The sequence below is a fragment of the Rhodococcus sp. ACPA4 genome (assembly GCF_002300185.1).
GTDB lineage: Bacteria > Actinomycetota > Actinomycetes > Mycobacteriales > Mycobacteriaceae > Rhodococcus_F > Rhodococcus_F globerula.
This window is the reverse complement of record NZ_NSDY01000001.1, coordinates 2,718,511-2,775,819: the sequence shown is the minus strand read 5'-3', so window position 1 is coordinate 2,775,819 and position 57,309 is coordinate 2,718,511. Positions and strand designations below refer to the sequence as shown.

Genomic DNA, 57,309 nt, shown 5'->3' with positions numbered 1-57,309 from the left:
GAGTAATCCATACGGTTTGAACTGGTCGAGTTGCGCTCGGGTCGTTGGCTTCAGGAACGGTTCGAGCGCGCCGTAGCCGTCCAGTCCGGGAACCGGCAACAGGTTGAGGACGGTCGCCATCACCTGCAGGAACGCGAGGAAACTCAACCCCGCCCAGAACGTCACATGCTCTGGTCCGGATCCGTAAATGCGTATGACGACAAGCAAGACTATGGCGGCGATGGCGTTGGTTGCCGGACCGGCCAGGGAGATGCGGGCCTGGACTTTGGGCGAGAACATCCCGGTGCGGAGATAAACCGCACCGCCGGGCAAGCCGATACCGCCAAGAGCTATGAACAGCACCGGGAGCCCGATCGAGAGCAAAGGATGGCTGTATTTCAACGGGTTGAGCGTCAGATATCCACGGGCTGCGACGTCGGTGTCGCCGTGTCGCCACGCAATAGAAGCGTGCGCAAACTCGTGGAGACAGAGAGTCACCACCCAACCGGCGACGACAAGAACAAAAACCCCGGCCCGACCGGACACGGAACCCCATTCGGAACCCCAGGCAACAACGCCGCCGAGGACAGCGACGGCCACGACCCCGAGGAAGACGGGGCTGGGCCGCACGGCTGACCTCGCAGCGCCCGTTCTCACCGGACCAACAGCCAGGTCTTGTCGTGGCGGTAGAACGTCGAGCGTTTGAGGTCTCGGGGGTTCGGAACACCGTCGCGCACGAGGTGAGCTGCGGGCGCTCCCAGTTGGACGGCTCGACCTTCCAGCCACCGTCGCCCAGCCCAGCGACTGCGGCGATCAACGGACGCCCGGATGCCTGGCAGCTTGGGGCTCGGAACAATCCGGACACCCTGCACAGTGCCCGAGAAGAGTTTGTTGTCGTCGACGTACGCCTCACCGATCAATTCCTCGGTTCCACCTGGGCCGGTGACCGTGGCAGCGCCGACCAGCGCTATTCCGGCGTCGTCGCGAATCAGTGGCACGACGTGCGCGGTGCCTTTGAGTGCTGCGCGGGCAGCTTTTGCGCCCGTGGACAGTCTGTACGCATCGGTGGCGTCCGACCGATCCTCCGTGACGTAGGCGAGCTCGACGTCCAATAGCTCGAGACGCATCAGTCGCGTCAGCACAGCGGCAAACGCCGCGTCCGTGCCGACCACAATCAAGCGGGGTTCGGAGACGACCTTCAGTTGTGCCAGGGCCTCACTGAAGTCGTCTTTCTCGGGCACCTCCGGCAGCGCGAACGACGTGACCTCGCCCAACGGGAGAGGCACGGGTGAATCGCCACATCTGAGTACCACTGGGGTCAACGCGCGCTCCTAGCTCGATCATGACTTTGTCGGCGGTGGTTGCACCACCGACACCGCTCACCTGGCTGGGGAACAGTCGTCGGAATTGCAGACCACGATCCTAATGCGACGTCGGGTACAGACCGACAACTGCGACAACAACGAGCCGATTTCTGGACCGAAGGGTTTGATCGTGTGCTCTGGGCTAGACTTCTCCTTCGGTCACTGCAACAGCTCGGCTGCACAAGAGTGCGCGGATTCAGGCAGTACCAATGCGGCGGGACAACTGCTGCACGTCGACCGTAGGAGACAACGTCATGCCGGCAATCGTCCTGATCGGCGCCCAGTGGGGCGACGAAGGTAAGGGCAAAGCTACAGATCTACTGGGCGAGCAGCTTCAGTGGGTCGTGCGATACCAGGGCGGCAACAATGCCGGACACACCGTAGTTCTGCCGAACGGTGAAAAATTCGCACTGCACCTCATCCCGTCCGGAATCCTCACACCGGCCGTCACCAATGTCATCGGAAACGGCGTCGTGGTGGACCCCGGAGTGCTGCTCACCGAACTCGCGGGCCTGGAATCGCGCGGCGTGGACACGTCCCGCCTGCTGCTTTCCGCCGATGCGCACCTGATCATGCCGTACCACGTGGCCATCGACAAGGTCACCGAACGCTTCCTCGGTGCCAAGAAGATCGGCACTACCGGTCGCGGAATCGGCCCGTGCTACCAGGACAAGATCGCTCGCGTCGGCGTACGCGCAGCGGATGTCCTGGACGAGAAGATCCTGACCCAGAAGGTCGAGGCGGCACTCGAATTCAAGAACCAGGTGCTGGTCAAGATTTACAACCGCAAGGCTCTTGATCCCCAGCAGGTTGTCGAAGAAGTTCTGACGCAGGCGGAGGGCTTCAAGCACCGTATCTCGGACACGCGACTCGAACTCAACCTCGCTCTCGAGCGCGGCGAGACCGTCCTGCTCGAGGGTTCACAGGGAACGCTGCTCGACGTCGACCACGGCACGTACCCGTACGTGACGTCGTCCAACCCCACTTCCGGTGGCGCAGCGGTTGGTTCGGGCATCGGCCCCACCAAGATCACCACTGTTCTCGGAATCCTGAAGGCGTACACCACACGCGTCGGCTCGGGTCCGTTCCCGACGGAACTGTTCGACGAGTTCGGTGTGTACCTGGCCGACAAGGGCGGTGAGGTCGGTGTCACCACCGGTCGTGGCCGCCGCACCGGTTGGTTCGACGCCGTAATCGCCCGCTACGCAACGCGCGTCAACGGCATCACCGATTACTTCCTGACCAAGCTCGACGTGCTCAGCAGCCTCGAGACGGTGCCGATTTGTGTTGCATACGACGTCGACGGTGTGCGTCACGACGAAATGCCGATGTCGCAGACCGACATTCACCACGCCAAGCCTATCTACGAAGAGATGCCGGGTTGGTCCGAGGACATCTCGAAGGCTCGCACGTTCGAGGAGCTTCCGCAGGCCGCGCAGAATTACGTGCTTCGACTCGAAGAACTGTCGGGTGCGTTCATGTCCTGCATCGGTGTCGGCCCCGGCCGTGACGAGACGATCGTCCGCCGCGAGGTCATCCGCTAGGAATTGTTTGTCGAAATCCCCGTTCCTTTCAAGTAGGAGCGGGGATTTCGTGTTTCAGGCTCGCGTCGACAAGTATTCGGTGACCTTCGTCCAATCGGGAAACTTGGTGGTGCCGAACTTGATCCACTCGCCCTCGAACCTGTCTGCGCCGTTGGCTCCGCGATCGTCGACGAGGAAGTCGCCTCGGTTGAGGTGCTTGTGGTGCGAGAGGATCAAGCGCTTGTACGCGACGCTGCCTTCTTCCAGTCCGAGGTGTTCCTGGACCCACAGGACCTTGTCGTGCCACGCGGTTGCGTTCTTCCAGGGCGCAGTCGACAGGATGTAGGTGTCGAACTGCCGCGCTAGTTGGTGGTACGCGTCGATCGCGCCGTCGAGGGGATCCATACGCGAGAAGATGTGTGGGGCTTCGTCGAGGTCGTTTTCGAATTTCTTTCGCACATTGTCGGTCAGGCGATCGATGCCGGACTGGAAGTTGACGAGGGTGTTGTCGAGGTCGATGTAGAGAATCTTCTTGGATTCAGACATCTTGGATTCAGGCATCTGCGCCTTTCTTCGAGCAGAAAGAGTCCAGTTTTATCGAACTGGACTGAGATCAGTGAATTCTTCCCCCTCATCACAATGGCACGGGGGTCCGACAGAGTTGTTCCCGGACCGTTCGCCGACCTCGCCGAAGATGCCGCCAAGCGGTGCTGCCAGGCGAAACTGTTCCACTCGAATGTATGTACCTTCACCTTCTGCTGGCGCAAAAAAGTACACGACGGCCACAAAGAGTCCGATGCCGATAAGCGTTGCGAAGGTAGTCATAAGCTCATCATCAGGTCCACTGGTATTGAATTACATAGCCAAGTACTCGATACTGGACCGCATGATGACTCGAGTTCTCGGTGCCCGTTCCCTTGCGCGTGATCTCGGGTCCTGGCAGGAGGAATCGGGACGACGGCCCGCCTACCGCGCACTGGCCGACGGTATTCGCTTACTCGTGCACGACGGGCGCGTTCCGTTGGGCGTGGCTCTGCCGAGCGAGCGTGAACTCGCAACCGTGCTCGAACTGAGCCGCACCACGATCACGTCGTCGTACTCGGTTCTGCGGGACGAGGGCTATCTGATCAGCCGTCAGGGTTCGCGCAGCACCGTGGCGTTGCCTGCCGGTGCGCGGCCGAACGGCTTGATGTTCCGCCAGCACCAACCCGGCCCGAGCGGTGCCGTCGTCGATCTCAGTTATGCCGCGATGGCTGCCCCGGCCGAGCAGGTGCAGCAGGCGTATGCGTCTGCGCTGGAGTCACTTCCGCAGTTCCTGCCCACTCACGGCATGGAGCCGATCGGCATCGCAGAGCTGCGGAACGTCATCGCGCGTCGTTACAGCGCACGCGGCTTGCCTACGACACCCGAGCAGATCATGGTGACCTCCGGCGCCCAGCACGCTTTGCGGTTGTTGTTGTCGGTGCTCACCTCTCCCGGCGAACGGGTACTGGTGGATCACCCCACGTATCCCAATGCGCTGGAAGCGATTCGGCGCAACGGGGCCAGGCCCGTTCCGGTTCCGGTGCGCCCGGAGTTTGCCGCCGCCGGAGCCTGGGACCTCGACGGAATCCGAAGTGCTGCAAGGCAAACCGCAGCTCGCATGGCCTACCTGATTCCGGACTTCCACAATCCGACGGGTCTGTGCATGGATTCCGCAGGGCGCGCGGAGCTTGCCAAGATCGCCCACGAGACCCGGATGACGCTTGTCGTCGACGAGACCATGGTGGACCTGTGGCTCGATGCGCCGCCGCCCGCTCCGGTGGCAGCGCACGGACGCGGCGCCGCCAAGACGGATGTCGTAACCCTCGGTTCCACCGCGAAGTCACTGTGGGGCGGCTTGCGCGTCGGCTGGATTCGGGCCGACCCCGCACTGATCACCCAGCTGGTGGGCGCTCGCGCGGCTGTCGACCTCGGTACCCCGGTCATGGATCAACTTGCCGCGGCATACCTCCTCGCCGACGACCACTCGCTGCTCGACGAGCGTCGCGCGGTCCTGCGCGAGCAACGATCGGTTCTGCTCGACGCGGTAGCCGAGCGACTCCCGGACTGGAGCCCCACGATCGGCTCGGGCGGAATGTCGGTATGGATGCGCATGTCGGCACCCGTGTCGACTGCCTTGGCGGCGGTGGCGCCCAACTTCGGAGTGCTCCTCGCAGCCGGCCCGAGATTTGGCGTCGAAGGTGCTTTCGAGCGGTTCATCCGTGTGCCATACGCACGTTCGTCGGAAGATCTGATCCGCGGAGTCGCGTCCATCGCCGCTGCATACGACACCCTTGCGACCGATCGGGACGCTGCAGACCAACGCCTCGTCGTCGTCTGAGCGGCTAGCCTGCGCTCGCGCGGGTACCCACCTGGAAACCAAGGTGAATCCAGGAGGTTTCGATGGCAACCGTCGAAGGAGTCAGTGCAGCGGGAGCTGGGGCAGGGGGAGCCGGGGCAGAAGGCGTCAGCGAATCGGAGGCATTGGCGGAACGGATGTTCGCGGCCGCGATCGGGGCGGCAGAACTGCAAGCGGTCTACCTCGGAGATCGGCTGGGCTGGTATCGCGCCCTGGCCGACTTCGGGCCCCTCACGTCGACGGAACTGGCCGATCGGACGGCAACGGTGGAACGGTATGCCCGCGAATGGCTGGAACAACAGGCCGTGGCCGGGTATCTGGACGTCAGTGCGGATGCAGACCGCCGATACACCTTGTCCGCCGCGCACGCCGCAGTACTCGTAGATTCGGACAGTCTGCTGTATGTGGCGCCGATGGCCCGATTGTTCGTGGCGACGACAACGTCGATGCCCAGACTGCTCGACGCGTATCGCCACGGCGGCGGGGTGACCTGGGAGTCCATGGGCGTTGACGCGCGCGAGGGGCAGGCGTTGCTGAACCGCCCGATGTTCCTGCGCCAGTTGTGCCAGGAGTTCTTGCCGATCATTCCGGATCTGCACACCACGTTGACCGACGGGGCGAAGGTCGCGGATCTCGGAATGGGGGAGGGATGGTCTTCGGTGGCACTGGCTATCGGATACCCGAAAGTCGAGGTTCACGGCTTCGACGTGGACGCGGCGTCTGTGGCTGCGGCGCGCCGGCATGCGAGCGACTACGGCGTCGACGACCGTGTGCATTTCTCGTTGGTCGATGTGGCCGGCCAGGCCCCTGAGCAGGAGCGGGTGGAATCGGGTACCTACGACGCTGTTTTTGCGTTCGAATGTCTGCACGACGTGCCGGACCCGGTCGGGTTTTTGTCCACCGCCCGGTCGATCGCGCGCCCCGGCGCACCGGTGATCGTCATGGACGAGCGCACAGCGAGTTCTTTCGATCCGAATGCCGGGCAGGTGGAGCAACTGCTCTACGGGTATTCGCTGACTTGCTGCCTGCCGGACAGTCTCTCCCACCCCGGAAGCGTCGGGACGGGAACGGTCATGCGTAAGTCGACACTCGAAAGTTTTGCCCTGGCAGCAGGTTTCGAGCGAGTGGATGTGCTGCCGATCGAGCACGAGTTCTTGCGGTTCTACCGATTGGGCTGACGCCCTGTGCGCCTTTGTGGTAGCCGGAACTACCAGAAAGGCGCACGGGGCCGAAGGCCCTAGGTCAACACGGGGCCGAAGGCCCTAGGTCCAGACCGTGTCGATATCCGTCGCTTCGCGCGCCGGCGGCGACGGAACGCTCGCCGGGGTGCGGGAGAAACGCGGTGCCGGAGCGTGCTGGGTGACGCCGTCGAGTTCGATGAGCGAGCCGCGCGCTGCGATGTGCTCGTTCGACGGTGCTTCCGCGAAGGTCAGTACCGGCGAGACGCACGCGTCGGTGCCGAGGAAGATCTTGGCCCACTCGTCGCGAGTCTTGGACAGGAACTTCTCCGTGAAGAGTGCCTTCATGTCGTCCCATTTGCTGGAATCCATCTGATGCGGAAGCGTCGACGGATCCAGTTCGAGGCCTTCGAGCAGCAGGGCGTAGAACTGCGGCTCGATGGAACCGACGGCCATGTACTTGCCGTCGGAGGTCTCGTAGGTGTCGTAGAACGGCGCACCGGTGTCGAGGAGGTTGACACCACGCTCGTCGGACCAGACGCCGCGGCCACGGAAGGCCCACATCATGTGTGAGAGGGCGAGGGTGCCGTCGACCATGGCCGCGTCGACTACCTGGCCTTTACCGGAGATCGAACGCTCGACCAGGGCGGACAGGATGCCGAAGATCAGGAACATGGAACCGCCACCGAAGTCGCCGACCATGTTGAGCGGCGGAACGGGACGTTCACCCTTGCGACCGATGGCGTTGAGGACGCCGGTGAGGGAGATGTAGTTGATGTCGTGGCCGGCGGCGCTCGCGAGGGGGCCTTCCTGGCCCCAGCCCGTCATACGCCCGAAGACGAGACGAGGGTTGCGCTCCAACAGCACGTCGGGTCCGAGCCCCATACGTTCCATGACGCCGGGACGGAAGCCTTCGATGACAACGTCGGCGCGATCGACCAGGTTCAGGACCTTCGCGACATCCTCGGGATCCTTGAGGTTGGCTTCGACGACACGACGGCCTCGCTTGATCTGGTCGGAGGCGTTGGCGTCCTGAGGAATCTGGCCTGCGCGTTGCACGATGACGATGTCGGCGCCCATGTCGGCGAGCAGAGTCGCTGCGTGCGGTCCCGGTCCCAATCCAGCGAATTCCACGATCCGAATGCCCGCGAGCGGGCCCTTCTTCTCCACAGTTTCTGCAGACACACGAACTCCCAATTCAGACGGCGACAACACTTCTGACCCGACGGTAACCTGTCGGATCGATCAGGTGTGCTCCGGGGCACGGTGTCTACGCAGGGAGGCGTCGGTCACTAGACGGCGGCGCCTTCGAACTGAGCGTTGTAGAGGCGGAAGTACGCTCCGCCGTGGGCGATGAGTTGATCGTGTGTGCCTTGCTCGACGATCTGGCCGGCCTCCATGACCACGATCAGATCCGCATTGCGAATCGTGGACAGACGGTGCGCGATGATGAAGCTCGTGCGACCGGCTCGCAGTGCCGACATTGCGTGCTGGACAAGCTGTTCCGTGCGAGTGTCGACCGAGCTGGTCGCCTCGTCGAGAATCAGCAGCGACGGCTCGGACAGGAAGGCGCGGGCGATGGTGATGAGCTGCTTCTCGCCCGAACTGATATTGGACGCTTCCTCGTCGAGCACGGTGTCGTAGCCGTCGGGCAGGGTGTGGATGAAGCGGTCCGCGAACGCCGCCCGGGCTGCCGCTTGGATCTCGGCTTCGCTGGCACCGATGCGTCCGTATGCGATGTTTTCGCGGATGGTGCCGCCGAACAACCACGTGTCCTGCAGGACCATGCCGACGTGCGAGCGGAGGTCGGCGCGCCGCATGTGTGCGATGTCGACGTCGTCGATGGTGATCCGGCCCGAGTCGACTTCGTAGAACCTCATGATTAGGTTCACCAACGTGGTCTTGCCTGCGCCGGTAGGACCGACGATGGCGACGGTCTGTCCGGACTCGGCAGTGAGGTTGACGTTCTCGATGAGCGGGACGTCCTTGTCGTACCGGAACGAGACGTTCTCGAACACGACGGTGCCGACGGTGCGGTGACGGCCGGCCTGCTCGGGGAGGACGGGGTTCGCGATGTCCGGAGTCTGCTCGGGTTCGTCGAGCAGTTCGAAGACGCGTTCCGCCGACGCGGCCCCGGACTGCAGACTCGACGACATCGAGGCGATCTGGGTGAGCGGTGAGCTGAACTGGCGGGAGTAGACGATGAACGCCTGGACGTCGCCGAGGGACATGTTGCCGCTGGCCACCTTCAGGGCACCCACCACTGCGAGCAGTACGTAGGTGATGTTTCCGACGAAGTTCATGACGGGCATGATCAGGCTGGACAGGAACTGTGCGCCGAACGATGCGTCGAGAAGTTTCTTGTTCTGTACCGCGAATTCGCGCTCGGCCTCGATCTGATGCCCGTAGACGCGCACCAGATCGCGACCGCTGTAGGTCTCTTCGATCTGCGCGTTGATCTTGCCGGTTTCTTCCCATTGCGCTTTGAACAGAACCTGCGCGCGCTTGGCGACACGGGCAACCAACACGACCGACACGGGAACGGCGATGAGTGCGATCAGTGAGAGCATCGGCGAGATGACGAACATCATGGTGAGGACGCCGACGACCGTCAGCACCGAGGTCAGCAGTGACGTCAGAGTTTGGGACAGGGTCGACGAGACGTTGTCGATGTCGTTGGTGACGCGGCTGAGAACTTCACCGCGAGGCGTCCTGTCGAAGTACGGCAACGGAAGTCGGTGAATCTTCGCTTCGACCTCCGCACGCAACTTGTAGATCGTTTTCTGCACGATGATGTTGAGCAGGAACGCTTCCACCCAGGCGAGCAGCGACGCCATCACGTACACACCGATGGCGATGAGGATGACCTTGCCGATGGCGTCGAAGTTCAGCCCGACGCCAGGGACGACGTCGGCAGAGTTCTGAACCAGGTCGGCGAACGTCGAATTACCGGATGCACGAATAGCTTCCGCGGCCTCGTCACGGCTGATGCCGGCCGGCAAACTCTTGCCGATGAATCCGGCGAAGATGAGGTCGGTGACGTGACCAAGGATCTTGGGTACCGCGACGGAGAGCGAGATACTGCCGATCGTGGAGAGCACCACGACGAATACCGCGATCTTGTGCGGCTTCAACAGGCCCAACAGCCGTTTCATCGTGGCTTTGAACTGCTTGGGTTTGGTCGCCGGTGTGGTGGACGCGGGCTTCGGCGCCGGGGCATCGGGCTTGGGCTCGTCGCCGGGTGGCGGTTCGACAGGCGGTGGTCCGGATTGTTGCGGATCGTCCTGGGGCGGACCGTACTGGGGTGGACCGTACAGGGGCTGACCGTACTGTGGCGCAGGTTCGGCAGGCGGCGCTGTGTCCGGCTCCGCGGGGATCTTGGCAAATACGACGGTAGGAGCGTCGTCGAAATACTGACGATTGCCCGGACCGAAATTTGGGCCTTGCGGAATGGTCATGCGCTCATCTCCGCGGGAATCTGGGAGGCCACGATCTCTTGGTACGTCGGGCAGTTGGCCAGCAGGAAGTTGTGGTCGCCGAGTCCGACGGGAGCGCCGTCCTCGAGGACCATGATCTGGTCGGCGTCGATGATCGAAGACACGCGTTGCGCGACGACGATGACGGTGCTGTTCGTCGTAATCGCGCGCAGCGCTGCGCGAACGGCCGCGTCGGTGTGCATGTCCAGGGCGGAGAAGGAATCGTCGAAAATGTAGATCCGCGGTCGGCGGACGACGGCTCGGGCGATGGCCAGGCGCTGCCGCTGGCCACCGGAGAGATTCGATCCACCTTGCGCTATCGGGGATTCCAGGCCCTGCGGAAGTTCCCGGACGAAGCCGTCGGCTTGCGCGACGGCGAGTGCAGCCCAGATGTCGTCGTCGGTGGCTGACGGATTTCCGTACCGGATGTTGGTGGCGACCGTGCCGGCGAACAGGTAGGTCTTTTGTGGGACGTACCCGAAGTTGGTGAACAGTTCGTCCTGATCCCAGCCGCGGACGTCGAGCCCGTCGATCAGAACCGCGCCGGCTGTGACGTCGAAGAGCCGGGGGATGAGGGAGACGAGGGTGGATTTTCCGCTGCCGGTGCTGCCGACGATCGCAGTGACGGTCCCAGGTAGACAGCGCATCGTCACACCGCTCAGAACCGGAGTCTCGGCACCGGGGTAGCTGAATCCGGCTCCGCCGAACTCCACGACGCCGTAAGGGTTGGTGGGGCGCAGCGGTTGGGACGGTGCCGGGACCGATGGCTTCGTGTCGATCACTTCGGTGATGCGGTCGGCGCAGACGGCGGCCCGTGGAATCACGACGGCCAACATTGTTGCCATCACGACGGACATCAGAATTTGCATGACGTACGCGAGGAACGCGCTGATCTGACCGATCTGCATGTCACCGGTGTTCACGAGGTGGGCACCGAACCACATGACCGCAACGCCGGTCAGGTTCGCGATCAGCATGACCGTCGGCAGGAGAACGGCTTGGTATCGACCGATGAGCAGGGCCGTGTCCGCAAGTTCCTTGTTGGCCTGATCGAAGCGCATGGTTTCGTCGGGTTCGCGAACGAACGCGCGAATCACGCGCATACCGGTGAGCTGTTCACGCAGTGCGCGGTTGATCTTGTCGATGCGGGCCTGCATGGTCCGGAAGTGCGGAATGAGGCGGGCGACGACCACTGCGACGGTGATGCCGAGTAGTGGCACCGAAATGGTCAGGAGCCACGACATCTGCAGATTCTCGCGTAGCGCCATGACTATGCCGCCGATGCACATGAGTGGTGCGCTGACGAGCATCGACGACGTCAACATCACCAGCGTCTGGATCTGGAGGACGTCGTTGGTATTTCTGGTGATCAGTGTCGGGGCGCCGAAACCGGAGAATTCACGGTCGGAGAAACTGCCGACGGCCTTGTAGACGGCGGCCCGGACGTCGTGACCGAATCCCATCGAGGACTTTGCCGCCAGATACGTCGACGCGACCGAGGCGATGATCGACGCCAACGAGACCATCAGCATGATTCCGCCGGTCGACATGATGAATCCGGTATCACCGCGGGCGACGCCGTCGTCGATGATTCGGGCATTCAGGGTCGGCAGGATCAGCGACGCAATGGCACCGAAAAGTTGCAGCGCCAATACTCCTGCGAGCAACCAGCGGTACGGCGGCAGGTACGCCTTGAGCAGTTTTGCTAACACGGCGATCCCGATCTGGTTGCCACGCGTTCAGGATTGATCACATGCACACGGTATGACAGATCGCGGTCGGAGCGGGCACCGACTCTTACCTTTGTGGCCTTTTGTCGCAATCGATTGTGATGTCGATCACATTTGAATTTGAAGTTGAGTTCGAGTCACATGTCTTGATCTGGGGCTTTACAGATCACCACGAACTGTCACGCGAGTCTTTGTCCTTAAACAAACTGGACGTATGTATTTCTCCTGACTACAAAGGCTCTCGGCGGACCAAACGTGCGCCACGTCATACATCTCACGCAAGGAGTTCAGTTATGGGTTCGGTCGAAAACCTTCTCGAGGCAAACGGTATGGGCTGGAGTCTGCTCAAGCTCCTTCCACTGGTGAACATGCTCAAGACCATCCAGGGCCTCGATTCCGCCAGCTCGAACTCCTGACGTTCGCGCGCACGGCAATCTTTCGTAACGACACAGGAGTAGTCACATGACCTCGATCCAGAATCTCGACGCCTTCCTCAAAAGCGTTCTCGCTTTGGTAACCAAGCTGAACGCCGGATCGGCAGATTCTTCGGGTTCGACCGGTTCGGCTGCCGAGTAATTTCTCCAGCCTTTCCGATTCATCAACTGCATTTCTGAGAAAAGAGGAACCGACATGGGTTCGCAAGAAGAATTCAGCGCCGTTATCAAGAACCTTTTCCCGGTTCTCAAGGACTTGCTCACGGCCATCGGCGGCGGCTCGCTCACTCCGGGAACCGGCTCGGCCGCTGAGAAGTAGGTCTGAGAAGTAAGTCCTGTTTGCCCGAAAGTGTGGCTCGCAATTGACTGCGAGTCGCACTTTCTGCATTTCTGCTGTGATGCACATCACAATTTGTACTCTAATTGACATTGAATTACCGTCTTGATCTGCAGTTTTGACGACAGGTGTTACTTCGAGTCTTTGGTAGTAGCCACACGGTAGCTAGACAAGTACGTTTCTGCGGTCTATAAATGCTGTCAGCGCTAATTAGTGCGCTGCATCACAGCACGGGATGTCGCAGGGGGGCGACCGCATATTTCACCCCTGTGGCATGAGTTCCCAGACTGTTCGGTCACCGCCTGCGGCCGAAACGTCGCTGAACATTTCACATCACCTCTACGCACCAGGAGAACTCCTATGTTCGGATCACTCAGCGCACTCGGACCTCTGCTCACAGCACTCGGCGTTTTCCTCAAGTCGGTAGACACCTCTTCGCTCGAGGGCGACTCGGGATCCTCGGGATCCAGCGGATCTGCTGAATAAGACCAACCGCCAACAAGACCTATCAAGTGCCGAGTCCTCGGTACTGTGATGGTCGGTCACTTCGCATAGCCCTCTGACCGCGTCATCGGTCAGAGGGCAATGTGGTCTGAACGTGACGATAAGATTTGGCAGTCGCCCGATACGCCTTTTCTGGAGCGACGGTGAGGTGACGAATGACAAGGATGGGCCGAGTAACGCGGCTGCTGGTTGTCTTTGTCGTTGTCCTGCTTGCCGCGCTCATCGGAATTCTCACGCGGCCGCCCGGACTGCTCGCCACGTTCTGGTGCGCCAATGCGTTGTTGCTGGGAATGATGGTGCGGTGGCCGATTCTGATCGAGTGGCCCACGTGGATTGCCGCCGCCGTCGCTTATGTGAGCGCTGATCTGCTGACCGGCAACACGCTCTCGATGGCAATTCAGTTGAACGGTGCAAACCTGGTCGGGGTCACCGTTGGTGTGTTGCTGCTCGACTACCTCAAACGCACCCCGTTCCGCTTGGTCGATTCAACGTCTCTGATGTGGATGGTTGTCGTCGCCGGACTCAGTGCCTGCGCTACCGCGGCAACAGCTGGGCTGATGGATTGGGTCTTTCGAGGTGAGTCGTTTGCCGACACGCTTGTTCACTGGGGCAGTACGGAGTTCATGGCTTATCTGCTGGTGTTACCTCTGATTCTGTCCATGACCATTCCGTCCAGCATTGCGGAGATCCGCAGCAAGACGACTGTACGGGCAGTTCTCGCCATGACAGTCCCGTTGCTCGCTACCGCCGCCTGCATGCCGATCGCGCTCAGCATCGAGGGGCCGATTGCCCTTCTCCTGCCCATCCCCGCGCTGTTGTGGTGCGCTACCCGGATTTCGGTTCCGAGTACTGCGTTGGTTTCGGCAGTGTGGTCGGTGTGGTCGCTCATGATGGCCGACGCCGGCAGGCTGGCTCTCGGGGAACAGAGTGGCGCAAACGTGAACGAGGCGGTGATCACGTCGATAGCGGTCACTCTGGTTGCGTTGGGCCCCATCGCTGTGGCGTGTGCGACGCAGGAGCGTCGGGCTGCCGAGCGTGAGCTGTTCCGCGCAGTCGAATACGACTCTCTCACCGGAGTCCTCTCGCGCGGGCCTTTCCTGCGTCAGGCCGAAGAACGACTCCAACAGGCAACGCAGACGGCGTTGCCTATCGGATTGCTGATGCTCGATCTCGACCACTTCAAAGCCGTCAACGACACATACGGGCACATGGTCGGCGACAGTGTTCTCGCCGATTTCGGTGCCCGGATGGCAGAACGCGTCTCCGATACCGATCTGGTCGGTCGACTCGGCGGTGAGGAGTTCGCGGTCTTGCTCACCGGTTCCAGTTTCGCCCGTGCGACCGAAGTCGCCGAAGAGATCCGACATGCTCAGGTCCACGACTCGGCACGATCCGGGCATGACAGCACCGTCAGTATCGGACTCGCTTGGACAGATGACGCGACACCCACCTTGGCGTCGCTGATGGTCGCCGCCGACGCAGCCCTGTACGAAGCCAAGCATGCAGGCCGAAATGTCGTGAAAGCCCAGAACGTTAGTGACATCGTGAGTGGCGTCGTGTCTGAGCGGATCACCAGAACCGCGTGAGTTCCGCCATCGCGTCCTCTGGACACGCTGACCTGCATCGGGATTGGCATATAGTCGCAGCCATGCAGCCTGATTCAACGCCGTCGGACCTTTCGGCGCCCTCGGACCCTTCCTCGCTTCCACTCCGATTCGGCACTCCGCTCGCCGAGAACGCGATCAGAGTGATGATGTTGGGATCGGGTGAACTGGGCAAGGAAGTTGTCATCGCGTTGCAGCGATTGGGCGTCGAGGTTATTGCAGTGGATCGGTACCCGGACGCACCCGGGCACCAGGTTGCGCACCGGGCTCACACCGTCGACATGACCGATCCCGATGCACTGCTGGCCGTGATCGAACTGGAGAAGCCGCATTTTGTGGTGCCCGAGATCGAGGCAATCGCGACCGACGCGCTGGCCGTCGTCGAAGCGCGGGGTGAGACCGTAGTCATTCCGACGGCCAGGGCAACACAGCTGACCATGAACCGCGAAGGTATCCGGCGGCTTGCAGCCGAGGAACTGGGCTTGCCCACCTCGCCGTATGCATTCGCGAATTCACTCGACGAGGTTCGGGCTGCCACCGAACTCACCGGATTTCCGTGCGTGATCAAGCCCGTCATGTCGTCCTCCGGCAAAGGGCAGTCGACAGTGCGCACTGCCGACGAACTCGAGTCAGCGTGGGATTACGCGATGGCCGGTGGGCGCGTCAATCACGGCCGGGTCATCGTAGAGGGCTTTGTCGATTTCGATTACGAGATAACACAATTGACGGTCCGGGCCGTGGGCAGTGGCGGCGAGGTCGAGACGTCGTTCTGTGAACCGATCGGTCACCTGCAGCAGTCGGGCGATTACGTCGAATCCTGGCAACCGCAGCAGATGTCGGCGCTCGCCCTCGCGGCCGCTCGCGAGGTCTCCGAGAAGGTCACGTCCGCGCTTGGCGGTCGCGGAATCTTCGGTGTCGAGTTGTTCGTCAAGGGCGACAACGTGTACTTCTCCGAGGTGAGCCCACGTCCACATGACACCGGACTGGTCACGCTGCGCACACAGCGGCTCTCCGAATTCGAATTGCACGCCCGCGCCATCCTGGGGCTCCCCGTCGACACGACGCTCACCTCACCTGGTGCTTCAGCCGTCATCTACGGCGGCGTCGAAGCGCAGGCAATCGGATTCGACGGCGTCGCAGAGGCTCTCGCGGTGCCCGAGACCGACATTCGGTTGTTCGGCAAGCCGGAAAGTTTCACGCGTCGACGGATGGGCGTTGCCGTCTCCACTGCCGCAGATGTCGAGACGGCTCGCTCCCGTGCACGCGAGGCGGCGTCGAAGGTTCGCCCCGTCGGATGAGTCCGGCTGCGGAAGTTGTTGTCGGGCTGGCAATTCTGATCGGCTTGATCGGGGTGGTTGTGCCGATCATTCCGGGAACGCTGCTCATCTTGGCAGCAATTCTGGTGTGGGCGTTGATGACCGGTGGCGCGACCGCGTGGACGGTGTTCGCGCTGGCCGCGCTGGCTCTCGTGATCACGGGCGTCGTGAAGTACACGTGGCCCGGTCAGCGAATGCGTGCCGGGGGAGTGCCAAACCGCTCTGTCATGGTGGGCGGGCTTGTCGGCATCATCGGATTTTTTGTCGTTCCGGTGGTGGGGCTGTTTCTGGGATTCATCGTGGGAACGTATGTCGCAGAACTCGTGCGCTTGCGCAACGTCAACATCGCGTGGGCATCGACGCTTCACGCTGTGAAAGCTGTGGGGTTGTCCATGGTGGTGGAGTTGTTCGGTGCGTTGATCGCGGCCGGGCTCTGGTTGGGCGCAGTCGTTTTCGTATGAGCAGATTTCAGGAGTGAGCAGCATTTCGGGCGTGAGCACTGGCTCGTTCACACCGATACCAGGCGCGGGCGTTGCCACCCATCACCGCCGGAAGATCGTCCCCGACGGCGTCGGCGATCACGTCGAGATCGTGGATCTCGAAGGCCCGGCGGGCGCGGGTGCCTGGCAGGTCGGTGCCGAACATCAGTGCCTGGGGATTGACAGCGTGGATTTGACGGAGCACGTCGCCGACGTCGGAGATGGTGGTGCGTCCGAATCCGGTGGCTTTGACTCGGACTCCGCGGTCCACGAGGTTGAGGAGATACGGCAGGCCGCGCGTCGACATGCCCAGGTGGTCGATCGACACGGCCGGAAGTTTCGCGAAAACTGGTTCGAGCGAGAGAAGTAGTGTCGCGTCGACGTAGAACTCGGCGTGCCAGCCGGCCAAATCGAAAGCCCGGTTTGCCAGGTCCGCGAGTTGACGCAGATCTGTTGCGCCGCGTCGGAGATTGAATCGGACTGCGCGAACACCGAGTGCGTCGAGGTCGACTATCTCTTTGTCGGTGACGTCGTCACCGAGTGCCGTGACGCCAACCCAGCCGGGGCCGAGTTCCGCGAGTGCCGTTTTGAGGTACTCCTGATCGGTGCCCTGGTATGACGCCGTCACCACTGCTCCACCGTCCACACTCAGCCCCTCGAGAGTCGCCACCCTGGACCGGTAATCGGGGACGGTGAACGGCTCGGGCAGGTAACCGTGATTCTCGACCAGCGGAAAGCGCGGGTCGATGATGTGAACATGGGCGTCAAACACGTCATTCATTTTGCACGCTGTCAATATGACCTCGAACAGAAGACCGGCCCGATGTGACTTGAATCGCTACGTGGCGAATTTCGGTCATATCGGGCCGGTCTGTCTGTGACGCCTGCGGCTATGCCTTCTCGGGCTCCGAGGCTTTCAGCATGTCGTGGCGTTCGACGACCTTGATGCGCTCGCGGCCTTCGGGTTCACCGAGGCTGCGCTCGTGTGCGTCGAGGCGGTACCAGCCCTGCCACGTCGTGTACGGCACCTGCTTGCCTTCGAGGAATTCGATGACGGCGTTCTCGTCGGGGTGTGCGGCGCCGGTGAAGTTGGCCGAGTCCTCGAGGAGGTTCGCGACGGTTTCGTTGGCGTCACCCTTGGTGTGGCCGATGAGGCCGACGGGGCCGCGCTTGATCCAGCCGGTGACGTAGGTGGCCGGCATGAACCGGGCTGCGCCTTCGGCGGTGTCGTCGGCGACGACGCGTCCGGCGTCGTTGGGGACGGTGCCGGCCTGGTCGTCGAACGGCAGCTGCGTGACGTTCTGTGACAGGTAGCCGACGGCGCGGTACACGGCCTGAACATCCCAGTCCTTGTAGGTGCCGGTGCCCTTGACGTTGCCGGTGCCGTCGAGTGCGGTGCGCTCGGTGCGCAGGCCTACTACCTTGCCGTCTTCACCGAGAACCTCGGTGGGGGATTCGAAGAAGTGCAGGAACAGCTTGTGCGGGCGGTTTCCGACGTCGCGGATTGCCCAGTCCTGCAGTGTGTTCGCGACCATGTCGACCTGCTTGGAGTTGCGGCGAGCCTGCTCGGAGCCCTCGTCGTAGTCGATGTCCTCGGGGTCGACGATGACCTCGATGGTCGGGGAATGGTCGAGCTCACGCAGTTCGAGAGGGGTGAACTTGGCCTGCGCGGGGCCGCGTCGTCCGAAGACGTGAACCTCGATGGCCTTGTTGTTCTTGAGGCCCTCGTAGACGTTGGCGGGGATCTCCGTTGGGAGCAGTTCGTCGCCGGTCTTCGCGAGGACGCGGGCGATGTCGAGGGCGACGTTGCCGACGCCGAGGACAGCGACCTTCTCTGCGGTGAGGGGCCATTCGCGGGGGACGTCGGGGTGGCCGTCGTACCAGGAGACGAAGTCGGCGGCGCCGTAGCTGCCGTCGAGGTCGATGCCCGGGATGCCGAGGGCGCGGTCGGCATTGGCGCCGGTGGAGAAGATGACGGCATCGTAAAACGACTGGAGGTCGTCGAGGGTGATGTCGGTGCCGTAGTCGATGTTGCCGAGGAGGCGGACCTGCGGCTTGTCGAGGACCTTGTGCAGGGCGGTGATGATGCCCTTGATGCGCGGGTGATCAGGTGCGACGCCGTAGCGGATGAGACCGAAGGGCGCTGGCATGCGCTCGAAGAGGTCGATGCTGACACCGCGGCCGGAGACTGCGGTATCGGACTTCATGAGGGCATCGGCGGCGTAGATGCCGGCGGGGCCGGCGCCGACGATCGCGACCCGGAGTGGGCGGTTGGAGTCAGTCATCGTAAAGACAGCTACCTTCTTCGAAGTTCGGACAACGTATCGACAAGTATCCAATTTAGCCGAACCTAAGCACCGTGGAGTGTTTGCGGTTCGACCCGGTTCACACTTTCACCCCAACGGGCGTCGGTAAACCGTTTCTTTCTTTCAATTCTCCTGCAAGTGCGGTTCGAAGCGGTAGGGGTCCACTACTTGACGGGCCACAAGCTGAGCTTGTGGGGGAGTATTGGTTTCATGAATGACCAGCGCGACGATTCCGGCAATTCCGAAAGCAAGACAGCATCGGCCGGGCCGTTCATCCTGGCAGTGGCAATTGTCGCGCTGATCCTCGGCGGAATCTTCATTTCGTCCTGGATGTCCCCGGCTGAGGAAAACGTCAGCGAAGAGGACCGCATCAGCCGTGTGGTCGCGGACTACGTCGCAGCTCACAACGAGAACGACACCAAGACGCTCCAGAGCCTTACCTGCACAAACTTCGATCCGGAGACCGGACCACTCGCCGATACCGAAGGTGACGTCGAGATGCAGGGCATCAACGAATCTGTGGTCAGCGGCGACCGCGCGACTGTCGATGTTCGGCTCTCCGGTGGCGGCCAGGATCAGCGCGTCGAGGTCTGGACACTCACGCGCGACGGTGAAGGCTGGGATATCTGCACCTGATCGCCCGCACAATCCGGTCTTGTGAAAACATGGACAACGTGAGTTACGCAGGCGATCTGACGCCGGAGCAAGCCTGGGAGCTGCTCCGCGAAAACCCCGAGGCAGTGCTCGTCGACGTGCGCACCGACGCAGAGTGGAAGTACGTCGGTATCCCCGACGTCACGTCCCTCGGCAACTCGGCTGTGCAGATCGAATGGGTGAGCTACCCCAACGGTGCACGCAACGACAACTTCGTCGACGAGTTGAAGGAATCCGGTGTTGTTCCCGGCTCCGGGAAACCCGTGATCTTCCTGTGTCGATCCGGTCAGCGATCGATCGGGGCCGCAGAAAGCGCGACAGCGGCGGGCATCGGTCCGTCGTACAACGTGCTCGACGGGTTCGAAGGCGGTTTGGATGCCGACGGACATCGTGGAGTTGTAGGTTGGCGGGCCGTCGGCCTGCCGTGGAGGCAGCAGTGAGCGGAATTCCCCAGGGCGGCGCATTTCAACGAGCGTTGCCGGACGACGTAGGTCTTGGCACGCTCGGTGTCCGCGGCGGATTGATGCGAACGGGCTTCGAGGAAACCTCCGAAGCACTGTTCCTCAACTCCGGATTTGTCTACGAGAGTGCAGAAGCCGCCGAACAAGCCTTTACCGGCGAAGTAGACCATTTTGTCTACTCCCGCTACGGCAATCCGACGGTCAAGATGTTCGAAGAGCGTCTGCGCCTCATCGAAGGCGCAGAGGCGTGCTTTGCGACGGCCAGCGGAATGTCCGCCGTATTCACGGCGTTGGGCGCACTGCTGGGCAACGGTGACCGATTGGTCGCTGCTCGCAGCCTCTTCGGTTCCTGCTTTGTCGTATGCAACGAAATCCTCCCGCGCTGGGGAGTCGAGGTTGTTTTTGTCGACGGTGAAGACAATGCGCAGTGGGAAGAAGCGCTGTCGGTACCGACCACGGCAGTATTCTTCGAGACACCGTCCAACCCCATGCAATCTTTGGTGGACGTACGACGTGTATCCGAACTCGCGCATGCGGCTGGTGCAAAGGTAGTGCTGGACAACGTCTTTGCGACGCCGCTCCTGCAGCGAAGCTTGGACTTGGGCGCCGACGTCGTCGTGTACTCCGGCACCAAGCACATCGACGGTCAGGGCCGCGTCCTCGGTGGTGCGATCCTCGGAACCGAGGAGTACATCAGCGGTCCCGTTCGGGAACTGATGCGGCACACCGGACCGGCGCTCAGCCCGTTCAATGCGTGGACGTTGCTCAAGGGCCTCGAGACCATGCCGGTTCGTATTCGGCACTCCGTGGCGTCGGCCCTCGAGATCGCCGAATTCCTCGAAGCGCACCCGGGCGTCAAGTGGGTCAAGTATCCGTACCTGACTTCGCACCCGCAGCACGAACTCGCGAAGGCTCAAATGAGCGGCGGCGGAACAGTTGTCACGTTCGAACTCAATGCGCCAGACGGCGAGGGCAAGAAGCGGGCGTTCGAGGTTCTCAACGGCCTGCGCGTCATCGACATCTCCAACAACTTGGGTGACTCCAAGTCGTTGATCACCCACCCTGCGACCACGACGCACCGGGCCATGGGTCCGGAAGGTCGTGCAGCAGTGGGTCTTACAGATGGCGTGGTGCGTTTGTCCGTCGGGCTCGAAGACACTGTCGATCTGTTGGCTGATCTGAAGCGAGCCCTCGGGTAGTTGTCGACGCAACCGTGGAGAGTTTCGCGGTACTGCCGTCGAAACTCTCCGTTCAGGTTGGCGTCAATTGTTGGGTGACGAGGCTGAGGCCGGCCATGTTCAGGGTCCCACCTGCGCTGAGTGGGTCGTTCGGAAGTATGGTGAACGCTACGGTTACCGAGACGTCTTGGCCGTTCTGTGCTGAGGTGAGGTCGCTGCGGATCTTGGGGGTCAGTGTGCTGTCGTACAAGTCGACGTCAGACGCCGTTGAGACGTAGGTTCTGAATCCGAAGACAGTCGCCGGCAACGTACCGCCGGCAAGCGATGGGTCCGCGGTTACGGAGGCACGCAATCGCGGACCGGTGGCGGACACCGGTGAGTAGCAGTAGTAGACGTAGTCGTAGCCGGCTCGGAGGCGGTAGGTTGCTATATTCGCAATCTCGATGTACGGGTTCGTGTTGGGAGTTGGAGCTGGCACATACACTCTTTCGGACCACCCACTGGCGCCGTCTTTGACACACGCTCCTAGTGACAACGTGCCTGCTGTGACCTTCGCACCCGACAGTGTTTCCTGGTCGCTCCATTTTGCGAGCGAGTTCCCCCCGCCCACCATGACGACCAGCGCGACGGCCCCTGCCAGCGCACCCCATATTTGTTTTTTCATCACGGCACCAAGTCCTCGATCTCGGCCGGAAGTTCGCCCATCGCGATCTGTCGCAATCCCACTCCCGCTGTGAATTCCACGAATTCCGCTCCTTCGGTGCTGATGATCCACAACTGGTTGGTGCCGGAGAGCCAGTGCAGTACATCGGTCGATTCGACGGACGTGCGATAGATCCGATTTCCGAGCGCGTCGTACACGTCAAGGAAAATGCCGGTGTCGCTGTGGATTCTGCGGGCGGTGTATGAATCCGGACCTGTTGAGACGAGGTCGGATCCGACCTGCGTTTCAGTCGGGAGCGGCGTAGTTGTTGTGGTTGTGATCTCGGTAGTGGTACTGATTTCCGGTGTTGTGCTGGTGGTTGTGGTCGGCGTGGTTGTGTTCGACGCGGACGTTGATGGAGTCGGTTCGGTTGTACCTGTCGTGGTGGTTGCCGTCGCTGTAGTTGTTGTTGCCGGAGTAGTGGTTACTGTCGACTGAGTCGATGTGGGCGTTGGGGCACTGGCAGCCATTCTGCTGGCGGCGCCGGTTCCGGAAAGCATGGAGCCGCAATATGTTCCACCCAATAGGAGGCCTTTGTTCAGTATGAAGCCCGTCCACGTGGGGGCTGTCAGACCATTTTCAATCGAGTAAATCCGTACAGTAGACGAGCCGCTCAGATCAAGAAGTGCGGGTGGGAGCGTGATGTCGACGGTGGTGGCGCTTTGCGTGTTATCGCTGTACGTGGTGCTGTCGGGCTTGAGTACCAGGACACGATAGGTGTAAGTTCCCGACCCCGGCGCCGTCCACGCGATTCTGGCGCTGGAGGCACCGAGGCTCGGTGAATAGTTCTCGCATGTGAAGGTTTGGACTGTGGCGAACTGGCCGGTTTTTGCGGTTGCGGTGTCGGTGATCTCGGCGGCCGTGTTGCCGATCGGTGACATCGCCAGCAGCGCGCCCAGTCCTGCAGCTGTAACGAGGATCAATTCCCTTTGTCGCCAGGGTGCGGTGACGATGCTCGACGAGACCTGCGCCGAACGTGAACGAGGTGAATTGTGTTCGGGCGCCGGCGGAGTGCTGTTGGGTCTGCGCTCTGCAGGCATGTCGCTGTTCGGTGGAACTTCGCCGCATGGTGCTGGACGAAATGCGATCATCAACAGGGTTCCGGCAAACAATCCGCCGGCGAAGATTCCGATTGGGCCGGTCAGCCACGCCAGTACGTAGCCGACTCGGCTCATGCTCAATACAACGCGGTCTGCGTCGGCCACCGCATATGTTTCGCTGTCGGGGGCATTGTTGGCGTCACCTTTGAGTGTGAGTGACGACAGATTGTTGTCCAGTTGGTCGATTCCGTACACGCGGTGAGTGAGTCTTTCACCGGCGCTGGTGGTGACACTGACGATGTCGCCGACCGACAATTCGGATACCGGTTGGGATTTCACAAATGCCAGCGAACCCGTCGGTATTGCGGGAGACATCGAGCCGGATCGAAAGACGAGGGGTTTGATGCCGAAGGCCAATGACAGTGTCGTGGCGATGATGCACAGAATTCCGAGGACGGCGCCTGTTGTCAGTGCAGCCTGCTTGAGGTGGTTGATCGCGTCCGGACGGTTGTGATGTGACATATCGATTCAGACCGCCGTTCCCACGATGTTGAGTTGTGTATAGGGAAGGTTTCCGCCCGCGGGCGTACCTGGGACCAGGGTCATTTTCACGCACATAGTCCTACTGTTTGTGCCAGTCAGCGTTATCGGGTTGGCGAGGAGCGTCGCTGTACTACCACCACCGACCAACGAGACTTCGGCCTTTTGCGCAGTGCCGGAGCACGACGATCCGGTGGAGATGCTATCCAGATACACCGAAATTTTCAGCGCCGCAGCAAAACTCGACGGTGTCGATACCGGAGACTGGGCTGTGATATTGAATGCGGCATTGAAGGCCCCGGCGTTCTTCACTGTCAAGCTCTGCGTCACAGCGTCAGCCGATGTCATGGCGCTCGAGGACAGGTTGATCGTGATGTTGTCTGCTGCGGTCACGCTGTTGCTCGAGGCGACGATGTTGACAGTTCCCGCGGAGAAGTTTCCTGATGTCGATGTGGCTGTTGCGCCCCAGGCAGCCATGGTGGTCAGCGTGCCGACCCCGAGCACCATGCCGAGAGAAAGCAGCGCCCGAACGCGATTGCTTCGGACTCCGGAAAAGGCTTGGCGCAACGAGCTGTCATTGCCCGCCATGACTGACACCGTCTTTCAGCGAAGTGGCTTCCGTACTTGTGATGTCAGCTGAGTCATCTGATGTGGATACTTCTGGCTCACTTCGATTATTATTGCGAGACCGCACGCTCTCACGTGTTCCACTGGCGATCATGTAGAACGCGTACGCACCCAGAGCGCCGACTACGACAGTGAGGATGATCTTGCGCTGGTCGCCGGTCAGCCAACTGTTTACATGCCCGAGGTAGGGGACCGAGTACCATACCTTGCCGCGAATCTGTACGGGAAGTACAGGCTTCTCGTCAGGGGTGTTGTTAGCGTCGCCCTGCGTGATGAAGGTGCGCTCGCCTTTGGTGTTGATACTCATCGAGATGATCCGGTGCGTGACAACAGTAGGTTTGCCTGATTCGAGTTGGTAGGTGATAGGCATTCCAACGGTCAGATCGTCCTCGTCCACAGGTTTGACAACTATGAGCGTGCCAGGCTCGTAGGTGGGGCGCATCGAACCTGTGAGGATCGTGAATCGTTGTGAGCCTGTGACAATCGGTATCACGATCGTGACGACGATGACCGCGCACAGAGCGAACAGTAGAACCCAGGTCACTACCGAGCTGACCCACCACATCGGGCCGGTCCGTTCACGTCGATGGGAGTGTTTTGTAGTCATTCGCTTGTCGCCTGTCATCTCAATCGAGTCCTACACCTGTACTGCTGTGAAGTTGAAGACGAGTTTGGTCATCTCCCCGCTCGCTGTGGTTCCTGCCATATTGAGCGACGCGCGCAAACACCAAACGGTGGAAGCGCCACTGGCCAAGGAGATTCCGGTGACCGTCGGTGCGGGAAATGCCGCGTTTGTTGCGAGTCCCGAATAGACCTGGGTTCCGGGAAGAGCAGTGGCTGTCGACGGAGCGATCGGACAGGTTTGGGTGGACGTCAAGGTCGATATCTTGAGGTCGAGAACAGGATTTGTGCTGGTGGCAGTCACGGAAGCCAATCTGAACCTCAGGCCGGAAGCGTTGGTTGCCGGGTTCACGATGGTCAGCGGCATCTGCACGGCGGTTGTAGCCGTCATCGCAGCGCCCGTGAACGTGCTCCAGCTGTAGGTACTGGCGGCGTCGGCAACCGTGGAACCCACCTTGAGTACGAACGTGCTACCGCCGGCGGTCAGTACGTCGTTGCTGATCGGGGCAGCGGACTTCCACAGCGCGCCGGTGCCTTGCGCTGATGCGAACATCAACACAATCACCGACGCGCCCGCAAGGGCTCCCCAAGCTCTCCCCTTCATAGATCGTTTATGCCGGGATGGCTTGCTGTTGCAGCTTGATGGCGAGGTTCGACAAGTTGATCGACGCGCCCTGAGCCACAAGAAGCTGAACGTCAGCGAAGGTCAATGTCACCTTCACGGTCACAGGTTTGCCGTTGTCGGCTTCGGTCAGTGGGGATGCAGCCGTGACTACGGTTCCATCCACGGTCACCACCGTGGTTGCCGTGATGTTGTCCTTGAGTTGATTCGCAGTGGCTCCTGGAGCCGCCGTCGTGCCTGCCGTGATGGTGCTCGCGTCTGCTGCAATTGTTGCTGCGAGGCGATCGCCATCTGCGGTGATCGAAGTGGTGCAGTCGAAGGTGAGCACTTCGGTCGGCACAATTCGCCATGCGGTGATATCTGCAATCGGCTTCACCGTCGGGTTCGTGGACTGCCACCCAGTTCCGGATACCGGGGCGCAGGGAGCGAGCTGCAACGTGCCCGCGGTTACGGCGCCGCCGCCGCCGACAACTTCACTGTCACTCCACATTGCGAGTGAACCTGCACCGCCGAGGAGTAGTGCAACCGCAGCCGCTGCCGCAATTGCGCCCTTAGTCTGTTTCTTCATGGAGAGCTCATTTCTGGGGAGTCCGAATTGGGTCGTTCAGAAATGAGTATCAGCCATGGCAAACGATTCGTTACCGGTTTTGAAAAGAATATTTCGCCCAAATTGAAATTTTACGTTTGAGCTGGGAAAAGCCGCCTACCTGCGACTAGTCACCAATCCGTTAGTTCAACCTTGAAGAATTCTCCCGTTTGTCCAACTCGACAAAGGTTTTACGTTTCCTTTGTTTTGCGTTATTCATTCGGCTGGTTAACTACCCGTTCTATTTAGGCGATATGTCCGAATTATCTTTACTTAGTGCTACGAAAAGGGTCCGTTGTATTTCCGACAAGGGAGGCGACGGATTCCAGAACAATGGTGGGGCGGTAGGGATACAGCTCCACGGACGCCGGTGTCGAGATCCCGGTCATGACAAGGATGGTCTGCAAGCCCGCCTCCAGGCCGCACACGATGTCGGTGTCCATCCGGTCGCCGATCATCAAGGTGTTGGCGGAATGAGCGCCGATGGACCGCAATGCTGATCGCATCATGAGGGCATTCGGCTTGCCGACGTAGTACGGGTCGCGCCCTGTGGCTTTGGTGATCAAGGCGGCAACGGAACCGGTGGCAGGTAGCGAGCCGTCCCGCGACGGTCCGGTGGCGTCGGGGTTGGTGGCGATGAACCGCGAGCCTCGCTCGACCAATCTGATCGCGGTGGTAATCGCCTCGAACGAGTAGGTGCGGGTCTCTCCCAGGACGACGTAATCGGGATCGCTGTCCGTCAGAACGTATCCGATGTCGTGCAGCGCCGTGGTCAGGCCCGATTCGCCGACCACATACGCGCTGCCTCCCGGTCGCTGATTTGCGAGGAAGGTGGCGGTCGCCAGCGCTGACGTCCAGATGGACTTCTCCGGAATGTCGAGACCGGAGTTGAGTAGGCGTGCCCGCAAGTCTCGCGGAGTTCTGATCGAGTTGTTGGTCAGCACCATGTACGGGATGTTGTTCGATGCCAGTTCGGCGAGGAACGTGTCCGCTCCCGGCACCAAGTGCTCTTCGTGAACGAGGACTCCGTCCATGTCCATGAGGTAGGTCCACTGGGGTTCATTCGCGGTTGTGGTCATGTCTCAAGTATGTGGGAACCGCGTCCGACGTGGGCGATCAAGCGAGCAGACGCCACAGTCCGATCAGGCCGACGACGACAATCGTGTACCGCAGCGCGGTGGGGGACAGGCGTCGCCCGTAGCGGGCACCGAGTACCCCTCCGCCGAGCGAGCCGACTGCGATCAAACCGGCTGCTGCCCAATTGATCTGGTCGAAAGCCAAGCTGATGTACATCGCCGCCGCGACGATGTTGACGAGCAGTGAGAGCAGGTTCTTCGCGCCGTTCATTCGCTGCAGGGTTTCGGGAAGGATGGCACCCATCACACCGATCAGGAGGATGCCCTGGGCGGCGGTGAAATAGCCGCCGTAGATACCGACTGCAAACGTGCCGGCGGTCAGGAGCATCAACCTCGAGGTCGACAACGTTGTCTCTTCGGTGGAGCGCTTCTTCGCCCAGGCCTGGATGCGTGGTTGGAGAAGGACAAGAGCGAGCGCCAGGATCAGCAATACCGGAACGATCGTCTCGAATAACTTCTCAGGTAGGTGCATCAGCAACCACGAGCCGAGTAGCGCCCCGGACAGCGACGCCGGAATCTGCCACCGAAGCCGGTCCCATTGCCCTGACAATTCGCGTCGGTAACCCCAGGTGCCCGAAACGCCGCCGGCGACCAGGCCGACAGCATTGGACATCGTCGCAGTGACCGGAGGCATACCGAAAGCCACGAGTGTGGGGAACGTGATCAGGGTTCCACTGCCCACCACGGCGTTGATCGCCCCGGCACCGATACCTGCCACGAGAATAAAAAATGCGTCCAGTCCGCTCACTCCGCAGACGGTACTGCAGGGTGATTCGGGGATGAGCGGTGGCTCGGGGCATCGGATACGGCTCATCCATCCAACACTGCATTCGCCGCTTTCGGGAGGCTTGCGATCAGCCTGATTTCAACGCGCATAGATCCCTATTTCCCTTGTCTCGCAGGGAAATACAATATTTGACGACCGTGGATTCAGCGTCTAGTCTTTGCTCACCATCTCGAGCGACCGAGAGACCTGGCTCATCGACGTCGCAGCAACCCCCCGAGTGATCGGGAGCGGGTGCTTTCTGCCAGGACCGATGGAAGGCATCACATGGGCATCACTCGCTGCGCCGGTATTGCTTCGTGCGCCGGTTCGAACGCGTACGCACCGCACCGTCGACGTCACATCGACCTGCGTCGTACCGCGTCGTGTCACTGTCGCTGACCGAAATTCTCGGCACCAGCAATTCGTCGCGCAGTAATCCCATTTTCCGAAAGGTCTATTTTGTGATGTCCACTCCGTCAGACAGTGCGCCGTGAGCGCGCCTACCGAGGTCCGCCCCGAGAAGCCAGTGGCCGAGCCGCAGCTTCCCGACTCGGAGCTTGTTGTTGCCCGCACATGGCATCCGTTCCAATGGGTGGTCAGTGCGATAGTGCTGATCTTGCTGGCCCAGTTCATCCACGGTCTTGTGGTGAATCCCGGCTGGGACTGGCCGACGTTCGCGCAGTACTTCACCGCGAAATCGGTGCTTGCCGCCTTGTGGGTGACGATCAAACTGACCTTGTGGGGAACGATCCTGGGGTTCGGTCTCGGAGTCGTGCTGGCACTTGGCCGACTGTCGAATAATCCGGTTCTGCAGGTGATCGCCTGGACCTATATCTGGGCGTTCCGCTCGATCCCACTGATCGTGCAGTTGCTTTTCTGGTTCAACATCACCTACCTCTACCAAACGCTCTCTCTCGGAATACCGTTCGGGCCGGAGTTCTTCACGTTCCAGACCAGTGGCGTCATCGGCGGATTCACCGCAGCTGTCATCGGTTTGGCGCTGCATCAGGCTGCGTACTCCGCGGAGATCATCCGCTCGGGCATCATCTCGGTGGATCACGGTCAGATCGAAGCCGCTCATTCGCTGGGGATTCCGCGCCGGCGCCAGTTCTTCAAGATCATTCTGCCGCAAGCGATGCGGGCAATTCTTCCCAACGCCGCGAACGAGGTGATCGGACTGTTCAAGGGAACATCCATCGTCTCGACCATGGCAATCGCCGAACTGTTCTACCAAGTACAGGTCATCTTCGGGCGCAACGGACGAGTGGTGCCGCTCCTGATGGTTGCAACACTGTGGTACATCATTCTCACGACGTTACTCTCCATCGGCCAGTACTACGTCGAACGTCATTACGCTCGCGGCTCCGCTAGGGCTCTCCCGCTGACGCCTCTGCAGAAGGCGCGCAACAAATTCAACGAGATTCGTGATGCGCGTCTCGACATTCCGAGAGGCGCGACCCGATGACCGCGGAATTGCTCGAAGACAACGTCTATGCCGTCGAGGCGCGTGGCATCCACAAGTCGTTCGGTGCGCTGGAAGTGCTTGCCGGCGTTGATCTCCTGGTCCGCAAGGGCGAGGTGACCGTTATCCTCGGGCCGTCAGGTTCGGGAAAATCCACGCTGTTGCGCACCCTGAATCACCTCGAGAAGGTCGATCGGGGAACAGTGCGGATCGACGGGGAACTGATCGGATACCGGCGCAAGGGAAATCGGCTACACGAACTGCGCGATCGCGAAATCCTGAAGCAGCGCTCGCACATCGGTTTTGTGTTCCAGAACTTCAACCTGTTTCCCCATCTCACCGCTCTCGAAAATGTAGTGGAAGCCCCGCTGTCGGCACAGAAGCGTGATCGCGACGACGTGTACCGAGAGGCAAGGGCCCTACTCGAACGAGTGGGTGTGGGAGACAAAGCCGATCAGTATCCGCGTCAACTTTCCGGTGGCCAACAGCAGCGTGTTGCCATTGCCCGAGCCCTGGCACTGCGGCCGGCTGTGATTCTCTTCGACGAACCGACGTCGGCACTGGACCCGGAACTGGTTGGTGAAGTTCTCGAAGTTCTTGCCCAGCTTGCCCGTGACGGTGCAACATTGATCATCGTCACGCACGAAGTCGGCTTCGCCCGCGAGGTGGCGGACACCGCAGTCTTCATGGACGGCGGCGTCATCGTCGAACAGGGCCCGCCTTCGCAGGTGATCGACAATCCCGTCCACGAACGGACCAAAGCATTTCTCTCCCGCGTTCTCTGACGCTCAGACACATTTTCCGAAAGGCACACACTGATGTTCTCCCGATCCCGCCGCGCGACTTTCCTGATCTCGGCTCTCGCCACAGTCGGTCTGCTCAGCGCTGCGTGCAGCAGTGCGGACGCAGAGTCCGAGGGTAGCCAGGGCACCGCCGCCGCGGGTTACAACCTCACCGCCGAGCAGAATCGCATCACCACAGCGAAAGTCGATTCCATCGCTGCCGAGCTTCCTGCGGAAATCCGTGACAGCGGCACGCTGCGAGTGACCGGTAGCGCCGGATCCGCTCCGCCGCTTCGCTTCTACGCCGACGATGACAAAACCCTCATCGGTTCCGAAACGGACTTCGCCTACCTGATCGGTGATGTACTCGGGTTGAAGATAGACCTGCAGACGGCTGACTGGGCACAGAACTTCGTCCGGATCGACTCCGGTGAAGCCGACGCGTTCCTCTCCAATGTGACTGTCACAGAGGAGCGTAAGGAGAAGTACGACTTTGCCACCTATCGCCTGGACACCCTCGCATTCGAGGCCAAGAAGGGCGCCGGGGTATCCATCACCGAGCCCAAGGACATTGCCGGTCTGAAGATCGCGGTGGGTTCCGGCACCAATCAGGAAGCGCTGCTGGTCAAGTGGAACGAGCAGAATGTCGCGGCTGGCCTGGCACCAACCGACATCTCGTACTACCAGAACACAACCGACTACTACCTCCCGCTGCAGTCCGGTCGCATCGACGCCTACTTCGGACCGAACCCGTCGTCGCAGTTCCATGCCAAGCAGTCGGGTGAAACCGAGGTGGTCGGTGAGTTCTCCGGTGCGGGTGACACCCTGCAAGGTCAGATCGCTGTGCTGGTGAAGAAGGACAACGGACTGATCAAGGCTATTAACGACGCCATCAACCACACCATCGAGAACGGTACGTACCAGCAGATTCTCGAACGCTGGAACATTACCGGTGAAGCCGTCGACACGTCGCTGATCAACCCGCCCGGTCTTCCGAAGACCAAGTGAGTATCCGTCGATGAGTGAGATAGTCGATGTGATCGTCATCGGCGGAGGGCTTGTCGGGTCCTCCGCCGCGTGGCGGCTCGCGGCGCGCGGGCACAGCGTCGTACAGCTCGAGCAGTTCGCGCCGGGGCACAAGCACGGTGCGTCACACGGCACGTCACGTATTTACCGGCAGGCCTACGACAATCACCTGTACACCGGGCTGGCAGCGTCGGCTCTTCCGCTGTGGCGGGAGTTGGAAACCACAACGGACATCGGGTTTCTGGAACTGACGGGCGCCGTTGATCACGGGCTGCCCGCTGCGGTACTGACCAAGTCGCGGGTACTTGTCGAAGCGGGCATCAAGGGTGAGATCCTCACTCCTGCGCAAGCGTCGGCCCGCTGGCCGGGGCTGCGATTCGACACGACAGTCCTCCATCACCCCGACGCGGGCAGGCTGCACGCGGACCGCGCTGTCGTCGCCCTCGAAGCGGGTTCGCGACTCGAGGGAGCTGACGTCCGCCACGACACGCGCGTCCTGGCAGTTGCCGAGGCGTCGTACGGCGTCGACGTGATCACGGAGCGCGGGACGCTGCGAGGGCGGCACGTCGTTATTGCCGCCGGCGCGTGGACCGCGGAATTGATCGGGCGAAGCGAACTCGGCGCATCGGTCGTGTTGCCGACTTTGCGCACGACGCAAGAACAACCGGCACACTTTGCGCCACTCGATCCGGGAACCGCGTGGCCGAGCTTTGTCCATCATCCCGGTGCAGAGCTGGACACAGCCGGGATCTACGGGCTCGGTTCCGAAGACGGCATCAAGATCGGCGAGCATGCGACGGGGCCGGAGGTGACTCCGCAGACTCGCAGCTACACGCCCGACATCGCAGGCGAACAGCGTCTGGTCGACTATGCCGAAGCGTGGTTGCCGGGTGTCGATTCGACGCAGGTCGAGTCACTGACCTGCCTGTACACCAGCACACCTGACAGCAATTTTGTGATCGACAGGGTCGGTGCGATCACCGTCGCCGCAGGTTTCTCCGGACACGGATTCAAATTCGGGCCGGCGTTGGGTGAGCTGGTGGCTGATCTGGTGGAAGGAAATGCTCTGTCGCCGCAGCAATTCCAGTTAGGGGTGCGGTGAATGCGGCGCAAGGAAACCGAAAGGAAGATCACATGAGTGTCGAGATTGCGGGAATCGGCGGCGTAGAGGTGCGGTCGGTGTCGCAGAACGATCCGCTGGCAGCGCCGCTCATCGCGGAATTGGCGCTGGAATACAGTTCGCGATACGGCGGTACGCGTGACGAGATATTCGAGGATCTCACCACCTATCCGGCCGAGGAATTTGCGCCTCCGCACGGAGCGCTGCTGGTTCTCACGCTCGGCGATCAAGCCATCGCCGGTGGCGCGTTTCGTCAATTCGATTCCACCACTGCCGAACTGAAAAGAATCTGGACGTCGGCTTCCTTTCGTCAGCGTGGCCTCGGAAAGATCGTTGTCCGGGAGTTGGAGTCCGAGATAGCAGCTCGGGGATACCGCAGGGTCTATCTCACAACCGGTCCGCGCCAACCCGAAGCGGTCGCGCTCTACTTGTCCTGTGGCTACGCACCGCTGTACGACACTGCACTTTCACCGCTCGAGGTGGGGATTCATCCATTCGAGAAGAAGCTGCAGGTACGGCATGACTACGACCGGCGGGTATCGGCATGAGCGCGGCGGGGTTCCCGAAAATGTGGCGTAGCCTGCAATTCCTACTGAACGAGTTGACAACTCGCGATCATCTCGTAGACTTGCGAAAGACCATCTCGAGCGACAGAGAGACCTGGCTCAATGAAGTCGCAGCAACCCTTCGTGTCATCGCGTGAGGGTGCTACCGCCAGGATCGATGGAGGAATGAAGTAATGAAGGCAGTTGAAGGCGGTTTCGATACCGCGTGGTCGCGTCGTCACGTAGACCTGTGCCGCACAGCAGGATCGTTCTGTACTCACTGACCATGGCCGCGATGTTTGCCGTCGTAGTTGACCCTGGTCAGTCTCTCGAGGCTCCCGTACGTGGGTAAGCCTGTTTTCTCTTCTCTTCGTAGCTGATTCGTGCTTGCTTGCCCCGTTCTCCGGTGGTGACAAGCGCATTTTTCCGCATGCCTCTTTAGGAGTTCTTGGTGTCTTCACGCTCAATCGGTGCGCGCTCACGCGTCACCGTCGCCGCTGGTATCGGCGCTATTTCGGTTCTCGGCACCGTACTTGCCGGTTGCAGCACCAGCAGCGGCGACACCAGCGCCGACGCCGGGCCGGCCCAGTCAGGTGGAACCCTGCGCTACGGACTCTCGACGGCGCCTACCTGCGCCGACCCCGCACAGGCGGGCACGAATCAGACCGTGTATGTCACTCGTACCGTGGTTGATTCGCTGACCGACCAGGATCCGGAGACGGGTGAGATCACACCGTGGCTGGCAAAGAGTTGGGACATCAGCCCCGATGCAGCAAGCTTCACGTTCACGTTGCGCGACGATGTCACGTTCAGTGACGGTACGCCGGTGACGGCCGAGTCGGTCAAGAAGAACTTCGACGTGGTCAAGGATCTGGGCCCGAACGCCTCACTGGCAAAGAGCTACCTGTCCTCGTACACGGGCACCGAGGTCGTCGACGCCCACACCGCCAAGATCAATTTCTCCGGTCCCAATGTTCAGTTCCTGCAGGCAACTTCGACCCCGCAGCTCGGCATTCTGGCGGACTCGACCACGGCACTACCGTCGGAGCAGCGTTGCGCCGGGACAGCCGTTGTCGGATCCGGCCCGTTCGTCTACACGGATTGGCAGCAGGATCGATCGGTCGCGATCGAGAAGCGCGCCGGGTACAACTGGGCCTCGGATGTGACCGGCCACCAGGGGGAGGCGTATCTGGACGGCGTCAACTTCACGGTTGTGCCGGAGTCGGGAGTGCGTGCGGGCAGCGTCGCATCCGGCCAACTGGACGCGGTCAGTGACGCGTTGACGCAGGACGCTCCGCAGATCGAAGCGGCAGGCGGGCGAATTCTCACCCGGCCCAATCCTGGTGTGAGCTTCTTCTTCCAGCCCAACGTGAGCCGCGGTGTTCTTGCCGATCAGGCTGTGCGCCAGGCAATCATCCCCGCCATCAATCGGCAGGAACTTGTCGACACGGTGCTGGATCCGTCGTTCTTCCCGGCGACGAGCCCACTTGCGCACACCACTCCGCTCTATGCCGATCAATCAGGTGTCGTGACCTATGACGCTGACAAAGCGGAAAGGCTACTCGATGCGGCAGGGTGGAAGGCCGGTTCAGACGGAGTGCGTGAGAAGGACGGCCAGAAACTGACTTTCGCGATTTCCTTCAGCCCGGCGTTCGCCGGCAACCAGGCAATCCTCGAGCTGGTTCAGCAGCAGCTGCGGAAGGTGGGTGTGGATGCGAAGCTCAACCTGCTGTCCAACGGGGAACTCACCGAGAAGCAGACTTCGGGTGACTACGATGCTGTGTACTACAACGCCACTCGTGCAGATGCGGACATTCTTCGGGCGTCATTCGGCATCGACGGTCGAAACCTCAACAAGCGCACCGCCGATCCGGAACTCGACAAGGTTTTGACGGAGCAGCTCGCAACCACCGACACGGCGGCACGCGGTGAATTGGTCGCTCAGGCACAGGAACTGATCATCGATCGTGGACTCTCGATTCCGACGATCGAACTGTCGCAGGCAGTCGGCGCCGGAGCCTCGGTGCAGGATCTGAAGTTCGAGGCCTCCTCACGTCTGCAGTTCTACGACGCATGGTTGTCGGGTAAGTAAGTCATGACGCGATACGTACTCGCCCGACTGGGGCAGGCTGCGCTGGTCCTCTGGGCAGCGTTCACCATCTCGTTCGTTATTCTGTTCCTCCTGCCGAGTGATCCGGTCAGCATGGCTGCGGAGTCGGCAGGACAGGGTGTGGCGGTGGATCAGGCTGCACTCGAACAGCTTCGAGCGCGATACGGCCTGGACCAGTCGGTGTGGGCGCAGTACTGGACTTCGTTGACCAATGCGCTGCGCGGTGATTTCGGCACGTCGATCTCCACCGGTCAGTCGGTGACGGATGCGATCTTCTCGGCGCTGCCGAGCACGTTGGTGCTGGCAACCACGGGTTTGGTTCTTGCCGTGTTGTTCGGAGTGTCGATCGCGTTCTTTGCTACCTACACCCGTAAGCGCTGGCTCGCGAACCTGCTGTTCTCACTGCCTCCTCTCGGGGTGGCGGTGCCTACCTTCTGGGTGGGTCTGATTCTGCTGCAGCTTTTCTCGTTCCGGTTGCACATCTTCCCCGCATTCGGAGACAAGGGATTCGCGACGGTTATTCTCCCGGCGATCACCCTGGCGATCCCGACTGGCGCCGTGATCGCGCAGGTACTCACGACCAGCCTGCAGTCGACGCTGCGTTCGCCACACGTGGAGACCGCGTACGCCAAGGGTGCAAGCCGGTGGCGCGTGCAGACCCGTCATGCGTTGCGACTCGCGAGCATTCCGGCATTCACCATTGCCGGTGTGCTGGTCGGAACTCTGCTGGCCGGTTCGGTGGTCGTCGAAACGGTGTTCTCCCGCGCCGGAGTCGGGCGTCTGACTCAGACGTCGGTGATGGCGCAGGACACTCCGGTAGTCCAAGGCGTGGTTGTCTTTGCATCCTTGGCATTTGTGCTCGTCAACCTGGCGGTCGATCTCTTCTATCCGTTGATCGACCCACGCATTATCTCGGCCAAGACGTCCGACACCGGGAAGTCACAGTCCGAAAGCTCGACAGATCTGGAGCCGGCGCATGTCTGACACGTTGATCGAACCACTCTTGCTCGATCCGATACCGGAGGCGAAGTCGTCGGCTACCACGCATCGGACAACTTCGGTGATCCGACGGATCAGTAAGCCGGGTCTGCTGATTCCGGTGCTGATCGTGGCTCTGGCCATAGGCTTTGCCGTGGCCCCTGGCGTATTTGCCAGTGGCGACCCGTTATCCGGCGTGCCGGCCGACAAGTTGCAGGGACCGAGCCTGGCGCACTGGTTCGGAACGGACAACCTGGGACGAGATCTCTACACACGATTTGTGCACGGCGCTGCGCTGTCCCTGACCGCGACTCTCGTGGCCGTCGGTCTCGCGTTGATCGTCGGATCGTTGATCGGGCTGATTGCAGGATTTGTCGGTGGGGTTGTCGACGCAGTGCTGATGCGCATCGTCGATGTTCTGCTCTCGATTCCAGCCTTGCTGTTGTCGCTGGCACTGGTCACGGCGCTGGGTTTCGGCACCATCAACGTCGCGATCGCAGTGGGTGTGGCGATGGTCGCGAACTTTGCCAGGGTGATGCGTGCCGAGGTGATGCGGGTACGCAGCGCTGCGTACGTCGAGGCGGCTTTCGGTTCGGGAGTGCAGTGGCTCGGAGTTCTGCGCCGCCATATCCTGCCCAACTCGTACGCGCCCGTGATCGCATTGTCTGCGGTCGAATTCGGGCAGGCAGTACTTGCGGTGTCCGCGTTGAGTTTCCTTGGCTTCGGAGCCGTGCCGCCCACCCCGGAATGGGGATCGCTGGTATCCGAGGGACGGAACTTCCTCGCCAATGCCTGGTGGATGACAACACTTCCCGGCCTCGCCATTGTTGCCGTGGTCATCTCGGCGCATCGCATCGGACACGAGATCGAAAGGAGCAACCGGCGATGAGCACAACGCAGGATCAGTTGCTTTCCGTTACCGACCTACAGATCTCCTACGGAGCCGCACCCGCGGTACGCGGCGTGAGTTTCACGGTCGGCCGTGGTGAAGTTGTTGCAGTAGTGGGCGAATCGGGCTCCGGAAAGTCCACAACAGCGCACGCGATTCTCGGACTGCTCTCCGGCAGCGGACACGTCACCGGGGGCAACGTCGAGTTCGAGGGCGAACGTATCGACGACTACTCGGACCGGGCCTGGCAGAAAATCCGTGGTGCACGTATCGGTTTGGTGCCGCAGGACCCCACAACGTCGCTCAATCCGGTAACCCGGATCGGTGATCAGGTTGCCGAAGTCCTCCGTATTCACGGCCTGGCCGACCGACGGAAAGCGCGGTTCGACGCCATCGAGGTGCTCGCGCGCGCAGGAATCGATCGTCCGGAGATCCGAGCACGGCAGTACCCACACGAACTCTCCGGCGGTATGCGGCAACGAGTTCTGATCGGCATCGCGCTGGTCGCGAACCCGGCACTGATCATTGCCGACGAGCCCACCAGCGCCCTGGACGTCACGGTCCAACGACGGATCCTCGACCACTTGGACGAGCGGATCGCCGAATCCGGTGCCGCAGTTCTCCTCATCACACACGACCTGGGAGTGGCCGCCGATCGCGCGGATCGGATTCTGGTGATGCACGACGGTCGGATCGTCGAATCCGGGCCCACCGAAACGATTCTGGGAAATCCTCGACACGACTACACGAAGAAATTGCTGAGTTCGGCGCCGAGCCTGTCATCAGGACCCATCGATCGTCCGGTCCGAGCGCACGCAGCTCCGTTGCTGACTCTGGCGGGAATCACCAAGCGCTTCACCGTCGGACGAGGCAGTGCTATCACCGCGGTCAACGATGTGTCGCTGACCGTACCGCGTGGACAGACAGTGTCGTTGGTGGGGGAGTCCGGGTCCGGGAAATCCACGACGGCGCGCATCGCAGTGCGGTTGGAGCAGGCGGATTCGGGAACCATCACCTTCGACGGCGCGGATATCAGCAAGGTCAAGGGCAGCGATCTGCGTGAACTACGCCGCAAGATCCAACTCGTCTACCAGAACCCGTACGCATCCCTCGATCCCAAGCTCTCGATAGTCGACATCGTGGCGGAACCGTTGCGTGCCTTCAAAGTCGGCACTCGAATTCAGCAGCAGGCCCGCGCCGCGGAACTACTCGACCAGGTTGCCCTGCCCGGGCAGTTCGGCAGCCGCAGACCTGCCGAACTGTCCGGCGGGCAGCGGCAGCGTGTGGCGATTGCGCGAGCACTCGCACTGAAGCCCGATCTGCTTGTCCTCGACGAACCGGTATCCGCCCTGGACGTTTCGGTGCAGGCACAGATTCTGGCGCTCCTCGACGAGTTGCAACGCGAACTCGGATTGACGTACCTCTTCATCTCGCACGATCTGGCAGTAGTGCGGCAGATCAGCGACATCGTCGGTGTCATGCAATCCGGCCAGCTGGTCGAAATCGGCACTACCGCAGAAATATTCGACAATCCCCGCCACGACTACACCCGAACACTGCTCGGTGCCATCCCCGGGCGGGACCACGCAGCCGGAAAGGCCGAACATGTCCGAGCATAATTCCGCAGCATTTCTGATCGGCCTCGAATTCGAGGGCACCGGTGTGCACCCCTATTCGTGGCGCCGCGAGGATTCGCGGGCCGAAGAAGTGTTCACCTCGTCCTACTGGGTGGACCTGGTGACCGCCGCCGACCGGGCAGGCGTAGACCTGGCCTTCTTCCCGGATTCGTTTGCCCTGCAGACCCAGGGGCAGCATGCAACGCGTGGTCGACTGGAAGCAGTTGCCACAGCTGCCCGATTGAGCGGCGTGACCTCGCGGATCGGGTTGGTTCCCACCGCGACCGTCACCCACACCGAACCGTTCCACATCTCGAAAGCGATCGCGAGTATCGACTTCTCGTCTTCGGGCCGGGCGGGTTGGCAGGTAGAGGTATCCGACACTGACGCGGCTGCATCGCTGTTCGGCCGAAAGGCCGTGCAGAGCGAACAATCGCTGTGGGAGGAAGCATCGGAGGCCGTCGAGGTGGTCAACCGCCTATGGGACAGCTGGGAGGACGACGCCGAGATCAGAGATGTGCCGACCGGACGATTCATCGACCGGGACAAGCTGCACTACATAGATTTCGAGGGCAAGAATTTTTCGGTCAAGGGGCCGTCCATCACGCCGCGCTCACCGCAGGGACAACCGCTGATCGTGGTGGACGCGAGCAAGCCGCAGGCGCGGGAGTTGGCAACCGAGCGAGCCGATCTCATCCGCATCTCCGCCGCCGACCTGGGTGAGGCGCAGGCCACCGCCCGGCTGGTCCACGACAAAGCCGCGGAGAACGGCCGTACCGTTCGGGTTCTGCTCGACGTCGATGTTCTGCTCGGTGCCGATCGCGGGGCAGCGGACGACGCCCTCGCCGAACTCGAAGAGTGGGCAGGAGTGCCGTACACGCCGCACTCGGTGTTCTACCGCGGCGACGCCGGCGGACTGACCACGCTGCTTCGCGAGATCAGTGGTTCGGCCGGGCTGGACGGAGTGGTGCTGCGACCGTTGGCCCTGGCAGCCGGGGCAGCGAAGATCACCGCCGATGTACTGCCCGCGTTCAATCCGAGGCCGAACCTCGCCCCGACGCTGCGGGAGCGGCTGGGTCTGGGACTCCCCGTCAATCAGTTTGCGTAGCGGCGAGAAAAGAACAGGAAATTCGATGACACAGAACAAGATTCGTAAGCAAGTTCATCTGGGTGCTCACTTCCCCGGTGTGAACAACACCACCGTATGGGCTGATCCGGCCTCGAAGAGTCAGATCGAGTTCAGCTCGTTCGAGCATCTTGCACGCAGTGCCGAACGCGGCCTGTTCGACTTCTTCTTCCTCGCCGAGGGGCTGCGACTGCGCGAACATCAGGGCAAAATTCACGATCTCGACGTGGTCGGCCGCCCGGACACCTTCAGCATTCTCAACGCGATTGCCGGTGTGACAACACATCTCGGATTGGCCGGAACAATCAACACCACCTTCAACGAACCGTACGAGTTGGCCAAACAGTTCTCCACGCTCGATCATCTCTCGGACGGCCGGGCAGCCTGGAATCTGGTCACCTCGTCGGACGCTTTCACCGGTGAGAACTTCCGCCGCGGTGGATATCTGGAACACTCGCAGCGATACGCCCGCGCCAACGAATTGGTCGACGCGGTGCGGACACTGTGGGACAGTTGGAGTGTCACTCGCCCGCTCGTCGACCGTGAGCGCGGAATCTTTGCCACCGACCAGCAGGTCGGCCAGTTCTCGCACACCGGCGAACAATTCGACATCTCCGGACGATTCGAAGTACCTCGAAGCCCGCAAGGTCACCCAGTTCTCCTGCAGGCAGGTGACTCCGATGAAGGCCGAGAATTCGGGGCAGCCAAAGCCGACGCCATCTTCACCGGCCACGGAACGCTCGAAGCCGGAAAGGCTTTCTACGCGGACGTGAAGGGGCGCCTCGCCAAGTACGGACGGACGCATGCCGACCTCAAAATTCTCCCCGCCGCCACCTTTGTCCTCGGTGACAACGCGGCTGACGCCCAGGAGAAGGCGTATCATGTTCGGAGGCAGCAGGTCGGACCGCAGACCGCTATCGCCTTCCTCGAACAAGTCTGGGGCCGAGACCTTTCCGAGTACGACGCCGACGGCCCGCTGCCGAAGGAAGACCCGACGGACGACGTCAACATCACCCGTGGACGCGTCCGTCACGTCAAGGATCCCCGCGCCGTTGCGGACCAGTGGCGAGCAAAGGCCGAAGCGGAAAACCTCAGCATCCGAGAACTGATCATCGATGTGACTGCCCGTCAACAGTTTGTGGGCAGCGCAGCGGAGGTGGCTGCCGAGATCGACAGCTACGTCCAGGGTGACGCGAGTGACGGATTCATCCTCGTCCCCCATCTCACGCCGGCGGGTCTCGACGAGTTCATCGACACCGTTGTACCCGAGTTGCAGGACCGCGGCAGTTTCCGCACGGAGTACGAAGGAACAACTCTGCGCAGCCACCTCGGGTTGCGTCATCCCCACGAGCAGGCCGAAGGAGTTCGCGCATCATGACCGTCACCGAGACCAGAGACACTACCTTTGTCGACGAATGGACTGCGTGGCATGCGTTGCGCGACGCCACCTTTGCCGAGCCGCTCGGTTGGCTGAGCCTGACCGCCCTGCACTGGCTGGTGGACACCGATTCCACTTTCTCGGACCTACCGGGTGCATGGCGGGCCGACGCAGATGCTGTTGTCGTCACCGCGAGGCCGGCAGACGACCTCTCGATCGACGGTGTTGCCGTGGACGGTTCGGTCACCCTGACACCCGTCGAAGGCGCGCCGGGATTGATCGTGAACCAGGGGCCCCGTCGAGTCGAGGTCATCCGCCGCACCGGTGAGGTCGCTCTGCGCATTCACGATCCGCTTGCACCGGCTCTGGCGCAGTTCAGCGGTATCCCGACCTTCGATCCGAATCCGCAGTGGCGCATCGACGCTGTCTTCACCGCTTTCAACGAGGCTCGAACAGTGACGACGGGCGCCGTCGTCGAGAGGCTCGAACATCACCACGATGCGCGCGGAACAATCAGTTTCGAGTACGACGGTGAAACTCGGACTCTGATTGCGTTCGCCGGCAAAGACGACGGCTTTCACATTCTGTTCACCGATGCGACCAGCGGGGTGACCACCTATCCGGCAGCGCGTTCGCTGCACGTAAGCCCACCAGTGCCCGGTGGTGCGGTAGTCCTCGATTTCAATCGTGCGTCGAATCTGCCGTGTGCCTTCACCGATTACGCGACGTGCCCCGTAGCCCCCGCGGAGAATCGCCTTCCGTTTGCGGTCGAAGCCGGCGAGAAGATTCCGGAAGTGCATTGACATGACGGTGCCGCTGTCAGTTCTGGACCTGTCGCCGATCAGCGAGGGCAGTACGGCGCGAGACGCGCTGCGAAACTCGCTGGACCTCGCGCGATCTGCCGAATCCTGGGGGTACAAGAGGTACTGGGTTGCCGAGCACCATTTTGTCGGCGTCGCGAGCTCGTCCCCGGCAGTACTCGTCGGGCTGATTGCTGCTGCCACCAACACTATTCGCGTCGGGTCCGCTGCCGTGCTGCTGGGTAACAACACGGCAGCCGAGGTGGTGGAGGCATTCGGTACCGTCGACGCGTTGTACCCGGGCCGGATCGATCTGGGTATCGGCCGCAGCGGCCAACGGCGGGTGGAAGCGCTTCGAGCCGTTGCCGCCGGCAAGACCGTGCCTGGTGCACCGAGGGAGACAGTGGTGCGTGAGGGTGTTGTGATCCCGGCGCCGTTCGATATTTCCGGACTGCTCACGTCACCGCGTCTGCAGGCGTCGCTGGAGGCCTTGGCATTTCCCGGGGCACAGGCCCCCGAGTTCGAGGAGCACGTCGGCGAGATCCTGGCCCTGTTGAACGGCACCCACCGCACCCGTGACGGCATCGAATTGCACGCGAGTCCTGGCGAAGGCGCCGACGTCGAGGTGTGGGTGTTCGGCAGCAGTGCCGGGCCGAGTGCGGAGCTCGCGGGCAAGCTGGGGTTGCCGTTCGGTGCGAATTACCATGTGGCGCCGTCGAGCACACTCGAAGCGGTGCAGGCTTACCGCGCCGCGTTCCGTCCTTCTGACACGCTGGCGGAGCCGTATGTCGTGGTCTCTGCGGATGTCGTCGCGGCGGAGGACGACGCCACAGCGCGGGAGTTGGCGTCCACCTTCGGGCATTGGGCGCACAGCATTCGCAGCGGTGCCGGTGCAATTCCGTACCCGGATCCCGCGACTGCGCTCCCGTTGCCCGAGCGCGACCGCGCCTTGGTGGAGGACAGGCTGATCACTCAGTTCGTCGGCTCGCCCAGCACTGTTGCCGATCGGCTCGAGCGTCTGCAGAAGCTGACCGGTGCAGACGAATTGGTGATCACCGGCGTTACTCATAGGCATGAGGACCGACTGCGCTCGTACCAGTTGTTGGCCAGGGAGTGGGGACTGCCCGCACTGCTGGCGGCGTGAGTGCGGCGAGTGAGCATAGGTTTCGGCAAGTGAGCAGCCCCTCCTGCAGACGGGAAGGGTTGCTCACTGCGCAGAACCTATGTCAGCTCTTCAGCAAGCCCGACTCCTACGCTCCGATCGCCCCCGCGATCATCGGCCAGGACGCGCGCATGTCCGCTTCGAAGAGCCCCCACGTGTGGGTGCCCTCGGGGCGGTAGCTGAATGTGGCCGGTATGCCGAGTTGTGCGAACCGCCCCTGCAGCGCCGCGGTACACAGTTGAGTGATCCCTTCGAGCGCGCTGCCGGGAATGACTCCGGCAATCGCGGGGATCGAGTTGATGCCGTCCACCGGTCCGGGGATACCGTTACCCGTGGCGATGAAGAGCTGTGTGCCGCGGAGCTTTTCGGCGTTGACCAACGGGTCGTGGGCAGCCCACTGCGGTCCGCCCGGCCGGCCCCACATGTTGTGGACGTTGCCGCGTCCGAGAACTTCCACCATGGATCGAACTGCCATCTGCCCCAGCCCGTCGACGGTTCGAGGGCAACCACTGTACGAACCGACAGCGCGGTACAGCCCCGGCGCTTGAATGGCGAGGTCCAGTACCGGCCCGCCGGCCATCGACACTCCGCCGAGAGCGTTCACCCCGGTTGTGTTGTAGCGAGAGTTCACCGCCGCGGGGAGTTCCTGCGTCAGGTACGTCTGCCATTTGTTGCGGCCGAGCGCCGGGTCGTCGGCATTCCAGTCGGTGTACATGCTGTACTTGCCGCCGATCGGCATCACCACGTTGACGTGTTTGTCGTCGAAGAAATCGCGAACCCCGGTGTTGTTGAACCACGAGATCCCGTCTTCGCCGCCGCCGACCCCGGTCAAGAGGTAGAACGTGGGCGCTGGGCCACCGCCGGCGGGGGAGATGACGTCGTTGCTGATCCACCGGTCCATGGACGGTGAATAGACGTCGAACCTCGTGACCGTGGACTGTGCCGACGCAGTAGGGGCGGTCAGGCTCAGAAAGCCTGCGACCATTACCGCCGCCATCGTGAGATGGATACCGAAGTGTTTCCCGAATCGCGTCACGATCACGTCTCCCCACGTTTGATGCTGACGGTTGCTGCTCGTCCCGGCGAATTGTGTATACCAACAGTGGCACAATGCGAAGCAGAGTAACGAATGTCCGTTATTCAGCTGGATGAGTGGTGAAGGGCGGTCTCGTGGGTGCACAACCGGATCGTCCTGCGCCCGATCTTGTGCGTCTGGGCTTCGGATTGGCGTCGATCACGCTTGCCGCGGCCCGGCGAGCGGCGACTGCCGTGTTGGACTCCGTTCCCCGGATTCCGATCGTCGGAGAGCCGCTGGACCACGCAGTTGTTCAGGTGAGTGCCCTCGGTAACGACGCAATCGCCTCTACCACCGCGTTTGCCGACACAACCTTGCGGACGGTGATCAAGGCCGTGGTGGCAGCGGCGCTGGACGAAGTCGACATCACCAAGATCGTCATCGACAACGTCGACCTCGACACTATTGCCGAAACCATCGACGTCGACAGGATCGCCGAACGTGTGTCGCTGGAACCGATCATCGATCGCATCGACGTGGACGACATTGCGCGGCGATTGGATGTCGAAGCAGTGATCAATCGGCTCGACCTCGACGGCATCGTCGATTCCGTCGACATCGAACGGCAGATCTACCGGGTTGATCTGGTGAAGATCGCGGACCAGGTCATCGAGGGCGTGGATCTGCCACAGATCATCCGCGAGTCCACTGGGTCGTTGTCCACCGAAGCGGTCCAGGGTGCCCGCGTGCAGGGGATGCAGGCAGACGACGCCGTTGCGGATTTTGTCGGTCGACTCTTCGGACGCGAGAAGACCGACAGGACCGACAGGACCGACAAGACCGACAAGACCGACAAGACCGACAAGAACAACGAGAACGCAGGGCAGGAGTAGTGGCGACATCCCGGAATTCGGGTCCCGCCGGAATTGTGACCCGCGGTATCGCCGGAGCGATCGACCTGGGTGTTGTACTCGTTCTGATGGGCGGTGGATACCTCGCGGTGGCCTTTGTGCGACTGCTGTTCTCGCCGCAGACGTTCACGTTCTCCCAGCCCGGGATCTTCCTGTCCACGACGGCATTCATCACGGTCTCGACTGTGTATCTGACGGTGTGCTGGGCGACCACCGGCCGAACTGTCGGCAATGTGGTCATGGGCTTGCGGGTCATCACGTCGGGGCATCGGCTGGTTCGCTGGCCGCTGGCACTTGTCCGGGCCGTGCTGTGTGTGCTTTTTGCCTTCGGCCTCGGCTGGGCGGTCATCGATCGGCGTCGGCGCTCGTTGCAGGACATCGTGCTGCGGACGGCGGTGGTGTACGACTGGCGTCAAGATCCGGACATCGTCGTTACCCACGGAGTGGAGCACTCGTGACCGAACCCAATAGACCGGACGAACGATTCACCCTCGCCAGCGAGCGAACCTTCCTGGCGTGGATGCGAAGTTCGTTGGCGCTGTTGGCCGGTGGGATCGCGATAGTGCAGTTGGTTCCGGGGTGGAGTACCGGGTGGGTGCGCACCACGCTCGGTCTTGTCCTGATTGTGTTGGCGGCGGCAGCCGCACTGGTGGGGATGCGTCGGTGGTTGCAGGTGAAGAAGGCGCTCGAAGACGGAGCCCCGATGCCGGAACCGCACGCGCTCTGGCTGTTTGCCCTGGCACTGGCCGCCGTGGCGGTTGCGGCCGGAGTGGCAACGGTGGTTACGAGCCTCGCCCGCTGATCCACACGTAGAAGTCCTGGAGTGGCCTGGATAGTGTGCAGAGAAGGCGATTTACATCAAAGACGAAGAGGAGCACACAGTGGCGCAGGAGCTCAAGCTCGGATACAAGGCCTCGGCGGAGCAGTTCGGGCCTCGGGAGCTGGTGGAGCTGGCAGTTCTCGCCGAACAGCACGGCATGGATTCCGTTGCGGTCAGTGACCATTTTCAGCCGTGGCGACACAACGGCGGCCACGCACCGTTCTCACTGGCCTGGATGACGGCAGTGGGCGAGCGGACCGAGCGCGTGCAGATCGGCACGTCGGTGATGACTCCGACGTTCCGCTACAACCCGGCCGTTATCGCGCAGGCTTTTGCGACCATGGGTTGCCTGTACCCGGGACGCATCATGCTCGGTGTGGGCAGTGGTGAGGCGCTCAACGAGATCGCCACCGGATTCCAGGGCGAGTGGCCGGAGTTCAAGGAACGCTTTGCGCGGCTGCGCGAGTCGGTTCGGCTGATGCGCGAACTGTGGCTCGGTGACCGCGTCGACTTCGAGGGTGAGTACTTCACGACTCGCGGCGCCTCGATCTACGACGTTCCCGAGGGTGGTATCCCCGTGTACATCGCAGCCGGTGGACCGGTTGTCGCGCGGTACGCGGGCCGCGCCGGTGACGGCTTCATCTGCACGTCCGGCAAGGGCATGGATCTCTACACCGAGAAGCTGCTGCCCGCAGTGGCGGAAGGCGCTGCCAAGGCCGAGCGTGACGTCGCCGAGATCGACAAGATGATCGAGATCAAGATCAGCTACGACACCGATCCCGAAGCCGCGCTCGAGAATACCCGATTCTGGGCGCCGCTCTCGCTCACTCCTGAGCAGAAGCACAGCATCGAAGACCCCATCGAAATGGAAGCAGCAGCCGACGCGCTGCCCATCGAGCAGGTCGCGAAGCGCTGGATCGTCGCGTCCGATCCCGACGACGCCGTCGAACAGGTAAAGGCCTATGTCGACGCCGGACTCAACCACCTCGTGTTCCACGCACCCGGACACGATCAGCGCCGGTTCCTCGAACTGTTCGAGCGCGATCTCGCACCGCGGTTGCGCGCACTGGGCTGACGGACAAGCACATCCTTGACGGTGCCTGCCACTCGCCGCGTGGCAGGCACCGTTCGTCTGTCTCGGTGCCACCGGTGGGCTGATTCCCGGTGACGGTCACCACTCATTCGAGCAAGCTGGATGGGTGGCCCCACTAAGCTGTGGGGCATGTCCAGCGCGCCTGCACCCGTGTCGAGTGTCTACATTGCTTCTCCCGAAGGTGATACCGGGAAGTCCACCATTGCATTGGGCGTGATGCAGATGTTGTGCGCGACGGTCGCCCGCGTCGGCGTCTTTCGCCCCATCGCCCGGTCGACTGCCGAGACCGACTACATCCTCGAGTTGTTGCTCGAGCACACCACAGCCGATTTGTCGTACGAGGATGCCCTCGGTGTCACGTACGAGCAGGTGCACGAAGATCCCGAGGCGGCGCTCGCGGACATCGTCGCGAAATACCATGAGGTGGCCGAGCGCAGCGACGCCGTCGTGATCATAGGCAGCGATTACACGGATGTCGCGAGTCCCAGCGAGTTGGGTTTCAACGCCCGAATTGCCGCGAATCTGGGTGCCCCGGTGTTGTTGGCGCTGAAGGGCGCTCGTCGCACCACACCGGAAATACTTCAGCTGGCGCAACTGTGCGCGTCCGAATTGTCCTCGAACCATGCGCATTTGCTGGCGGTGGTTGCCAATCGCTGTGATCCCGCCACGCTCGACGACGTGAATGCCGCATTGGCCGGATTGGGTGTTCCGACCTGGAGCCTGCCGGAGATTCCGCTTCTCATCTCGCCCACGATGGCAGAGTTGATGGAGGCCACCGGTGGCGAATTCTATTCGGGCGATTCCGAATTGCTGCACCGCGAGGCATTGAAGGTGATGGTGGGCGGGATGACCGCCGAGCATATTCTCGAACGGCTCGCCGAGGGAATGGTGGTGATCGCTCCCGGTGATCGCTCCGACGTTCTGTTGGCATTGATGAATGCGCATGAAGCAGAAGGATTTCCCTCGCTGGCCGGCATCATCATGAACGGTGGAATTACCCCGCACCCGGCGATCGCCGCACTGATGGCCGGGCTCAAGCAGCGTCTGCCGATCTTGACGACAAAGCTCGGAACCTTCGACACCGCCAGTGCCGCAGCGCAAACGCGCGGCCGCGTCGCCGTCGGATCGCAGCGTAAGGTCGACACCGCGTTGAGTTTGATGGAACAGCACGTCGACGCCGCAACCTTGTTGGGCCGGATGGCATTACCGATTCCGTCGGTCATGACGCCGCAGATGTTCGAGTACAAGCTGATCGACCGCGCTCGCGAGAACCGCAAGCACATCGTCCTGCCGGAAGGTGGCGACGACCGTATCCTGCGGGCCGCCGGCCGAGTTCTGCAGCGTCAGGTTGCCGATCTGACCATTCTCGGTGACGAGGCAAGCGTGCGCCGACGGGCCGGTGAACTGGGCGTCGACATCAGTGCCGCTCGGATCCTGGCGCCGGCGCAGTCCGAGTACACGGAACGATTTGCGCAGGAGTACGCCGCGCTTCGCGCCCACAAGGGCATGACCGTCGAACGGGCCCGCGACGTGATCGCGGACATCTCGTACTTCGGAACCATGATGGTGCACTTGGGAATTGCCGACGGGATGGTCTCCGGTGCCGCGCACACCACCGCGCATACGATCCGGCCGTCGTTCGAGATCATCAAGACGGCGCCGGGTGTGTCGACGGTGTCCAGCATCTTCCTGATGTGCCTGGCGGATCGTGTTCTCGCGTACGGCGATTGCGCTGTGGTCCCGGATCCGAGCGCGCAGCAGTTGGCGGACATCGCTATCTCGTCTGCGCAGACTGCGAGCCAGTTCGGTATCGATCCGCGCGTTGCGATGCTCTCGTACTCCACCGGGGATTCGGGTTCCGGCGCCGACGTCGACAAGGTTCGTGCCGCAACCGCCCTGGTGCGCGAGCGACGCCCTGACCTGCTGGTGGAAGGTCCTATTCAGTACGACGCCGCGGTCGAGCAAAGCGTGGCCGACCAGAAATTGCCGGATTCACTGGTGGCAGGCAAGGCGACCGTGTTCATATTCCCCGACCTCAACACGGGCAACAACACGTACAAGGCTGTGCAACGCAGTGCCGGGGCGATTGCCGTCGGCCCCGTTCTGCAGGGGTTGAACAAACCCGTCAACGATCTTTCGCGCGGCGCGCTGGTTCAGGACATTGTCAACACGGTGGCCATCACGGCCATTCAGGCGCAGGGAGCGTAAGCATGAGCGACGGCACCGTACTGGTCATCAATTCCGGCTCCTCGTCCATCAAATTTCAACTCGTACACCCGGATACGGCGGAGTTGGTGGCACACGGACTCATCGAGCGCATCGGTGAATCGGACGGCCACATCGTCTACAACCACCGCACCGGAACCTCGGACCGCAACCTGCTCATTGCGGATCATCGCGCTGGACTGAAGATGGTTCTCGAGATTGTCGCCGAAGTGGGGCGGCCACTGAGCGAGGCCGGCGTCATCGCTGTCGGGCACCGGGTAGTACACGGCGGGAACGTCTTCTACGCGCCGACGCTGATCGACGATTCTGTTGTCAAGGCCATCTCCGACCTGTCGACCCTTGCGCCACTGCACAATCCGGCAAACGTGATCGGCATCGAGGTGGCCCGCGAGGAATTGCCCGACGTACCGCACGTCGCCGTATTCGACACTGCCTTCTTCCACACACTGCCGGCGGCCGCGTCGACGTACGCGATCGATCGGGACGTCGCCGAAGCCAACCAGATTCGGCGGTACGGATTCCACGGTACGTCCCACGAGTACGTGTCCGGCCGGGTCGCCGCATTCCTGGGCAAGGATCCGGCAGACCTGAATCAGATTGTCCTGCACCTGGGCAACGGTGCGTCGGCGTCGGCGATCAAGGGTGGCAAGGCAATCGACACCACGATGGGCCTCACTCCGCTCGAGGGCCTGGTCATGGGAACCCGCAGCGGAGATATCGACCCCGGCATCATCTTGCACCTCAACCGGAACTCGGGCATGAAGGTAGACGAGATCGACGACCTTCTCAACCGCCGCTCCGGGCTGAAGGGACTCTCGGGTGTCAACGACTTCCGGGCACTGCTCGAGCTGATCGCCACCGGCGACCAGCACGCGATGCTCGCCTACGACGTCTACATCCACATGCTGCGAAAGTACATCGGCGCCTTCATCGTTCAACTGGGCGGTGTCGACGTCATCACTTTCACCGGAGGAGTTGGGGAGAACAACATCGACGTCCGCCGTGACAGCCTCGCGGGCCTGAGGCGTCTGGGCATCGAGGTCGACGCAGTACTCAACGAGACGAAGAGTCGCGACGAGCGTCGTATCTCTGCATCCTCGTCGGCCGTGGAGGTGCTGGTGATCCCCACCAACGAGGAATTGGCGATCGCGCGCGCGGCGCAGGCGCTGGTTTCCGAACTCCGGTAAATCTCGCACTGCCCGCTTCGTGATCAGAAATTACTGTGCGGCCGAACGCTGTTCGCGAGGTCGACCAGAGCATAGCGATGCGTTCGGGAGAGGGTGGTACGGGCCAGCGTCCGAAGACACATTTCGGCACCCGTGCGCAAACCGCGCTCGGTGAAGGGCAGATCGAGGATGGGTTCGAGTTCGTCGTGCGCTCGGTTTCCGGCCCTGATCCAGTCCAGTGCCGTGCCCAGTACCAGGGTCCGCATCTGCAGGCAGCGACCCTCGTCGGCCGGCAGGGCGCGGACGCGTCTGGCAGCCTCTCGGAGAGTTGCCTCGTCGAGGTTTGCTATCTCGGTGCGCGAGAGCATCGTCAGCACGCTGGTCATGCGGGCAACGTTGTAATGGCGTGAGCTGGTGGGGACCTCGTCCAGCGCCGTGACCGCGGCACCGGTGTCGCCGCGTTCGGCAAGTTGGCGTGCCAACCCGAATGCCGCGCTGACGTAGTTGTGGTCGGTCCGCCACACCGTGCGGTAGTACTTACCGGCGAAGCGGCACCATTGATCAGGATCCTCGGAATCCCATTGTTGCAGTACCAATTCGGCAGTTGCGGCCAGTGCGAGTTTAGGCGCCAACTCGCCGGGCAAAGCCGTGAGAACCGATTCGAAATGGGTGAAAGCCGATTCGAATGCGCTCTGCTGCAATCCCACCAGCCCGCGGTACCACTCGATCTTCCAATGGTCGCCGATGGTGGAATGCAGGTCGTCGAGTATCTTCTGCGCGGCTTCGGGATCACTCAGGTCCAGGTGCGCTTTGGCTTCAGCCAGTCGGAACTCCCCGGAAAACGCCGCCTCGGTTGCTGAGGCAACCCGATCGATCCCACCCTCACGGGCGCGTCGGAGTGCGTCGAGGGTCTGGGACGGCTCACTGTGGACGGCCGCGGCCAGCAACGGTGCACTCGGATCGGTGGGGTCGACCAAGGGGATGGGGAGTGCATGCGCAACCTCGAGTGGATCGAGACCGCTGTCGCGGGAATTGCCGTCGACGTACACGTCGGTCTGCGCAACCAGATCGTCGGTGCCGAAAGAGGTTCGTTGTCTACTGAATACGAGTGAGAGTCCCGGGTTTTCCTGGCCGCTCTGGTGCGCCAGTACCTCGTGGAGAACACCGACAAGTTGGCCGCCGATCTCGTCCGCAGACTGGAATCGTTTCTTCGGATCCGGATCGGTGGCGCGCAGAAGCAACCGGTGGAAGAACTCGTACTCGCTCAGCACCGGCTCGTCGGCAGGATCGGGAAGACCGTCGAGGTAACGGCCGTGTTTGGAGGGCATGTCGAGAGTGAGCACGGCAAGTGTACGGCCGACGGTGTAGATGTCGGACGCAACCGTCGGCCCGGTCTCGATGATCTCGGGGGCCTGGTAACCCGCTGTGCCGTACAGGTATCCGAAATCTTCGATTCCCGACACGGCGCCAAGGTCGATGAGTTTCAACTGGTCCTCGGTGACCATGACGTTCTCGGGTTTGAGGTCGTTGTACGCCAAGCCGGTGGAGTGCAGATAACTCAGGGCGGGAAGGATCTCCAGTACATACCCGATGGCCTGCTCGATCGGCATGTGACGGCCGTCGGGGAACGTGGCGAGTACTTCTCGGAGCGATCGCCCACCGACGTATTCCATGACGATGTAGCCCATGGGGGTGCCGTCGGGTCGAGGGTGCTCGACGAAGTTGAAGATCTTGACGATGCTGGGATGCGCTACTTCTGCGAGGAACTGCCGTTCGGCAACCGCGACGGCCTGTGCCTCGGAATCACCGAAGTGTAAGAGTCCCTTCAGAACTACCCAGCGGTCGCTGACATTGCGGTCGATCGCGAGATAGATCCACCCGAGGCCACCGTGAGCTATCGGCCCCTGCACCTCGTACTGACCGGAAACCAGTTCGCCTTCTTCGAGCAGCGGACGGAAGTCGAAAGTCGAACCACACTTGGGGCACACACCACTCTGGCGCGCGGACGTGCCTGCCGCCTTGCGGCCCACCGGTTCTCCGCACTTCCAACAGAAACGTTTGCGTTCGGGAACCGTCGCATCGCTCATCACCGCCGACGCCGGGTCTACGTGGGGAACCGGGGGAACCTCGACCAGACCGCCGCCCAGACGGAGTTTGCGTGTCGAGCGCGAGCGGCGGGAACGAGTGGACCGGCCCGTCGGCGTCGACACGGAGGAGGGAACGGACTCACGTAACTGTGCGGATGTCTGCTCGGGGCGGGCAGTGGCCACGGTGAAATCCGGCTCGAATCGCGGCGCCGCCTGTGTGGCAGCGTGATCGGGCTCGCCGTTCCGATCCCCGCCGTTCTGATCCTCGTCTTTCGGATCTCGAGATTCTGTCATGACCGCCTCAATCCCGATACGCGGCAGGTGGGGGACCAGGAGTCGGTCCGAGCATGGTGAGCCAACGGTCGTAGAGAGAGTTCCAGGTGCCGTCGGTGCGGATCCGGTCCAGGGTGCCGTTCACGAATCGGACCAGATCGGTGTTGCCTGCGTTGATACCGATCCCGTACGGTTCGGTGCCCAACGAACTTCCGACCATGTCGAGATACGGGTCCTGCGAGGCAAGTCCGGCAAGAATGGTGTCGTCGGTGCTGATGGCGTCTACCTGCCCTTGTTGAAGTACCACAAGGCAATCCGACCACATCGGCACAGTGACAACCGTGGCCGCGGGTTGTAGTTTCTGGATGCGGCTCAGTGACGTCGTCCCGTTCGCGACACAGACCCGTTTATCGGCCAGGTCGTCGATATTGCGAATATCGGATCCCCGTACGACCAGAATGCGTTGGCGCGCAGTGAAGTATTCACTGGAGAACTCGATCTTCTCCCGCCGCTCGCAGGTGATGGACATGGTCTTGACGACGATGTCCACGGTGGAATCCTGCAGGGCTTCGATCCGCTCGTCGGACGTCAGGATTCGGTATTCGATCCTCTCGGGATCGCCGAGGACATCGCGGGCAACTTCGCGGGCGATGTCGACGTCGAAACCCTCGAGGCGTCCGGTTGCGGGATCGCGGAAGCTCATGAGGTTGCTGCCGGTATCGAGTCCGACGATGAGGCGGCCACGTTCGCGAATCTTGTCGACACTCGGCTGCGGCGGGCGAGGATTTGCGTCGGCCGGGACCGGACGCAGGCTGGCCGTCGGATCTCCACAGTCGGCCGACGTTGTCGGCGTAGGGCTGGGCGCGATGGTCGCTTCAGCAGGTAGCGGAGGCTGCGTGTATGGCGTGGTGCTGGACGAGATGAGCTCCTCGCCGGGTTGGCCGCCGCACGCAACCAGGAACAGCGCGGCCGCACCTGCCGCAACCAGCGCACGCGCTTTTCCTCTGCCGCTCACTGATACTCCCGCAGCCGTGGCCAGAATCCGGCGGCGATACCGACAACGCCAAGTATGGCCAGCATCGTCACTCCCGGAGCCGACGCTGACAACACACGCGAGGCGTGTGAGATGTCGGCGCGAAGGCTCTCACGGGAATCCGTTATCGCTTTCCACAAGGCGTCGTCGAGCGCGCGGTACTCGGCAGCGGAATCTTCCGCACCCGATCCGACGGCGATGTTCGCAGCTCCCGTGAAATCTCCGACGCCGAGGCGCAGAGCCATCCGATCGTGCGCCGCCACCCATTGATCACGGGCGTCGATCGCCTGCGTGAGCACGGCGGTATCAACTCCCGACCGCCCATTGCCTTGCAGCTCACGGAGAATGGCGTCGACGTTGCTCACCTTGTTGATGAAGATGTCGGTCTCGTCGCCGTCGGAATCACGCTGGGCCAAACCCAGAGTCTCAACTGTTCGCGCTTGCTGGGCCATGATGCGGGCCTCGGTCAACTCGTGCAGCGGACCCGCTCCCGCGTCGAGCGCGCGGGTGGTGGTGATCGCCGAGATCAACCCGACCGTCAACAGCCAGATCAGCGCTGCAGCAACAGCTATCGAGGCGAGGATCAATCCGAGATTGAAGCGTCGACGGCTGTGTTGCGCGATGCGGATCTGGACTGCGATGAGCATGGACAATGCCAGTGCAAATGCGATGATCGGCCACCACGGTGGGCGGACAAAATCATTCTGAACCTTGGTGACCTGCGCTTCTTGTGCGGAATGCAGGTGCTGAGCCGTGGGAAGCAAGGACGTTTGCATCAGATTCGACGCCTCGCCGAGATACGCGGCGCCCACGGGGTTTCCGACGCGATTGTTGGCACGCGCCGTCTCGATCAGCCCGGTGTACACAGTGAGGTCGGTCGAGATGGAGGTGAGGGCGGCTTGGCCGGCCATGTCCACAGTGTCGAGTCCGGCGGACGCGTTCACTATTTCTGCCGACGCCTCGCCGATCGACTGTGTATAGCGGTCGCGCACCGCCGGCGGTTCCAGTCCGCCCCAGATGAACGCGGTGGCTGCGGCCGCGTCGGCAACCGACAGTGCGCTGTAGAGATTCTGAGCGGAGTTGGCAAGCGGTTCGGTTTCCGTCAGGACGTTGCCCAGGCGCGCTTGACGGTTCTCGATAGTCGCGGCGGCCAGGAATCCCGCCGCCAGGGTGAGCAAGATCAGGACTATCCCGACAGCGGTGAGGCGCCCGGGGGTCGACGTCATGAAATCGCGAAGTTCGCTCTGGATCATCGGCCTGGAGGCGGCTGTATCCACCGGGTCCTCGTCAGGCGGAGCGGGTGCGGTGCGAGGCTCGAGGGAGGGTGTCACGCGGCTGACCATCGAACACCTCTCACTCTCTGCACTCGGGCTGGAGGATCACTGGATTGCGGCCTCTTCGCGAGCATATAAGTATGGTCCGCACCGAGGGCAGATTGAACGGGTTAGTGTGGGGCAGGATAGTGGCGAATTTAAAGGCAGGGCGAGGTAGTCGATGCGTGGTGACGGTGACGGTTGGTCGGTCGGATCGGACGGAACTCGGCATTGGGGGCGTCACGGCGCCGCCGGATTGTTGTTGCGTGCCCCTGACGTAGACGGAACTCCGATGGTGCTGCTCCAGCATCGTGCGGCGTGGAGCCATCAGGGCGGAACCTGGGCTTTGCCGGGTGGCGCGCGTGACTCGCACGAAAACACAACGCATGCGGCAGTTCGAGAAGCACACGAAGAAGCCGGAATCGACGAGTCGTCGGTGCGGGTGCGGGGAGACGTCGTCACCATGCGCGCCGAGAGCGGATGGACCTATACGACGGTGGTTGCAGACGTCGAAAGTCCACTCGAGACGGTCGCGAACGGTGAGAGCACCGAATTGCGGTGGGTGCGAGAGGACGACGTCGAGAGCCTGCCGCTACATCCAGGATTTCATTCGGCCTGGCCGAGCTTGCGAACGTCGGTTGTTCCGGCGGACGAGGGAACGGATCAAGGCGGTGCCCGGACTGTTGTATTGCCGGACGGACGATTCGGTTGGACGTCGGGTAGTGCGGATTCTCTACAAGACGCCTCGGAGGCATCTCGCGCCCAGGCGTAGGACGGCTTCTCGCGCTCAGGCGTAAGACAATCCCGAGAAATACAAGAAGGGTCGGACTCGTCAGAGCCCGACCCTTTTCGTTGTAGTTTCGGCGCGGGCGGCAACGCGAACGAAGGGTCCGCAGCCAGCCGAAACGGCGCTCAGCTGAGCGTGTTCAGCGCGGTGATGAAGGAAACGGCGGTGATGCCGAGCTTGAGCAGTTCGCTGATCTTGCCGAGGTTCAAGTCTTCGAGTGAAGCGGTGCTCAGCGAGGCGGTGTCGATCGATCCCATGAAAACTCCTAAATTCGAATTGTTAGCTGAAGGTAAGCTATATCAGGAGAGTGCTGAATGCGGGACCAATGGACAGATCTGTGACCAAAATCACTAATTGGGATCATTCGGGCTGGTTAACGGACAATCGTGCAGCTTGTTTCTTGTCGAACTGGACAAGTTGACCAGTCCGGAACTTGCAGCTGGCCGCGAGCTGAACTGGAAGGTAACTAGAACACCATCATGTCGGCGAGGCGGCGCGCGGCTGCCTGCGGATCCGCGGCTTCCGTGATCGCACGAACGACGACAATTCGGGTGGCTCCGGCTTCGATGACCTCCGGAACGCGCGCCTCGTCGATGCCGCCGATCGCAAACCAGGGGCGCGTCGGCGTTGCATCGGCAGTCGAGCGGACCAGATCCAAGCCGGCCGCGCTGCGGTTCGGCTTGGTCGGTGTCGCCCAGACGGGGCCGGTGCAGAAGTAGTCGACGCCCTCTTCGATTGCAGCCAAACTTGCCTGCGCGCGTGAGCTCGTGGAACGGCCGATGACAACGTCGTCGCCGACAACCGTCCGCGCGTAGGGGACGGGGATGTCGTTCTGGCCGAGGTGCAACACATCGGCGCCTGACGCCATGGCCAGGTCGGCGCGGTCGTTGACGGCCAGGAGTGCGCCGTGACGCCTCGCGGCAGCCGAGAGAACGCCAAGCGCGATCAGCTCGTCCTTGGCTTCGAGCGGCCCGAACTCGCGCTCGCCTGCGGAGCCCTTGTCCCGGAGCTGAATGATGTCGACGCCACCGGACAACGCGGCTTCCGCGAACTGTGCAAGGTCGCCTTTGTCGCGACGTGCGTCGGTGCACAGGTACAGCCGTGCTGCTGCCAGGCGCTCGCGCCGGTCGAAGAGGTTACTGGGATGTGTGGGGTGCACGAAGCAAACGGTAGCCTCTAGGAAGCAAGGTTCGACACGGGAGTCCCGAAACTGTGCTGTCGCATTTGTCGCGAAGGCAAAGTTCGTGGGGCTGAGAGGGGATCGCGGCAAAGATCCCGACCGTCAGACCTGACCCGGATCATGCCGGCGCAGGAAGAAAAGGGTGGAATTTGTCATGAGCACGCACGCACGCTCGGTTGCGGTGGTCGGCGGGGGAGTCATCGGACTGTCCATTGCCTGGTACGCAGCGCGCGACGGATGGGCAGTACAGCTGTACGACCCGGCGATCGGAACCGGCGCATCCTGGGTCGCCGGTGGAATGCTCGCCCCGCTGTCCGAAGGATGGCCAGGTGAGGAAACGGCATTGACCGTCGGCGCAGCCTCGTTGGAGCGGTGGCCGGATTTCGGCGCGCACCTGCAGAAGTTCGGACCGTCGGTGTTCACCACCGACAGTTCACTCACCGTCGCTCTCGACAGCGCCGACGCCCAGGACCTGGCGACCATCGCGGAATGGGTCAGCGCGCAGGGACACGAACTACAGATCCTCGGCCGAGCGCAGATCCGTGAACTCGAACCGATGCTCGGCCGCGGCATTCGCTCGGGGCTCATGGCTGTCGGTGAATCCGCTGTCGACAATCGTGTGTTGCTGGCCGCTCTGCAGGCCGCGTGCGTGGCGTCGGGCGTCGAATTGATCAACCGCGCTGTCCACGATCTCGCGGAACTCGATACCGATCAGATCGTGCTGAGCGCGGGAATCACCTCACCGAAGCTGTGGCCAGGATTACCCGTTCGGCCGGTCAAAGGTGAGATCCTGCGTTTGCGCAGCCGGCCGGGAGTGACGCCGGCGCCCAGTCGAACCATCCGCGGCAGCGTCCACGGCCGACCCGC

General features: G+C 61.9%; 56 protein-coding genes and 1 riboswitch (2 of these 57 cut by a window edge). Of the genes, 34 read left to right on the top strand and 22 right to left on the bottom strand.

The genetic code is table 11. From position 1 onward, the window contains the following. Together CJ178_RS12650 and CJ178_RS12645 are read right to left on the bottom strand one after the other, a co-directional pair. Positions 1–636: the 5' portion of a site-2 protease family protein gene (locus CJ178_RS12650; RefSeq protein WP_095886813.1), read on the bottom strand. Its footprint begins 135 nt before the window's first position; the window shows 636 of its 771 coding nt (coding positions 1–636); its start codon is at positions 634–636; its stop codon lies off the left edge, out of view. Continuing rightward, positions 633–1,292 (bottom strand): hypothetical protein, encoded by a 660-nt coding sequence (locus tag CJ178_RS12645; protein ID WP_033235651.1) that lies wholly within the window; start codon positions 1,290–1,292, stop codon positions 633–635. The genes CJ178_RS12650 and CJ178_RS12645 overlap by 4 nt, the downstream gene beginning before the upstream one ends. 305 nt (positions 1,293–1,597) lie before the next feature. On the opposite strand from CJ178_RS12645, the gene CJ178_RS12640 reads away from it, so the two are divergent. Continuing rightward, the gene (locus CJ178_RS12640) at positions 1,598–2,887 is read left to right on the top strand and encodes an adenylosuccinate synthase (RefSeq protein ID WP_033235650.1); all 1,290 of its coding nucleotides are present in this window, start codon (positions 1,598–1,600) and stop codon (positions 2,885–2,887) included. 54 nt (positions 2,888–2,941) lie between these two features. On the opposite strand, the gene CJ178_RS12635 is transcribed toward CJ178_RS12640, so the two are convergent. Continuing rightward, entirely contained in the window at positions 2,942–3,412 is a 471-nt protein-coding gene (locus tag CJ178_RS12635) for a 5' nucleotidase, NT5C type (protein ID WP_095887952.1), read from the bottom strand. Positions 3,413–3,752: 340 nt separating this feature from the next. On the opposite strand from CJ178_RS12635, the gene yczR reads away from it, so the two are divergent. After that, positions 3,753–5,228, top strand: coding sequence for a MocR-like transcription factor YczR (gene yczR / locus CJ178_RS12625; protein ID WP_095886812.1), 1,476 nt, complete (start codon positions 3,753–3,755; stop codon positions 5,226–5,228). 155 nt (positions 5,229–5,383) lie between these two features. Next, positions 5,384–6,424: a class I SAM-dependent methyltransferase gene (locus tag CJ178_RS12620; RefSeq protein WP_257013366.1), complete on the top strand. Its 1,041-nt coding sequence runs from the start codon at positions 5,384–5,386 to the stop codon at positions 6,422–6,424. Between the two features lie 84 nt (positions 6,425–6,508). Here CJ178_RS12620 and CJ178_RS12615 read toward each other — a convergent pair whose 3' ends face one another. The 3 genes from CJ178_RS12615 to CJ178_RS12605 all read right to left on the bottom strand — a co-directional run bounded on the left by CJ178_RS12615 (position 6,509) and on the right by CJ178_RS12605 (position 11,612). Further along, complete coding sequence (locus CJ178_RS12615) at positions 6,509–7,609, bottom strand: CaiB/BaiF CoA transferase family protein (RefSeq protein ID WP_033235812.1); 1,101 nt, start codon at positions 7,607–7,609, stop codon at positions 6,509–6,511. 107 nt (positions 7,610–7,716) lie between these two features. Beyond that, on the bottom strand, positions 7,717–9,882 hold the full coding sequence (locus CJ178_RS12610; protein WP_095886810.1) for an ABC transporter transmembrane domain-containing protein: 2,166 nt from the start codon (positions 9,880–9,882) through the stop codon (positions 7,717–7,719). Then, complete coding sequence (locus CJ178_RS12605; protein WP_033235645.1) at positions 9,879–11,612, bottom strand: ABC transporter ATP-binding protein; 1,734 nt, start codon at positions 11,610–11,612, stop codon at positions 9,879–9,881. The genes CJ178_RS12610 and CJ178_RS12605 overlap by 4 nt, the downstream gene beginning before the upstream one ends. A 311-nt stretch (positions 11,613–11,923) precedes the next feature. Here CJ178_RS12605 and CJ178_RS33225 point away from each other — a divergent pair, with 311 nt between their 5' ends. The 6 genes from CJ178_RS33225 (at position 11,924) to CJ178_RS12590 (ending at position 16,286) form a co-directional block, all read left to right on the top strand. Next, positions 11,924–12,046 carry a hypothetical protein gene (locus tag CJ178_RS33225; RefSeq protein ID WP_255285212.1) on the top strand — a complete coding sequence of 41 codons (123 nt, stop codon included), beginning with the start codon at positions 11,924–11,926 and terminating at the stop codon, positions 12,044–12,046. A gap of 214 nt (positions 12,047–12,260) precedes the next feature. Then, positions 12,261–12,383 carry a hypothetical protein gene (locus CJ178_RS33220; protein ID WP_255285213.1) on the top strand — a complete coding sequence of 41 codons (123 nt, stop codon included), beginning with the start codon at positions 12,261–12,263 and terminating at the stop codon, positions 12,381–12,383. A 378-nt stretch (positions 12,384–12,761) separates the two neighbouring features. Beyond that, a complete protein-coding gene (locus tag CJ178_RS33215; protein WP_257013114.1) occupies positions 12,762–12,887 on the top strand; it encodes a hypothetical protein in 126 nt (41 codons plus the stop codon). A 173-nt stretch (positions 12,888–13,060) separates the two neighbouring features. Further along, positions 13,061–14,491 (top strand): GGDEF domain-containing protein, encoded by a 1,431-nt coding sequence (locus CJ178_RS12600; protein WP_045064068.1) that lies wholly within the window; start codon positions 13,061–13,063, stop codon positions 14,489–14,491. A gap of 62 nt (positions 14,492–14,553) precedes the next feature. After that, positions 14,554–15,807, top strand: coding sequence for a formate-dependent phosphoribosylglycinamide formyltransferase (gene purT, locus CJ178_RS12595; RefSeq protein WP_045066599.1), 1,254 nt, complete (start codon positions 14,554–14,556; stop codon positions 15,805–15,807). Continuing rightward, positions 15,804–16,286 carry a DUF456 domain-containing protein gene (locus CJ178_RS12590; RefSeq protein ID WP_045064067.1) on the top strand — a complete coding sequence of 161 codons (483 nt, stop codon included), beginning with the start codon at positions 15,804–15,806 and terminating at the stop codon, positions 16,284–16,286. The genes purT and CJ178_RS12590 overlap by 4 nt, the downstream gene beginning before the upstream one ends. Positions 16,287–16,293: 7 nt before the next feature. On the opposite strand, the gene CJ178_RS12585 is transcribed toward CJ178_RS12590, so the two are convergent. Continuing rightward, positions 16,294–17,076: an amidohydrolase family protein gene (locus tag CJ178_RS12585; RefSeq protein ID WP_045066598.1), complete on the bottom strand. Its 783-nt coding sequence runs from the start codon at positions 17,074–17,076 to the stop codon at positions 16,294–16,296. Positions 17,077–17,194: 118 nt separating this feature from the next. Continuing rightward, positions 17,195–18,589, bottom strand: coding sequence for an FAD-dependent oxidoreductase (locus tag CJ178_RS12580; RefSeq protein ID WP_033235643.1), 1,395 nt, complete (start codon positions 18,587–18,589; stop codon positions 17,195–17,197). Between the two features lie 231 nt (positions 18,590–18,820). Here CJ178_RS12580 and CJ178_RS12575 point away from each other — a divergent pair, with 231 nt between their 5' ends. The 3 genes from CJ178_RS12575 to CJ178_RS12565 are packed head-to-tail and all read left to right on the top strand — an operon-like array spanning position 18,821 to position 20,924. Further along, positions 18,821–19,246: an Rv0361 family membrane protein gene (locus CJ178_RS12575; RefSeq protein WP_045064066.1), complete on the top strand. Its 426-nt coding sequence runs from the start codon at positions 18,821–18,823 to the stop codon at positions 19,244–19,246. 38 nt (positions 19,247–19,284) lie between these two features. After that, a complete protein-coding gene (locus tag CJ178_RS12570; RefSeq protein ID WP_092803338.1) occupies positions 19,285–19,704 on the top strand; it encodes a rhodanese-like domain-containing protein in 420 nt (139 codons plus the stop codon). Beyond that, complete coding sequence (locus CJ178_RS12565; protein WP_175393502.1) at positions 19,701–20,924, top strand: O-succinylhomoserine sulfhydrylase; 1,224 nt, start codon at positions 19,701–19,703, stop codon at positions 20,922–20,924. Before CJ178_RS12570 ends, CJ178_RS12565 begins: the two co-directional genes overlap by 4 nt. A gap of 52 nt (positions 20,925–20,976) precedes the next feature. Here the strand turns inward: CJ178_RS12565 and CJ178_RS12560 are convergent, their stop codons facing one another. From CJ178_RS12560 to CJ178_RS12525, 8 genes are all read right to left on the bottom strand, one after another. Beyond that, positions 20,977–21,567 carry an alternate-type signal peptide domain-containing protein gene (locus CJ178_RS12560; protein ID WP_095886809.1) on the bottom strand — a complete coding sequence of 197 codons (591 nt, stop codon included), beginning with the start codon at positions 21,565–21,567 and terminating at the stop codon, positions 20,977–20,979. Next, on the bottom strand, positions 21,567–23,168 hold the full coding sequence (locus CJ178_RS12555; protein WP_095886808.1) for a signal peptidase I: 1,602 nt from the start codon (positions 23,166–23,168) through the stop codon (positions 21,567–21,569). Before CJ178_RS12555 ends, CJ178_RS12560 begins: the two co-directional genes overlap by 1 nt. A gap of 6 nt (positions 23,169–23,174) precedes the next feature. Continuing rightward, positions 23,175–23,774 (bottom strand): hypothetical protein, encoded by a 600-nt coding sequence (locus CJ178_RS12550; protein WP_095886807.1) that lies wholly within the window; start codon positions 23,772–23,774, stop codon positions 23,175–23,177. Further along, positions 23,761–24,420 (bottom strand): signal peptidase I, encoded by a 660-nt coding sequence (locus CJ178_RS12545; protein ID WP_257013113.1) that lies wholly within the window; start codon positions 24,418–24,420, stop codon positions 23,761–23,763. Before CJ178_RS12545 ends, CJ178_RS12550 begins: the two co-directional genes overlap by 14 nt. 30 nt (positions 24,421–24,450) lie before the next feature. Beyond that, complete coding sequence (locus CJ178_RS12540) at positions 24,451–25,038, bottom strand: hypothetical protein (RefSeq protein WP_143547509.1); 588 nt, start codon at positions 25,036–25,038, stop codon at positions 24,451–24,453. Between the two features lie 7 nt (positions 25,039–25,045). Beyond that, positions 25,046–25,624 carry an alternate-type signal peptide domain-containing protein gene (locus CJ178_RS12535; RefSeq protein ID WP_095886804.1) on the bottom strand — a complete coding sequence of 193 codons (579 nt, stop codon included), beginning with the start codon at positions 25,622–25,624 and terminating at the stop codon, positions 25,046–25,048. Between the two features lie 287 nt (positions 25,625–25,911). Then, positions 25,912–26,721, bottom strand: coding sequence for an HAD-IIA family hydrolase (locus CJ178_RS12530; RefSeq protein ID WP_033235637.1), 810 nt, complete (start codon positions 26,719–26,721; stop codon positions 25,912–25,914). A gap of 37 nt (positions 26,722–26,758) precedes the next feature. Then, positions 26,759–27,526: a sulfite exporter TauE/SafE family protein gene (locus tag CJ178_RS12525; protein WP_045064058.1), complete on the bottom strand. Its 768-nt coding sequence runs from the start codon at positions 27,524–27,526 to the stop codon at positions 26,759–26,761. Between the two features lie 508 nt (positions 27,527–28,034). Between CJ178_RS12525 and CJ178_RS12515 the strand changes: the two genes are divergently transcribed. From CJ178_RS12515 to CJ178_RS12455, 14 genes are all read left to right on the top strand, one after another. Next, a complete protein-coding gene (locus CJ178_RS12515) occupies positions 28,035–29,009 on the top strand; it encodes an amino acid ABC transporter permease (RefSeq protein ID WP_095886802.1) in 975 nt (324 codons plus the stop codon). Continuing rightward, positions 29,006–29,791, top strand: coding sequence for an amino acid ABC transporter ATP-binding protein (locus CJ178_RS12510; protein WP_033235633.1), 786 nt, complete (start codon positions 29,006–29,008; stop codon positions 29,789–29,791). Before CJ178_RS12515 ends, CJ178_RS12510 begins: the two co-directional genes overlap by 4 nt. Positions 29,792–29,824: 33 nt before the next feature. Beyond that, positions 29,825–30,796, top strand: a complete 972-nt coding sequence (locus tag CJ178_RS12505) for an ABC transporter substrate-binding protein (protein WP_033235632.1) — start codon at positions 29,825–29,827, stop codon at positions 30,794–30,796. Positions 30,797–30,806: 10 nt separating this feature from the next. Beyond that, positions 30,807–31,916 carry an FAD-dependent oxidoreductase gene (locus CJ178_RS12500; protein ID WP_095886801.1) on the top strand — a complete coding sequence of 370 codons (1,110 nt, stop codon included), beginning with the start codon at positions 30,807–30,809 and terminating at the stop codon, positions 31,914–31,916. 32 nt (positions 31,917–31,948) lie between these two features. Then, positions 31,949–32,482, top strand: coding sequence for a GNAT family N-acetyltransferase (locus CJ178_RS12495; protein ID WP_033235630.1), 534 nt, complete (start codon positions 31,949–31,951; stop codon positions 32,480–32,482). An 87-nt stretch (positions 32,483–32,569) separates the two neighbouring features. Then, positions 32,570–32,664: riboswitch (SAM riboswitch) on the top strand. 9 nt (positions 32,665–32,673) lie between these two features. Next, positions 32,674–32,763 carry a putative leader peptide gene (locus tag CJ178_RS33710; RefSeq protein WP_317823110.1) on the top strand — a complete coding sequence of 30 codons (90 nt, stop codon included), beginning with the start codon at positions 32,674–32,676 and terminating at the stop codon, positions 32,761–32,763. A 167-nt stretch (positions 32,764–32,930) separates the two neighbouring features. Then, a complete protein-coding gene (locus CJ178_RS12490) occupies positions 32,931–34,571 on the top strand; it encodes an ABC transporter substrate-binding protein (protein ID WP_095886800.1) in 1,641 nt (546 codons plus the stop codon). 3 nt (positions 34,572–34,574) lie between these two features. Next, complete coding sequence (locus CJ178_RS12485) at positions 34,575–35,573, top strand: ABC transporter permease (protein ID WP_033235628.1); 999 nt, start codon at positions 34,575–34,577, stop codon at positions 35,571–35,573. Beyond that, positions 35,566–36,456 (top strand): ABC transporter permease, encoded by an 891-nt coding sequence (locus CJ178_RS12480; RefSeq protein ID WP_095886799.1) that lies wholly within the window; start codon positions 35,566–35,568, stop codon positions 36,454–36,456. Before CJ178_RS12485 ends, CJ178_RS12480 begins: the two co-directional genes overlap by 8 nt. Beyond that, complete coding sequence (locus CJ178_RS12475) at positions 36,453–38,075, top strand: dipeptide ABC transporter ATP-binding protein (protein ID WP_095886798.1); 1,623 nt, start codon at positions 36,453–36,455, stop codon at positions 38,073–38,075. The genes CJ178_RS12480 and CJ178_RS12475 overlap by 4 nt, the downstream gene beginning before the upstream one ends. Beyond that, positions 38,062–39,180, top strand: a complete 1,119-nt coding sequence (locus CJ178_RS12470) for an LLM class flavin-dependent oxidoreductase (protein ID WP_095886797.1) — start codon at positions 38,062–38,064, stop codon at positions 39,178–39,180. The genes CJ178_RS12475 and CJ178_RS12470 overlap by 14 nt, the downstream gene beginning before the upstream one ends. A 25-nt stretch (positions 39,181–39,205) precedes the next feature. Further along, entirely contained in the window at positions 39,206–40,576 is a 1,371-nt protein-coding gene (locus CJ178_RS12465; protein ID WP_095886796.1) for an NtaA/DmoA family FMN-dependent monooxygenase, read from the top strand. Beyond that, a complete protein-coding gene (locus CJ178_RS12460; RefSeq protein WP_095886795.1) occupies positions 40,573–41,379 on the top strand; it encodes a DUF1684 domain-containing protein in 807 nt (268 codons plus the stop codon). The genes CJ178_RS12465 and CJ178_RS12460 overlap by 4 nt, the downstream gene beginning before the upstream one ends. A 1-nt stretch (position 41,380) precedes the next feature. Further along, positions 41,381–42,520 carry an LLM class flavin-dependent oxidoreductase gene (locus CJ178_RS12455; protein ID WP_095886794.1) on the top strand — a complete coding sequence of 380 codons (1,140 nt, stop codon included), beginning with the start codon at positions 41,381–41,383 and terminating at the stop codon, positions 42,518–42,520. A 106-nt stretch (positions 42,521–42,626) separates the two neighbouring features. On the opposite strand, the gene CJ178_RS12450 is transcribed toward CJ178_RS12455, so the two are convergent. Further along, entirely contained in the window at positions 42,627–43,535 is a 909-nt protein-coding gene (locus CJ178_RS12450) for an alpha/beta hydrolase (protein ID WP_095887951.1), read from the bottom strand. A 173-nt stretch (positions 43,536–43,708) separates the two neighbouring features. Here CJ178_RS12450 and CJ178_RS12445 point away from each other — a divergent pair, with 173 nt between their 5' ends. From CJ178_RS12445 to CJ178_RS12420, 6 genes are all read left to right on the top strand, one after another. Beyond that, the gene (locus CJ178_RS12445; protein WP_257013112.1) at positions 43,709–44,446 is read left to right on the top strand and encodes a hypothetical protein; all 738 of its coding nucleotides are present in this window, start codon (positions 43,709–43,711) and stop codon (positions 44,444–44,446) included. After that, the gene (locus CJ178_RS12440; protein WP_095886793.1) at positions 44,446–44,922 is read left to right on the top strand and encodes an RDD family protein; all 477 of its coding nucleotides are present in this window, start codon (positions 44,446–44,448) and stop codon (positions 44,920–44,922) included. The genes CJ178_RS12445 and CJ178_RS12440 overlap by 1 nt, the downstream gene beginning before the upstream one ends. Next, a complete protein-coding gene (locus tag CJ178_RS12435; RefSeq protein WP_033235620.1) occupies positions 44,919–45,266 on the top strand; it encodes a YidH family protein in 348 nt (115 codons plus the stop codon). Before CJ178_RS12440 ends, CJ178_RS12435 begins: the two co-directional genes overlap by 4 nt. Positions 45,267–45,345: 79 nt before the next feature. Further along, positions 45,346–46,359, top strand: coding sequence for a glucose-6-phosphate dehydrogenase (coenzyme-F420) (gene fgd, locus CJ178_RS12430; protein WP_033235619.1), 1,014 nt, complete (start codon positions 45,346–45,348; stop codon positions 46,357–46,359). 147 nt (positions 46,360–46,506) lie between these two features. Then, entirely contained in the window at positions 46,507–48,585 is a 2,079-nt protein-coding gene (gene pta, locus CJ178_RS12425) for a phosphate acetyltransferase (protein ID WP_095887950.1), read from the top strand. Between the two features lie 2 nt (positions 48,586–48,587). Beyond that, positions 48,588–49,790, top strand: coding sequence for an acetate kinase (locus CJ178_RS12420; protein WP_095886792.1), 1,203 nt, complete (start codon positions 48,588–48,590; stop codon positions 49,788–49,790). A gap of 23 nt (positions 49,791–49,813) precedes the next feature. Here the strand turns inward: CJ178_RS12420 and CJ178_RS12415 are convergent, their stop codons facing one another. Genes CJ178_RS12415 through CJ178_RS12405 form a run of 3 tightly spaced genes read right to left on the bottom strand, consistent with a single transcriptional unit; the run spans position 49,814 to position 54,505 of the window. Beyond that, complete coding sequence (locus CJ178_RS12415; RefSeq protein WP_095886791.1) at positions 49,814–52,150, bottom strand: serine/threonine-protein kinase; 2,337 nt, start codon at positions 52,148–52,150, stop codon at positions 49,814–49,816. Between the two features lie 7 nt (positions 52,151–52,157). Continuing rightward, a complete protein-coding gene (locus CJ178_RS12410) occupies positions 52,158–53,087 on the bottom strand; it encodes a glutamate ABC transporter substrate-binding protein (protein ID WP_257013365.1) in 930 nt (309 codons plus the stop codon). Between the two features lie 53 nt (positions 53,088–53,140). Then, entirely contained in the window at positions 53,141–54,505 is a 1,365-nt protein-coding gene (locus CJ178_RS12405; protein WP_095886790.1) for a hypothetical protein, read from the bottom strand. A gap of 151 nt (positions 54,506–54,656) precedes the next feature. On the opposite strand from CJ178_RS12405, the gene CJ178_RS12400 reads away from it, so the two are divergent. Continuing rightward, positions 54,657–55,247, top strand: coding sequence for an NUDIX hydrolase (locus CJ178_RS12400; protein WP_045064023.1), 591 nt, complete (start codon positions 54,657–54,659; stop codon positions 55,245–55,247). Between the two features lie 140 nt (positions 55,248–55,387). On the opposite strand, the gene CJ178_RS33210 is transcribed toward CJ178_RS12400, so the two are convergent. Continuing rightward, on the bottom strand, positions 55,388–55,519 hold the full coding sequence (locus tag CJ178_RS33210) for a hypothetical protein (protein WP_255285215.1): 132 nt from the start codon (positions 55,517–55,519) through the stop codon (positions 55,388–55,390). Between the two features lie 209 nt (positions 55,520–55,728). Next, positions 55,729–56,421, bottom strand: a complete 693-nt coding sequence (gene thiE / locus CJ178_RS12395) for a thiamine phosphate synthase (protein WP_033235613.1) — start codon at positions 56,419–56,421, stop codon at positions 55,729–55,731. A 175-nt stretch (positions 56,422–56,596) separates the two neighbouring features. Here thiE and thiO point away from each other — a divergent pair, with 175 nt between their 5' ends. Further along, positions 56,597–57,309, top strand: partial view of a glycine oxidase ThiO gene (thiO, locus tag CJ178_RS12390; protein WP_095887948.1) — the 5' portion only. Its footprint extends 367 nt past the window's final position; only the first 713 of its 1,080 coding nucleotides appear in the window; its start codon is at positions 56,597–56,599; its stop codon lies off the right edge, out of view.

What these genes read in the sequence shown, in the direction of transcription:
- CJ178_RS12545 (WP_257013113.1), bottom strand. Translation starts at nt 24,420, where the DNA reads ATGACTACAAAACACTCCCATCGACGTGAACGGACCGGCCCGATGTGG.
- CJ178_RS12455 (WP_095886794.1), top strand. Translation starts at nt 41,381, where the DNA reads ATGACGGTGCCGCTGTCAGTTCTGGACCTGTCGCCGATCAGCGAGGGC.
- CJ178_RS12575 (WP_045064066.1), top strand. Translation starts at nt 18,821, where the DNA reads ATGAATGACCAGCGCGACGATTCCGGCAATTCCGAAAGCAAGACAGCA.
- CJ178_RS12480 (WP_095886799.1), top strand. Translation starts at nt 35,566, where the DNA reads ATGTCTGACACGTTGATCGAACCACTCTTGCTCGATCCGATACCGGAG.
- CJ178_RS12415 (WP_095886791.1), bottom strand. Translation starts at nt 52,150, where the DNA reads ATGACAGAATCTCGAGATCCGAAAGACGAGGATCAGAACGGCGGGGAT.
- CJ178_RS12400 (WP_045064023.1), top strand. Translation starts at nt 54,657, where the DNA reads ATGCGTGGTGACGGTGACGGTTGGTCGGTCGGATCGGACGGAACTCGG.
- CJ178_RS12600 (WP_045064068.1), top strand. Translation starts at nt 13,061, where the DNA reads ATGACAAGGATGGGCCGAGTAACGCGGCTGCTGGTTGTCTTTGTCGTT.
- CJ178_RS12620 (WP_257013366.1), top strand. Translation starts at nt 5,384, where the DNA reads ATGTTCGCGGCCGCGATCGGGGCGGCAGAACTGCAAGCGGTCTACCTC.
- pta (WP_095887950.1), top strand. Translation starts at nt 46,507, where the DNA reads ATGTCCAGCGCGCCTGCACCCGTGTCGAGTGTCTACATTGCTTCTCCC.
- CJ178_RS12635 (WP_095887952.1), bottom strand. Translation starts at nt 3,412, where the DNA reads ATGTCTGAATCCAAGAAGATTCTCTACATCGACCTCGACAACACCCTC.
- CJ178_RS12640 (WP_033235650.1), top strand. Translation starts at nt 1,598, where the DNA reads ATGCCGGCAATCGTCCTGATCGGCGCCCAGTGGGGCGACGAAGGTAAG.
- CJ178_RS12555 (WP_095886808.1), bottom strand. Translation starts at nt 23,168, where the DNA reads ATGTCACATCACAACCGTCCGGACGCGATCAACCACCTCAAGCAGGCT.
- CJ178_RS12450 (WP_095887951.1), bottom strand. Translation starts at nt 43,535, where the DNA reads ATGGCGGCGGTAATGGTCGCAGGCTTTCTGAGCCTGACCGCCCCTACT.
- CJ178_RS12505 (WP_033235632.1), top strand. Translation starts at nt 29,825, where the DNA reads ATGTTCTCCCGATCCCGCCGCGCGACTTTCCTGATCTCGGCTCTCGCC.
- CJ178_RS33225 (WP_255285212.1), top strand. Translation starts at nt 11,924, where the DNA reads ATGGGTTCGGTCGAAAACCTTCTCGAGGCAAACGGTATGGGCTGGAGT.
- CJ178_RS12550 (WP_095886807.1), bottom strand. Translation starts at nt 23,774, where the DNA reads ATGGCGGGCAATGACAGCTCGTTGCGCCAAGCCTTTTCCGGAGTCCGA.
- CJ178_RS33220 (WP_255285213.1), top strand. Translation starts at nt 12,261, where the DNA reads ATGGGTTCGCAAGAAGAATTCAGCGCCGTTATCAAGAACCTTTTCCCG.
- CJ178_RS12590 (WP_045064067.1), top strand. Translation starts at nt 15,804, where the DNA reads ATGAGTCCGGCTGCGGAAGTTGTTGTCGGGCTGGCAATTCTGATCGGC.
- CJ178_RS33210 (WP_255285215.1), bottom strand. Translation starts at nt 55,519, where the DNA reads ATGGGATCGATCGACACCGCCTCGCTGAGCACCGCTTCACTCGAAGAC.
- CJ178_RS12580 (WP_033235643.1), bottom strand. Translation starts at nt 18,589, where the DNA reads ATGACTGACTCCAACCGCCCACTCCGGGTCGCGATCGTCGGCGCCGGC.
- CJ178_RS12475 (WP_095886798.1), top strand. Translation starts at nt 36,453, where the DNA reads ATGAGCACAACGCAGGATCAGTTGCTTTCCGTTACCGACCTACAGATC.
- CJ178_RS12560 (WP_095886809.1), bottom strand. Translation starts at nt 21,567, where the DNA reads ATGAAAAAACAAATATGGGGTGCGCTGGCAGGGGCCGTCGCGCTGGTC.
- CJ178_RS12470 (WP_095886797.1), top strand. Translation starts at nt 38,062, where the DNA reads ATGTCCGAGCATAATTCCGCAGCATTTCTGATCGGCCTCGAATTCGAG.
- CJ178_RS12485 (WP_033235628.1), top strand. Translation starts at nt 34,575, where the DNA reads ATGACGCGATACGTACTCGCCCGACTGGGGCAGGCTGCGCTGGTCCTC.
- CJ178_RS12465 (WP_095886796.1), top strand. Translation starts at nt 39,206, where the DNA reads ATGACACAGAACAAGATTCGTAAGCAAGTTCATCTGGGTGCTCACTTC.
- CJ178_RS12535 (WP_095886804.1), bottom strand. Translation starts at nt 25,624, where the DNA reads ATGAAGAAACAGACTAAGGGCGCAATTGCGGCAGCGGCTGCGGTTGCA.
- CJ178_RS12420 (WP_095886792.1), top strand. Translation starts at nt 48,588, where the DNA reads ATGAGCGACGGCACCGTACTGGTCATCAATTCCGGCTCCTCGTCCATC.
- CJ178_RS12510 (WP_033235633.1), top strand. Translation starts at nt 29,006, where the DNA reads ATGACCGCGGAATTGCTCGAAGACAACGTCTATGCCGTCGAGGCGCGT.
- CJ178_RS33710 (WP_317823110.1), top strand. Translation starts at nt 32,674, where the DNA reads ATGAAGGCAGTTGAAGGCGGTTTCGATACCGCGTGGTCGCGTCGTCAC.
- CJ178_RS12405 (WP_095886790.1), bottom strand. Translation starts at nt 54,505, where the DNA reads ATGGTCAGCCGCGTGACACCCTCCCTCGAGCCTCGCACCGCACCCGCT.
- CJ178_RS12500 (WP_095886801.1), top strand. Translation starts at nt 30,807, where the DNA reads ATGAGTGAGATAGTCGATGTGATCGTCATCGGCGGAGGGCTTGTCGGG.
- CJ178_RS12610 (WP_095886810.1), bottom strand. Translation starts at nt 9,882, where the DNA reads ATGACCATTCCGCAAGGCCCAAATTTCGGTCCGGGCAATCGTCAGTAT.
- CJ178_RS12540 (WP_143547509.1), bottom strand. Translation starts at nt 25,038, where the DNA reads ATGAAGGGGAGAGCTTGGGGAGCCCTTGCGGGCGCGTCGGTGATTGTG.
- yczR (WP_095886812.1), top strand. Translation starts at nt 3,753, where the DNA reads ATGATGACTCGAGTTCTCGGTGCCCGTTCCCTTGCGCGTGATCTCGGG.
- CJ178_RS12530 (WP_033235637.1), bottom strand. Translation starts at nt 26,721, where the DNA reads ATGACCACAACCGCGAATGAACCCCAGTGGACCTACCTCATGGACATG.
- CJ178_RS12460 (WP_095886795.1), top strand. Translation starts at nt 40,573, where the DNA reads ATGACCGTCACCGAGACCAGAGACACTACCTTTGTCGACGAATGGACT.
- CJ178_RS12495 (WP_033235630.1), top strand. Translation starts at nt 31,949, where the DNA reads ATGAGTGTCGAGATTGCGGGAATCGGCGGCGTAGAGGTGCGGTCGGTG.
- purT (WP_045066599.1), top strand. Translation starts at nt 14,554, where the DNA reads ATGCAGCCTGATTCAACGCCGTCGGACCTTTCGGCGCCCTCGGACCCT.
- CJ178_RS33215 (WP_257013114.1), top strand. Translation starts at nt 12,762, where the DNA reads ATGTTCGGATCACTCAGCGCACTCGGACCTCTGCTCACAGCACTCGGC.